The sequence below is a fragment of the Methylobacterium sp. E-041 genome, from assembly GCF_022829665.1.
GTDB lineage: Bacteria > Pseudomonadota > Alphaproteobacteria > Rhizobiales > Beijerinckiaceae > Methylobacterium.
The window spans coordinates 1-49,049 of the sequence record NZ_JAKSYQ010000167.1 but is presented as its reverse complement, the minus strand read 5'-3'; the positions used below and the strand labels follow the sequence as shown (position 1 = coordinate 49,049).

Annotated in this window: 38 protein-coding genes, 1 tRNA gene and 1 pseudogene; 18 read left to right on the top strand and 22 right to left on the bottom strand. The window is 71.5% G+C overall.

Going from position 1 to position 49,049, the window contains the following annotated elements; all coding sequences use genetic code 11:
* Nucleotides 1-129 precede the first annotated feature (129 nt).
* Complete coding sequence (locus MKK70_RS15210; RefSeq protein ID WP_243948720.1) at nucleotides 130-1,041, bottom strand: alcohol dehydrogenase catalytic domain-containing protein; 912 nt, start codon at nucleotides 1,039-1,041, stop codon at nucleotides 130-132.
* A 450-nt stretch (nucleotides 1,042-1,491) separates the two neighbouring features.
* On the opposite strand from MKK70_RS15210, the gene MKK70_RS15205 reads away from it, so the two are divergent.
* The gene (locus MKK70_RS15205; protein ID WP_243948718.1) at nucleotides 1,492-1,665 is read left to right on the top strand and encodes a hypothetical protein; all 174 of its coding nucleotides are present in this window, start codon (nucleotides 1,492-1,494) and stop codon (nucleotides 1,663-1,665) included.
* A 1,148-nt stretch (nucleotides 1,666-2,813) separates the two neighbouring features.
* Here MKK70_RS15205 and MKK70_RS15200 read toward each other — a convergent pair.
* The 7 genes from MKK70_RS15200 to MKK70_RS15170 form a co-directional block, all read right to left on the bottom strand.
* A tRNA-Ser gene (locus MKK70_RS15200) sits at nucleotides 2,814-2,905 on the bottom strand.
* Between the two features lie 13 nt (nucleotides 2,906-2,918).
* On the bottom strand, nucleotides 2,919-3,767 hold the full coding sequence (locus tag MKK70_RS15195; protein WP_243936472.1) for a glycosyltransferase family 2 protein: 849 nt from the start codon (nucleotides 3,765-3,767) through the stop codon (nucleotides 2,919-2,921).
* Nucleotides 3,764-5,299, bottom strand: coding sequence for an acyl-CoA synthetase (locus tag MKK70_RS15190; RefSeq protein WP_243948716.1), 1,536 nt, complete (start codon nucleotides 5,297-5,299; stop codon nucleotides 3,764-3,766). The genes MKK70_RS15195 and MKK70_RS15190 overlap by 4 nt, the downstream gene beginning before the upstream one ends.
* A gap of 71 nt (nucleotides 5,300-5,370) precedes the next feature.
* A complete protein-coding gene (locus tag MKK70_RS15185) occupies nucleotides 5,371-7,596 on the bottom strand; it encodes a xanthine dehydrogenase family protein molybdopterin-binding subunit (RefSeq protein ID WP_243948714.1) in 2,226 nt (741 codons plus the stop codon).
* A gap of 26 nt (nucleotides 7,597-7,622) precedes the next feature.
* Entirely contained in the window at nucleotides 7,623-8,594 is a 972-nt protein-coding gene (locus MKK70_RS15180) for a xanthine dehydrogenase family protein subunit M (RefSeq protein ID WP_147841360.1), read from the bottom strand.
* Between the two features lie 11 nt (nucleotides 8,595-8,605).
* Nucleotides 8,606-9,259: an aldehyde dehydrogenase iron-sulfur subunit PaoA gene (gene paoA, locus MKK70_RS15175; protein ID WP_147724904.1), complete on the bottom strand. Its 654-nt coding sequence runs from the start codon at nucleotides 9,257-9,259 to the stop codon at nucleotides 8,606-8,608.
* A gap of 309 nt (nucleotides 9,260-9,568) precedes the next feature.
* Nucleotides 9,569-10,321: a sigma-70 family RNA polymerase sigma factor gene (locus tag MKK70_RS15170; RefSeq protein ID WP_147724908.1), complete on the bottom strand. Its 753-nt coding sequence runs from the start codon at nucleotides 10,319-10,321 to the stop codon at nucleotides 9,569-9,571.
* Between the two features lie 396 nt (nucleotides 10,322-10,717).
* Here MKK70_RS15170 and nadA point away from each other — a divergent pair, with 396 nt between their 5' ends.
* From nadA to MKK70_RS15145, 5 genes are all read left to right on the top strand, one after another.
* Nucleotides 10,718-11,740 carry a quinolinate synthase NadA gene (nadA, locus tag MKK70_RS15165; RefSeq protein ID WP_147724910.1) on the top strand — a complete coding sequence of 341 codons (1,023 nt, stop codon included), beginning with the start codon at nucleotides 10,718-10,720 and terminating at the stop codon, nucleotides 11,738-11,740.
* A complete protein-coding gene (locus MKK70_RS15160; protein WP_243948712.1) occupies nucleotides 11,737-13,263 on the top strand; it encodes an L-aspartate oxidase in 1,527 nt (508 codons plus the stop codon). The genes nadA and MKK70_RS15160 overlap by 4 nt, the downstream gene beginning before the upstream one ends.
* On the top strand, nucleotides 13,260-14,114 hold the full coding sequence (nadC, locus tag MKK70_RS15155; protein WP_243948710.1) for a carboxylating nicotinate-nucleotide diphosphorylase: 855 nt from the start codon (nucleotides 13,260-13,262) through the stop codon (nucleotides 14,112-14,114). The genes MKK70_RS15160 and nadC overlap by 4 nt, the downstream gene beginning before the upstream one ends.
* A gap of 136 nt (nucleotides 14,115-14,250) precedes the next feature.
* Nucleotides 14,251-15,648, top strand: a complete 1,398-nt coding sequence (locus MKK70_RS15150; protein WP_243935558.1) for a cytochrome P450 — start codon at nucleotides 14,251-14,253, stop codon at nucleotides 15,646-15,648.
* A gap of 516 nt (nucleotides 15,649-16,164) precedes the next feature.
* Nucleotides 16,165-16,824 carry a L,D-transpeptidase gene (locus MKK70_RS15145; protein WP_147843841.1) on the top strand — a complete coding sequence of 220 codons (660 nt, stop codon included), beginning with the start codon at nucleotides 16,165-16,167 and terminating at the stop codon, nucleotides 16,822-16,824.
* A gap of 87 nt (nucleotides 16,825-16,911) precedes the next feature.
* On the opposite strand, the gene MKK70_RS15140 is transcribed toward MKK70_RS15145, so the two are convergent.
* Entirely contained in the window at nucleotides 16,912-17,352 is a 441-nt protein-coding gene (locus MKK70_RS15140) for a gamma-butyrobetaine hydroxylase-like domain-containing protein (protein ID WP_243948708.1), read from the bottom strand.
* 153 nt (nucleotides 17,353-17,505) lie between these two features.
* On the opposite strand from MKK70_RS15140, the gene moaA reads away from it, so the two are divergent.
* The gene (gene moaA / locus MKK70_RS15135) at nucleotides 17,506-18,525 is read left to right on the top strand and encodes a GTP 3',8-cyclase MoaA (RefSeq protein WP_147843840.1); all 1,020 of its coding nucleotides are present in this window, start codon (nucleotides 17,506-17,508) and stop codon (nucleotides 18,523-18,525) included.
* A gap of 144 nt (nucleotides 18,526-18,669) precedes the next feature.
* On the opposite strand, the gene MKK70_RS15130 is transcribed toward moaA, so the two are convergent.
* The 3 genes from MKK70_RS15130 to MKK70_RS15120 are packed head-to-tail and all read right to left on the bottom strand — an operon-like array spanning nucleotide 18,670 to nucleotide 20,717.
* Nucleotides 18,670-19,296: a TPM domain-containing protein gene (locus MKK70_RS15130; RefSeq protein WP_243948706.1), complete on the bottom strand. Its 627-nt coding sequence runs from the start codon at nucleotides 19,294-19,296 to the stop codon at nucleotides 18,670-18,672.
* Nucleotides 19,286-20,068: a TPM domain-containing protein gene (locus MKK70_RS15125; protein WP_243948704.1), complete on the bottom strand. Its 783-nt coding sequence runs from the start codon at nucleotides 20,066-20,068 to the stop codon at nucleotides 19,286-19,288. Before MKK70_RS15125 ends, MKK70_RS15130 begins: the two co-directional genes overlap by 11 nt.
* A 13-nt stretch (nucleotides 20,069-20,081) precedes the next feature.
* Nucleotides 20,082-20,717, bottom strand: coding sequence for a LemA family protein (locus MKK70_RS15120; RefSeq protein ID WP_147859166.1), 636 nt, complete (start codon nucleotides 20,715-20,717; stop codon nucleotides 20,082-20,084).
* A gap of 179 nt (nucleotides 20,718-20,896) precedes the next feature.
* Between MKK70_RS15120 and MKK70_RS15115 the strand changes: the two genes are divergently transcribed.
* Nucleotides 20,897-21,226, top strand: coding sequence for a SelT/SelW/SelH family protein (locus MKK70_RS15115; RefSeq protein ID WP_147844652.1), 330 nt, complete (start codon nucleotides 20,897-20,899; stop codon nucleotides 21,224-21,226).
* A 7-nt stretch (nucleotides 21,227-21,233) separates the two neighbouring features.
* Nucleotides 21,234-23,495: a sensor histidine kinase gene (locus tag MKK70_RS15110; protein WP_243935552.1), complete on the top strand. Its 2,262-nt coding sequence runs from the start codon at nucleotides 21,234-21,236 to the stop codon at nucleotides 23,493-23,495.
* A 338-nt stretch (nucleotides 23,496-23,833) separates the two neighbouring features.
* On the opposite strand, the gene MKK70_RS30655 is transcribed toward MKK70_RS15110, so the two are convergent.
* A complete protein-coding gene (locus MKK70_RS30655; RefSeq protein WP_279603661.1) occupies nucleotides 23,834-27,097 on the bottom strand; it encodes an autotransporter domain-containing protein in 3,264 nt (1,087 codons plus the stop codon).
* Between the two features lie 194 nt (nucleotides 27,098-27,291).
* A complete protein-coding gene (locus MKK70_RS15095; protein ID WP_147729042.1) occupies nucleotides 27,292-28,272 on the bottom strand; it encodes an NUDIX hydrolase in 981 nt (326 codons plus the stop codon).
* Between the two features lie 250 nt (nucleotides 28,273-28,522).
* Between MKK70_RS15095 and thiE the strand changes: the two genes are divergently transcribed.
* The 3 genes from thiE to MKK70_RS15080 all read left to right on the top strand — a co-directional run bounded on the left by thiE (nucleotide 28,523) and on the right by MKK70_RS15080 (nucleotide 30,807).
* The gene (thiE, locus tag MKK70_RS15090; protein WP_243935550.1) at nucleotides 28,523-29,248 is read left to right on the top strand and encodes a thiamine phosphate synthase; all 726 of its coding nucleotides are present in this window, start codon (nucleotides 28,523-28,525) and stop codon (nucleotides 29,246-29,248) included.
* A complete protein-coding gene (gene thiD / locus MKK70_RS15085; RefSeq protein WP_243948702.1) occupies nucleotides 29,245-30,057 on the top strand; it encodes a bifunctional hydroxymethylpyrimidine kinase/phosphomethylpyrimidine kinase in 813 nt (270 codons plus the stop codon). The genes thiE and thiD overlap by 4 nt, the downstream gene beginning before the upstream one ends.
* 126 nt (nucleotides 30,058-30,183) lie before the next feature.
* Nucleotides 30,184-30,807, top strand: coding sequence for a helix-turn-helix domain-containing protein (locus MKK70_RS15080; protein ID WP_243948700.1), 624 nt, complete (start codon nucleotides 30,184-30,186; stop codon nucleotides 30,805-30,807).
* Between the two features lie 13 nt (nucleotides 30,808-30,820).
* Here MKK70_RS15080 and MKK70_RS15075 read toward each other — a convergent pair whose 3' ends face one another.
* The 5 genes from MKK70_RS15075 to MKK70_RS15055 all read right to left on the bottom strand — a co-directional run bounded on the left by MKK70_RS15075 (nucleotide 30,821) and on the right by MKK70_RS15055 (nucleotide 35,972).
* Complete coding sequence (locus tag MKK70_RS15075) at nucleotides 30,821-31,408, bottom strand: ABC-type transport auxiliary lipoprotein family protein (RefSeq protein WP_243948698.1); 588 nt, start codon at nucleotides 31,406-31,408, stop codon at nucleotides 30,821-30,823.
* Between the two features lie 121 nt (nucleotides 31,409-31,529).
* Nucleotides 31,530-32,612 (bottom strand): MlaD family protein, encoded by a 1,083-nt coding sequence (locus MKK70_RS15070; protein WP_147729241.1) that lies wholly within the window; start codon nucleotides 32,610-32,612, stop codon nucleotides 31,530-31,532.
* An 89-nt stretch (nucleotides 32,613-32,701) separates the two neighbouring features.
* On the bottom strand, nucleotides 32,702-33,511 hold the full coding sequence (locus MKK70_RS15065) for an ABC transporter ATP-binding protein (RefSeq protein WP_243948696.1): 810 nt from the start codon (nucleotides 33,509-33,511) through the stop codon (nucleotides 32,702-32,704).
* A 25-nt stretch (nucleotides 33,512-33,536) separates the two neighbouring features.
* Nucleotides 33,537-34,637 (bottom strand): ABC transporter permease, encoded by a 1,101-nt coding sequence (locus MKK70_RS15060; protein ID WP_243948721.1) that lies wholly within the window; start codon nucleotides 34,635-34,637, stop codon nucleotides 33,537-33,539.
* A gap of 111 nt (nucleotides 34,638-34,748) precedes the next feature.
* Nucleotides 34,749-35,972, bottom strand: a complete 1,224-nt coding sequence (locus tag MKK70_RS15055) for an MFS transporter (RefSeq protein ID WP_243948694.1) — start codon at nucleotides 35,970-35,972, stop codon at nucleotides 34,749-34,751.
* A gap of 151 nt (nucleotides 35,973-36,123) precedes the next feature.
* Here MKK70_RS15055 and MKK70_RS15050 point away from each other — a divergent pair, with 151 nt between their 5' ends.
* From MKK70_RS15050 to MKK70_RS15040, 3 genes are all read left to right on the top strand, one after another.
* Complete coding sequence (locus MKK70_RS15050; RefSeq protein ID WP_243948692.1) at nucleotides 36,124-37,137, top strand: hypothetical protein; 1,014 nt, start codon at nucleotides 36,124-36,126, stop codon at nucleotides 37,135-37,137.
* A 198-nt stretch (nucleotides 37,138-37,335) separates the two neighbouring features.
* On the top strand, nucleotides 37,336-38,064 hold the full coding sequence (locus tag MKK70_RS15045) for an AAA family ATPase (RefSeq protein ID WP_243948691.1): 729 nt from the start codon (nucleotides 37,336-37,338) through the stop codon (nucleotides 38,062-38,064).
* A gap of 115 nt (nucleotides 38,065-38,179) precedes the next feature.
* Nucleotides 38,180-38,620, top strand: a complete 441-nt coding sequence (locus tag MKK70_RS15040; protein WP_147728889.1) for a DUF1489 family protein — start codon at nucleotides 38,180-38,182, stop codon at nucleotides 38,618-38,620.
* A gap of 55 nt (nucleotides 38,621-38,675) precedes the next feature.
* Here MKK70_RS15040 and MKK70_RS15035 read toward each other — a convergent pair whose 3' ends face one another.
* On the bottom strand, nucleotides 38,676-45,794 hold the full coding sequence (locus MKK70_RS15035; protein WP_243948689.1) for a hypothetical protein: 7,119 nt from the start codon (nucleotides 45,792-45,794) through the stop codon (nucleotides 38,676-38,678).
* A 272-nt stretch (nucleotides 45,795-46,066) separates the two neighbouring features.
* On the opposite strand from MKK70_RS15035, the gene MKK70_RS15030 reads away from it, so the two are divergent.
* Together MKK70_RS15030 and MKK70_RS15025 are read left to right on the top strand one after the other, a co-directional pair.
* Nucleotides 46,067-46,381 (top strand): Hpt domain-containing protein, encoded by a 315-nt coding sequence (locus MKK70_RS15030; RefSeq protein ID WP_243935539.1) that lies wholly within the window; start codon nucleotides 46,067-46,069, stop codon nucleotides 46,379-46,381.
* Nucleotides 46,382-46,598: 217 nt separating this feature from the next.
* Nucleotides 46,599-46,919, top strand: a complete 321-nt coding sequence (locus MKK70_RS15025) for a 2Fe-2S iron-sulfur cluster-binding protein (protein ID WP_147726980.1) — start codon at nucleotides 46,599-46,601, stop codon at nucleotides 46,917-46,919.
* A 10-nt stretch (nucleotides 46,920-46,929) separates the two neighbouring features.
* Here the strand turns inward: MKK70_RS15025 and MKK70_RS15020 are convergent, their stop codons facing one another.
* The gene (locus MKK70_RS15020; protein WP_147843333.1) at nucleotides 46,930-48,105 is read right to left on the bottom strand and encodes a vWA domain-containing protein; all 1,176 of its coding nucleotides are present in this window, start codon (nucleotides 48,103-48,105) and stop codon (nucleotides 46,930-46,932) included.
* A gap of 246 nt (nucleotides 48,106-48,351) precedes the next feature.
* On the opposite strand from MKK70_RS15020, the gene MKK70_RS15015 reads away from it, so the two are divergent.
* Nucleotides 48,352-48,768, top strand: coding sequence for a hypothetical protein (locus MKK70_RS15015; protein ID WP_243948687.1), 417 nt, complete (start codon nucleotides 48,352-48,354; stop codon nucleotides 48,766-48,768).
* A 28-nt stretch (nucleotides 48,769-48,796) separates the two neighbouring features.
* Here MKK70_RS15015 and MKK70_RS15010 read toward each other — a convergent pair.
* Nucleotides 48,797-49,049 (bottom strand): annotated as a pseudogene (locus MKK70_RS15010) (potassium transporter TrkA); the annotation flags it as partial.

The following is a 49,049-nucleotide window of genomic DNA, read 5'->3' as shown; positions in this document are numbered from 1 at the left end:
TGAGAGCCTGAGCAACCTCACGCCCGCCGACGTCTACTTCGGACGCGGCGAAGGGATCCTGGCCGAGCGGGAACGCATCAAGCGCCAGACCCTGATGGATCGCCGCTTGCGCCACCACGCGCAGGCTGCCTAACCTCTCACTCCAGATGGACCAGAGCCTCCGCTCCTGAACACCGCTGAATGTCCCAAATCATCTGACGACGGACACCTCACGAGGTAGTTCATCGTCATGTTGGGGTGCTCGTGGCCCTCCGGGTCGTGCGCTTGATAGCCGACGCACTCGCAGCCCCGGTCGGCGCCGATGCCGTTCGTCAACTGAAGGACCTGGTCGACCGCGGAGCCCTTGGAATCGTCGATGGGCAGAGCGCCGATCGAGCCTGCGAGGCGCAGGCGGTCGGGATGGCGATCGACGACCATGACCATGCAAGCGCCCTTGATCATCGCCGCGTGGGCCGCCATGAGGCCGACCGGCCCGGCCCCGTAGATGACGATCGACTCGCCCGGACGGAGTCCGGCGAGCTCGGTGGCATGCCAGCCGGTCGGGAAGATGTCGGCCAGCATCACGTAATCGTTCTGCCGCTCCTCGGCGTCCGGCGGCAGCTTCAGGCAATTGTAGTCGCCGTAGGGAACGCGCAAAAGGTCGGCTTGCCCGCCGCGATAGGGGCCCATGTCGGCGAAGCCGTACGCAGCGCCGGCCATGTTCGGTACGACGCTTCGATCCGCCGTGGTCAGGCAAAACGCGCTCAAGCCGCGTTCGCAGTTCTTGCAGAAGCCGCAGCCGATGTTGAACGGGATGGCGACCCAGTCCCCGACCTTCACCCGATCGACGGCGCCCCCCACCTCGGCCACCTGACCGAGGTTCTCGTGCCCGAACACGCCGCCGCGTGGAAAGTCAGTCCGGCCCTCATACATGTGCAGATCGGAGCCGCAGATGTTGGTGCTCGTGATCCGCACCAGCACGTCGGTCGGCCGCTCGACCTGCGCGTCAGGAACGTTCTGCACGGCAACATCGCGCGGGCCATTATAAACGACTGCTCGCATCGCGATCTCCTGACCTGAATCTTTCGGCACGGGAGGAACAGTACCTGCTGCCGGCCACCGGACTATCCGGTTGATGCCTACGGTGTTCTCCCTAGCGCGGCATGAGCCTCGTTCTGGGAGGCGCATTGTTGAACACAGTCGCCGCCGCTCCCGACGACGCGTGCGTCCCCAGCACAATCACCCGGTCGGCGCTGCCGCTGGCCACCGCTGGAGTCGGGTGGCAAAGGCGGTAGCAGTCAGCCTCGGTCTGTCTTCAGATGACTGACGATCCGAGAGGCCGCGGCATCTGATCGCCGGGCTGAACGAAAGACCTCTCCCCGGCTTACCTTTGTGTCGGTCCGAGGATCGACCGTCCACGCCCCCATGCTCAGGTTCTCCCCCGTTTCTGGGCGGGCGTGGACGACAGGATCAGTGATCGCGACATGCGATCGGCCTCCGAGGAGGTGCGCGATGACCCCGAAGACAGTCGCGATCGTCTGCGGTGCCGGCTGCGCCTTGATCGGTCCGGCGGTGGCCAGAGCCTTCACCGACGATCCGACGGATCAGCTCACGCTGTCCCTGATCATCGCAGGATCCGTGGTGGTAACGGTCCTGGTGTGCGGGCTTCGATCCTGGGACAATTGATCCGCCGCCTCGGCCTTGTGGCCAAGCAGCAATCTCGCGGAAGCAACTTACCGATCAGCCCGACGGTCCGTCTCGGGCTCGATCGTCGGCGCGCGCCTTTGTACCAAACCCCCTGCTTTTTCATCGGCGAGCGCGGACGTCATTGTCATGCGGCGCCTTGAAGTGCTGGGTCTGTAGTTCCTGCCGAGCGCACGGACCCGGGAAGAGATTTTACCCAGTGCAGGATCACTGTTGCTAGGCATGCCGAGATGAAGGAATGCTCAGTTGCTTCATCGACAGATCCTCCCGAAGCCTGAGTTGCTCCACCCGCGCCGACAGCTTCGACCTTGTGGCCGCTCTCGGTCTGATGCGCCTCCAAGCGCCGCGGTTCGCGGGGATCTGATGCTCGGCAGCACGCGGCGCGATTGCCCAACGTGGCTCGATCGCTGTCGACATTTATCGGTTTATTTGAGCATGGGTAGACCGCATCATCGTGCTGCCAAGCTTCGACGGGATGACCCGGCGTCTCGACGTGTGGAACGGCCAGAAGGCGTGACCCCGTCGTACCCTGCGCAGCGGGTCTCCTCAGCCTCATCAGCGCGCCCAGAGGGACCGCATCTCCTCAACCACCTGCTGCGGGACCGCGGCGCCCTAAATGACGAAAGGATTCTTCTGCGGCGTGAGCAAGCCGGCGAGATGGTCCACCCAATCCGCCCTCAGCCGGCGCCGTTTCTCAAGCTAGGGCTTACGATCGTAGGCGCGCTCGGTCGCGTCGTCGACCAGATGACCCAAGGCCTCCTCGGCCGACTCCACCTGTGGAACGTGGCTGAGCCGGCCCAAGTCCGAAAGGCCGCGCGAAGGCCCTGGGTGGTCACGTGCACCCCCATGTGCTCGCGGCAAGGTTCGACCGGGGCGCACCGCGAGGTACAGGTTCGCCCTTTCACCGTGCAGGCCGCGGGGCAGGGTCGAGACCTGCTTGCTGGTGGGTGTGTGGATCGCGGGCAAGGTCCAGCCCGGGCATCAGTGTGCCCAAGCGGATGCCCCAAGCACGACGCGTGTCCTTGGCGGTCCTTGCCTACCCCCAAAGACCACGTCGGCTGAACACACGAAGCGACCTCAACGGGTTCGACAACCCGGAGGACCACACACCACCGATCTGCGCAGGTAAATGGCGGAGACGGAGGGATTCGAACCCTCGATACCCATTTCTGGGTATGCTCATTTAGCAAACGAGTGCCTTCAGCCGCTCGGCCACGTCTCCAGCGTCGTCGGCTCTAAGAGGTCGGGCCGGGGCGGTCAAGCGGGTCGCGGGCTTGGCGCGTGGCGGAGGCCCTTCGGCGTTCGTAGTGCTTGGCGATGCGCAGGTGGCGCGAGATCGCGTAGTTCATCGCCGTGAGGAAGCCGTAGACGCCGCGGACGCAGTGGCGGCGGCCGAAATAGGCCTTCAGGAAATTGCCGGGCAGCTCTACGAACACGCGCCAGCTCGGGATCGCGACGCCGCGGGCTTCGAGGTCGTCGGCCTGCTGGTCGGAGTAGCGGTTGAGCTTGTCGAGCTGGTCGCCGAGCGAGCGCACCGAGAAGTGATGGATCACCCCCTTGAGCCGTCCGGGCTCGACGCCGGGCTCGAGCGCCACGCGGTCGTGGACCGGGGAGGGCGAGTAGCGCCCGCGATCCTTGCGGTAGAGCCGCACCGGCGTCAGGGCGTAGGCCCAGCGATGCGGGCGGCTCTCGCCGGGGAAGATCTCGGCGATGGCGATGCGCCAGGCGGGCGTTTCGGGCTCGCCGGCGGCGAACAAGGCGCGGATGTTGGCGGCGAGATCGGGCGGCACCACCTCGTCGGCGTCGAGGTTCAGGAGCCAGGCGTGGCGGCACTGGTCCTCGGCGAAGCGCTTCTGCGGGCCGTAGCCCGGCCAGTCGTTGTGGATCACCCGCGCGCCGAGGGAGGCCGCCAGCGCCTGCGTCCCGTCGGTCGAGCCGGAATCGACCACCACCAGGTCGTCGGTCAGGTCGCGCACCGCACGGATCGTCGCGCCGATGCGGTCCGCCTCGTTGCGGGCGATGATGAAGACGGAGATCGGCAGGGTGCTCGTGCCGTTCGGCGGGATCGCGGACACGCGGCTCAAGCCCCGGCCGCCGCGGCGAGCCGCTTGCGCTGGACCTTGCCGTTGGCGGTGCGGGGGAGGGCGTCGAGGAAGCGGATCTCCCGCGGGCGCTTGTAGGCCGCGAGGCGCTCGCCGCACCACGCGATCAGCGCGTCCGCGTCGGGCTCGGCGCCCGGCTGCAGCACGACGAAGCCGCAGATCACCGAGACGTCGGCGCGCACGGCCAGCTCGGCGACCCCGGCTTCGGCGACGGACGGATGCGCGATCAGCGCGCCCTCGACCTCGTTCGGGGAGACGCGGTAGCCCATCGCGTTCATCAGGTCGTCGTTGCGACCCGCGAACCAGAGATAGCCGTCGGCATCGAGCCGGGCGAGGTCGCCGCCGGCGAACCAGTCGCCGCGCAGCACCTGCGCCTCCTCGTCGGGCCTGTTCCAGTAGCCGAGCATCAGGCCGGGCTCGGAGCGGTGGACCGCGAGCAAGCCGGTCTCGCCGGCCGGTACCGGCTCGGGTGCGCCCTCGACCGGCAGGATCGCCACGCGCCGTCCCGGCTGGGGCTTGCCCGGCGAGCCGCGGCGCTGCGCGATCGTCGGCCCGGTCGAGACGTAGGTCGAGATCTCGCTCATGCCGAGCGCCTCGTAGAGCGGCTTTCCCGTCGCTTCGGTCCAGGCGTCGAGCACGTCCGCGGGAAGCGCCTCGCCGGCGGTGCAGCCGTGGCGCAGGCTCGACAGGTCGTGGCTGCCCGGGTCGCCGTACTTGAGGATCTGGCGATACAGGCTCGGCACGGCGGCGAAGATCGTGGCGCGATGGCGCGCGATCAGCCGGGGCCAGACGGACGGGTCGCGCGGCCCGTTGTACAGCGCGGCGGTCGCGCCGACGGACCACGGATCGGTGATGCCGACGCCGAGCGTGTAGGTCCAGTTCATCGTGCCGGCGTGCAGCATCGTGTCGGCTTCCGAAAGGCCGAGCCAGTGCTCGAGCATCGGCCGGCGGCCGTAGACCGCGCGATGAGCGTGCAGCACGCCCTTCGGTCGGCTGGTGGTGCCGGAGGTGTAGACCAGGGTCGCCGGGTCGTCGGCGGAGGTGTCCGCGTAGTCGGCGAGCGGCGCTTCGGTCTTCATCGCGGCGATGGCCGCAGCATCGAGGAGGATGCGGTCGCCGAGAGCCGCCGGATCGACCACGCAGCCGCCGCCGACGGCGACCGCCGCCGCACCCGAGTTCTCCATCAGGAAGGCTGCCTCGGCCGGCGTCAGCTGCGGCGACGAGGGGAGGGCGACGAGGCCGGCGGCGAGCGCGGCGAAGTAGACGAGGACATAGTCGGCCTCGTTGCCCATGCGGATCATCACCCGGTCGCCGCGGCGCAATCCGCGGGCCAGGAGCCCGGCCGCGATCCCGCGGACGGCGCGGTCGGCCTCGGCGAAGGTGAGGGTCTCGACCGCCTCGCCCGCGCCGACGAGGATCAGCGCGGTCTTGTCCGGCCGTGCCCGCACGTTCTCGCCGAGGCAGTAGCGCGCCGCGTTGAAGCGGCTCGGGGGATGGCGGTCGGCGGACACCATGGCGTGGCTCCCGGATGTTGGCACATCGCGGGATGTCCATGGGCGAGGCCGCCGTCAACCACTCCCTGGCGTCATGCCCGGCGCGGCGCGCGGCCTTCCTGCTCCTCGAAGCCCTTCAGCACCTTGTCCAGCGTCAGCGGATAGTCCCGGATGCGGATGCCGGTGGCGTTGTAGACGGCGTTGGCCAAAGCCGCGCCGGCGCCGCAGATGCCGAGCTCGCCCAGCCCCTTGCTCTTGAGCGGGTTGGCCTTGTCGTCGCGCTCCGGCAGGAACACCGCGTCCATCGCAGGAATGTCGGCGTGGACCGGCACGTGATACTCGGCGAGATCGTGGTTGACGTAGGTAGCGGTGCGCGGGTCGATCACCGCATCCTCCATCAGCGCCGCGCCGACGCCGAAGGTCATCCCGCCGATCGCCTGGCTGCGGGCGGTCTTGGCGTTGAGGATGCGGCCGCCGGTGAAGACGCCGAGCATGCGCCTCAGACGGATCTCGCCGGTGTCGCGGTCGACGCCGACCTCGGCGAAGTGCGCACCGAACGAGTAGTGAGAGAACTTCTCCTTCAGCGCGCCGGGCTTGATCTCGCCCTCCGCCGCGACGCCGCCCGACCCGGCGAGGTCGGCCAGGGCTTCGGAGCGGTTGCCCGAGGTGACGCGCCCGTCCGCGAAGACGACGCCGTCCGGGTTGAGGTCGGTCGCCGCCACGAGCTTGTTGCGCAGGTTGTCGCAGGCGACGTAGAGCGCCGAGCCGGCCGAGCCCGCGCCGAACGATCCGCCGGAGCCGGCCGCCGCGGGATAGGCGGTGTCGCCGATCTCGACGCGGATGCGCTCGACCGGGAGACCCATCATCTCGCCGGCGATCTGGGCGAGGATGGTGTAGGTGCCGGTGCCGATGTCGGTCATCGCCATCCGCACGGTCAGGTATCCGTCGGCGCCGAGCTTCACCGACGCCGCGGACGGCATCAGCGGGTTGAGGCGGGCCGCCGCCGACATGCCCATGCCGACCATCCAATTGCCGTCGCGCACCGTGCCGGCCGCCTTGCGGCGGTCCCATCCGAACAGCTTGGCACCCTCGCGCATGCACGGCACGAGCTGGCGCACGGTGAACGGCACCTGCTTCTCCGGGTCCTGCGTCGGCTCGTTGCGGATTCGCAGCTCGATCGGGTCGAGGCCGATCTGCTCGGCGAGCTCGTCCATGGCGCATTCGAAGGCGAGCATGCCGACGGCCTCGCCGGGCGCACGCATCGAGGACGCGATCGGCAGGTCGAGCTTAGCCAGGCGATGGCGCGTGATGCGGTTCGGCGCGGCATAGAGCGAGCGCGTGACGTTGGCCGAGGTCTCGTAGAACTCGTCACCCTGTGCCGTGTCGGACCAGGATTCGTGGGACAGGGCCGTCAGCCTTCCGTCACGGTCGGAGGCCAGCCGGATGCGCTGGATCGTGTCGGTGCGGTGGGTCGCGACGTGGAATTCCTGCTGCCGGGTCAGGGCCACCTTCACGGGGCGCTGGATCGCCTTGGAGGCCAGCGCGGCGAGCGTCGCCTCCGGCATCGGCTGCAGCTTCGAGCCGAAGCCGCCGCCGATGTAATGGCTCACCAGACGCACGTTCTTGACCGGCAGCTTCAGCACCGAAGCGAGCGACTTCTGCCCGCGGTTCAGCATCTGGTTGGCGGTGTAGAGCACGACCTTGTCGCCCTCCCACGAGGCGATCGTCGCGTGCGGCTCCATCTGCGCGTGGATCTGCGTCGGCGTCGTGTACTCGACGTCGAGCTTGACCGGGGCCGCGGCGAAGGCACCGTCGAAGTCGCCGAGCTTCGAATCCGGGTCGGTCTGCTGCTTCTTCGGCTCGACCGCCTGGGGCAGCGCCGCCCGCAGCGAGGCTTTCGGGGCCCGAAGGTCGTAGGCGACCTTCACCAGCTTGGCCGCGGCGCGCGCCTGCTCGAAGGTCTCGGCCACGACGAAGGCCACCGGCTGATCGAAGAACCCGATGTTCGTCCCGGCGAGCTGCGGCCAGACCTGCTCCTTCTTCTCCCCTTGCTCGGGCACGTTCTCGTGGGTCATCACGTGGATGACGCCGGGTGCCTTCGCGGCGGCGGCGGTATCGATCGAGCGGATCGTGCCGGCGGCGATCGTCGCGCCGACGATGAAGCCGTAGGCCGGGTTCTTCACTTCTCGGGTCTCGTAGGCATAGGGCGCGCGGCCCATCACCTTGAGGCGGCCGTCGATGCGGTCGATCGGCCGTCCGACGAGGCCGTCGGGCCTGTCGTCGAGCGGCGTCTTCCCGACCGGTTGATTCATCTCCATGGCATTCATCCTGAAAGCGTGGACGGTCAGGTCCGGGTGGCGTCAGTCACCACCGCGCGGAGCGTCCGCCGGGTCAGCGGGATCTTGAAGTCGTTGGTGCCGTAGCCGCGGGCGCCGTCCAGGACCGCATCCGCAGCGTCGTCGGCGCTACCGCCCCTGGCGAGCACGGCCTCGGCCGCCTCGACCCGCCACGGCTTGTGCGCGAGGCCGCCGAAGGCCATCCGCGCCTGCGTGATCTTGCCGTCCGCCTTGCCGATGACGGCCGCGATCGAGACCGTGGCGAAGGCGTAGGAGGCGCGGTCGCGCACCTTGCGATACACGTGCAGGCCCTCGACGGGCTTCGGCAGCGTCACGGCCGTGATGATCTCGCCCGGCTGCAGGGCGGTCTCGATCTGCGGGGTGTCGCCCGGCAGGCGGTGGAACTGTGCCATCGGGATCGCGCGGGTCGCGCCGTTCGGCGACAGCGTCTCGACGCTGGCATCGAGGACCCGCATCGCGACATTCATGTCGGAGGGGTTGGTGGCGATGCAGGCATCGCTGGTGCCGAGCACCGCCATGATGCGGTTGAACCCGCCGATCGCCGAGCAGCCCGAGCCTGGCTCGCGCTTGTTGCAGGGTTTCGACGTGTCGTAGAAATAGTAGCACCGCGTGCGCTGGAGCAGGTTTCCGGCGGTCGTGGCCTTGTTGCGCAGCTGCCCCGAAGCGCCCGCGAGCAGGGCCTTGCTCAGCACCGCGTAATCCTTCCGCACCCGCGGGTCGGCGGCGAGATCGGAGTTGCGCACGAGCGCGCCGATGCGCAGGCCGCCCTCCGGCGTGGCCTCGACCTTGTCGAGGGGCAGCCGGTTGACGTCGATCAGGGTCGCCGGCGTCTCGACCTGGAGCTTCATCAGGTCGAGCAGGTTGGTGCCGCCGGCGATGAACTTGGCATTCGGCCGGTCCGCCGCGAGCCGCGCCGCGTCGCGGACGGTGGAAGGCCGCTCGTAGGTGAAGGCTTTCATCGCGCGCGCCTCTAGAGTTCGGTGCCGGCGACGTCGCGGATCGCCGCGACGATGTTCGGGTAGGCGCTGCAGCGGCACAGGTTGCCGCTCATCCGCTCGCGGATCTCGGCATCGGTGAACGCCGCCTTGCCGACGAGGTCTTCGGTGACGTGGCTCGGCCAGCCCGCCTTGACTTCCGCCAGCATGCCGACGCTGGAGCAGATCTGGCCCGGCGTGCAGTAGCCGCACTGGAACCCGTCATGCTGAAGGAACGCCGCCTGGATCGGGTGGAGCTGCTCCTCGGTGCCCAAGCCTTCGATCGTGGTGATCGCGTCGCCATCGTGCATCGCGGCGAGCGTCAGGCAGGAATTGATCCGGCGCCCATCCACCAGCACCGTGCACGCGCCGCATTGGCCGTGGTCGCAGCCCTTCTTCGAGCCGTTGAGGTCGAGATGCTCGCGCAGCGCGTCGAGCAGGGTGGTGCGCGTGTCGAGGGTGAGGTCGTGCTCGGTGCCGTTCACCGTCAGGCGGACCGACAGCATCTGCGGCGCCGGATCGCCCGGTGCGTCCGCGAAGGCCGGCTTTGCCGGCAGGCCGAAGCCGGTGGCGGCCGCCGCGACGGCGCAGCTCTCCATCAGCGTCCGCCGCGTCAGCGCGAAGGCGCCGTCTCGTGTCTTGTCCGTCATGCTCGCTGTCCCGTGCGACCGGTGGTGCCGGCGGCTGTGGTGCGGGCGAAGTGCGTGCCCGCAGGGCGGTATTGCAACGGGAACGCCAGACGGATTGATTCGATCCGTTCCAGACTGCGCCGGATCGGCGCGGTTGGATAAAGAATGTGATCGCGATCGGCGCGCGGTGCGGCGGCATGGTTCGACGACCCGGACGCAGCGCGCTGCCGGCTTCAGGGATCGCTCTCGACCTTGGTGCTGCCGCTCGCGCTCGACGACGCAGGTCGCGCCCGCGAAGGGGCAGGTCGCGCCCGCGAAGGCACGGTCCGCTCAGGCACCGGCGGCGAGGCCGCCTTCGCCGATCGCCGAGAGCGTGAGGTGGTCGGCGCCGACCTCGGCGCCGGTATAGCCGAGCATGTGCGCGAGTTGGTCGCGGGCGCGCCACACGCGGCTCTTCACGGTGCCGATCCGGCACTTGAGGATCGTCGCCGCCTCTTCGTACGACACGTTCTCGACGGCGACGAGGATCAGCGCCTCGCGCATCGGCGGCGACAGGCGCCCGAGCGCGGCCTGCACGTCCTGAAGATCGAGGTGGCCGCCCTGCTCGGGCAGGCTCGTCAGGCGCGCGGCGTGATCGCCGTCGCTGTCGGCGACCTCGCGGGCGTGCTTGCGGTGGACGCTGTAGAAGGCGTTGCGCATGATGGTGAACAGCCAGGCGCCGAGGTTGGTCCCGACCTTGAAGCTGCCGCGGCTGCGCCACGCGCGCAGCATCGTGTCCTGCACGAGATCGTCGGCCGCCGAGGGGTTGCGGGTCAGCGAGATGGCGAAGCTGTGCAGGCTGGTGGCGGCTTCGAGCAGGCCGGCCTTGAACGCCGCGTCGTCGCGCCCCTGCGCGTCGGCAAGAACAACTTCGAGGCGCGCCAGCAGATCGCCGAGATGGGACGGCGGCGGGGCCTGCATCGAGGCGGCATACGTGGTTCGAAGATGCTCACCGAGATGGATGCGGATCGCATCGGACAGTTTCGGCGCCGCGACGGACAGGGAGTCCGAGGAGCCATTGCTGTCTTCCGTGGTGATGAGCATCGTGCCCCGCGCAGCTGGAGTTCCGATGGCGCCTCGGCACCGGCTCGCGATGTCGCGCAATCGATCGGGTGCCGCAGCAACATAGGTTATCTTTGAGCGGTTTCGGCCTGCGGCGATCTAGGCATTGCTGCCTCATCGCGGCGAGGCGTCGGTCCTCCCACGGCCCGCGTCCTGGTCAAAAATTCCGCATCCCGGACAGGACGACCAACCTGTCCTGCACGAGCCCATCACGCCGGAAGCGCGCGAGCCTCGGACCGGGGCGACGGCGTTGTGCGACGCATCGCGCAGGGTGCGTCGCAAAACCGTTATGCTCAGTCTCAGCATATCTAGACACGGCGATCCGGCGCGCCTAACTTAGGCGGCACAATGCTCAAACTGAGCATAATGGAGGGCGCCATGGCGTCGACCGCGTTTCCCGTCTCCGCCCCCCGCGCCGTTCCGGCAGGGATGCCGCTGCCCGAGATCTACGCCCGGGTCAGCCGGCACATCCCGGCGATCGAATGGCCGGCGCTCGCCCCCGACATCGAGGCGATCCTCCGCCTCAAGCGCGAGCGCAACGCCGTGATCCTGGCGCACAACTATCAGGCGCCGGAGATCTTCCACACGGTGGCCGACATCGTCGGCGACAGCCTGGCGCTCGCCCGCGAGGCGGTGACGGTGAAGGCCGACGTGATCGTGCTCGCCGGCGTGCACTTCATGGCCGAGACGGCCAAGCTGCTGAACCCGGGCAAGACCGTCCTGATCCCGGACCTCGGCGCCGGCTGCTCGCTCGCCGACTCGATCACCGCCGCCGACGTGCGCGGCCTGCGCGCCAAGTATCCCGGCGTGCCGATCGTGACCTACGTCAACACCTCCGCGGCGGTGAAGGCCGAGTCCGACCTGTGCTGCACCTCCGGCAACGCCGTCGAGGTGATCCGCTCGCTCGGCGTGAAGCGCGTGCTGATGATCCCCGACGAGTTCCTGGCGCAGAACGTCCAGGCGGTGCTGCCCGAGATCGAGATCCTCACCTGGGCCGGGCATTGCGAGGTGCACGAGCGCTTCACCCCAGCCGACATCCGCGAGGTGCGCGAGAGCTATCCCGGCGTCACCGTCATCGCCCACCCGGAATGCCCGCCGGACGTCGTCGCCGAATCCGACTTCTCGGGCTCGACCGCGATGATGATGAACTTCGTCACCGAGAAGCGCCCGGCGCAGGTCGTGCTCGTGACCGAGTGCTCGATGGCCGACAACATCGCGGCCGCGAACCCGGACATCGAGTTCATCAAGCCGTGCAACATGTGCCCGCACATGAAGCGGATGAGCCTGTCGAACATCCGGCACGCCCTGGAGACCCTGACCCACGAGGTCGTCGTCGACCCGGCTTTGGCCGACCGGGCGCGCGCCGCGGTGGAGCGCATGCTCGCGGTGGGTGCGCGATGAACGCGTTCTCGCGCAACCCCGCCGACCGCGTCGTCGTCGTCGGCGCCGGCGTCGCGGGCCTGAGCGTCGCCCTGCGGCTCGCGCCGCGGCCGGTGACGCTGGTCAGCGCCGCGCCCCTCGGGCTCGGCACCGCCACCGGCTGGGCGCAGGGCGGCATCGCCGCCGCGATCGGCGCCGACGACGCCCCGTCGCTCCATGCCGCCGACACCGAGGCTGCGGGTGCCGGCCTCACCGATCCTGCGGTCGCCCTTCGGGTGGCCGCGGAAGGTCCGCGGCTGATCGACTGGCTGGTCTCGCTCGGCGCGCCGTTCGACCGCGACGCCGACGGTGCTCTGGCGCTCGGCCTGGAGGCGGCTCACGGCCGCCGCCGAATCGTGCGGGCGGGCGGCGACTCCACCGGCGCGCGCGTCCTCGAGACCTTGGTGCGTGCGGTGTTCGCGACGCCCTCCATCGAGGTGGTGACCGCCTCGGTCCACGACCTGCTTCAGGACGAGAACGGGGCGGCGGCCGGCGTCGTGTGCGAGCGCGACGGCGCGCGCTTCCGCATCCGTGCCCGCGCCGTCGTGCTCGCCACGGGCGGGGTCGGCGCGCTCTACGCCTCGACCACGAACCCGCGCGGCGCCACCGGCCGCGGCCTCGCGCTGGCGGCCCGGGCCGGCGCGGTGATGCGCGACCTCGAATTCGTGCAGTTCCACCCGACGGCGATCGCCGTCGGCGCCGACCCGATGCCGCTCGCCACCGAGGCGCTGCGGGGGGAGGGCGCCCGGCTCGTCGACGAGACCGGCGCCGCCGTGATGGCCGGCATCGCCGGCGGCGACCTCGCGCCGCGCGACGTCGTCGCCCGCGGCATCTTCCAGGCCCTGGCGCGGGGCCGCACGGTCTACCTCGACACCCGCGGGGCGCTCGGCGCGGCGATGCCGACGCGCTTCCCCACCGTCGCGGGCCTGTGCGCGACGGCCGGCATCGATCCGGCGCGGCAGGCGATCCCGGTGCGGCCGGCCGCGCACTACCACATGGGCGGCATCCAGGTGGACGGCACCGGCGCGTCGAGCGTTCCCGGCCTCTACGCCAACGGCGAGGTCGCCTCGACCGGCCTGCACGGCGCGAACCGGCTCGCCAGCAACTCGCTGCTCGAGGCGCTGGCCTTCTCCGGCTTCATCGCCGACGCCTTCGACGCGATGCCTCCGGCCGCCGTCCTGCCCGAGATCCGCACCGCGCGCGCATCGAGCGACCTGCCGGCGATCCGGGCGATCATGGAGCGCCATGTCGGCGTGGTCCGCGACGCGGCCGGCCTGCAGATCGCCGTCGACGGCCTGTCGCGCTTGGCCGAAACGGGCTGCGACGCCGGGCTCACCGCCCTGATGATGGCGCAGGCGGCACTCGGTCGCTGCGAGAGCCGCGGCGGCCACTGGCGCAGCGACCATCCGCACGCCGCGCCGGCCCGGCACACCGAGGCGACGCTGCGCAGCCCCGGCGCGGCCCCATCCGAACCCGCGCGCACCGACGAGGCGTTGGCCCGATGAGCGATATCCTGCCCCTGCCGCGGCTCCTCGTGGAGCCGATCGTCCGCGCCGCGCTGCTCGAGGATCTCGGCCGCGCCGGAGACATCACCACCGATGCGATCGTGCCGCCGGACGCACGCCTGGACGGCGTCATCGCCGCCCGCCAGGACGGCGTGATCTCCGGCGTCGACGCCGCGGTGATCGCCTTCGCCCTGATCGATCCGGCGGTGCGGGCCGTGGTCGAGCGCGGCGACGGCGCCCGCGTCGCGCCCGGCGACGTGGTGATCCGGCTCTCGGGGCCGGCCCGCGCGATCCTTACCGCCGAGCGCGTCGCGCTGAACCTGCTCTGCCGGATGTCGGGCGTCGCGACCGCCACGGCAGGGCTCGTCGAGGCGGCGCGGCCGCACGGCAAGGCCTCAATCGTCTGTACCCGCAAGACCACGCCGGGCCTGCGCACGCTGGAGAAGCACGCGGTGCGCGCCGGCGGCGGCTCGAATCACCGCTTCGGCCTCGACGACGCGGTGTTGATCAAGGACAACCACGTGGCGGTGGCCGGCGGCATCGTCCCGGCGATCGAGCGGGCGCGCGCCCGGGCAGGGCACCTCGTCAAGATCGAGGTCGAGGTCGACACGCTCGACCAGCTGCAGGAGGCGCTTTCGGTCGGCGCCGACGCGGTGCTCCTCGACAACATGAACCCGGAGCAGCTCACCCGGGCGGTGGCGATGATCGACGGGCGTGCGCTTTCGGAAGCCTCGGGCCGGATCACCGCGGCGACCATCGGCGCGGTGGCGGCGTCGGGGGTCGACCTGATCTCCTGCGGCTGGATCACCCACAGCGCCGCGATCATCGATCTCGGCCTCGACGCCGCCTGACCGGAACACCCGGACCGGTAGGTGCCTCGCGGCATCAGGCCTTGTGCCGCGACTGTCGGATCGGCATGGGAGGTCCGTCTCGGGGCGAGGCGAGGCGGTCCGGCAGCATCCGGCCCGGAAATCGGGTCGGGGTTCCATGGCGGTCGGCGTATCGGACGACGTGGCGGAACGGGCGGCTTCGGCGGCCGGCGATCCGCCGATTCCCGGCATGCCGCCGCGTCCGGCCCGGCGGCTGCCGACCTGGACCTTCCTGAGGACCGCCGCGACCAACTCGCTCGCGGCCTGCGACGCCGAGCTGTTCGAGCGCCTGATCGTCCCGCGCAACTACTGGAGCCAGCAGGTCCTCTTCGTCAGCGATCCTGACGCGATCCGTCACGTGCTGATCGACCGGTTCGACAACTATCCCCGCGTGACCTCGATCCGCCGCCTGTTCGAGACCGATCTGCGCACCGGCACCCTGGCGAGCGAGGGCGAGGTCTGGCGGCGGCACCGCCGCGTCGCGACGCCGACGATCGATCCGCGCTCGATCCGTCCCGACATCCCGGCGATGCTGGAACTGGCCGGCCGCATCGCCGACGCGGTCGAGGCCGAGGGCTCGACCGCGCCGGTCGATATCGAGCGCTCGGTCGGAAGCCTCTCGACGCTGCTGTGGAACCAGGTGGTCACCGGCGGCGATCCTGCCGGGTTGCCGATCCTGCGCTGGCTTTCGAAGGTGCCGCACAAGCCGCGGCTGATCGACCTGATCCCGAAGCCGCCTTGGCTCGCGGACCGCCTCGTCCACCGCCGCCGCGACCCGGCTCTGCCGCTGCTCGACGCCGACCTGCACGCGATGATCGCCGCACGGCGAGGGCCGGACTACGCCGGCCCGCACGACCTGTTGTGGCGCCTCGCCCACGGGCGCGACCGGCAGACCGGCGAAGGCCTGCCGGATGCGGAGGTGCGCGACGAGGCCGCGAGCCTGATCGCCGGCGGCGCGGCCTCCGTGCGAGCGCTGACCTGGATCTGGTACCTCCTCGCCCTGCATCCCACCGTCGAGGCGCGCTTCCATGCCGAGCTCGACGCGGCGATGCCCGACGGCGTCGCGACCCCCGACGCCTTGGACAAGCTGCCCTATACCCGCCGCGTGCTCGACGAGGTGATGCGGCTGTATCCGCCGATCCCCGCCATCCTGCGGCAGGCCGCGGCTCGCGACGTCGTCGGCGGCCACCGGGTCCGGCGCGGCGCGATCATCGCCGTGATGCCGTGGATCGTGCACCGGCACCGAAAGCTCTGGCGCGATCCCGACCTGTTCGATCCCGAGCGCTTCACGGAAGGCAACGGCGTCGGCCGCCCGCGGCTCGCCTACCTGCCGTTCGCGACCGGCCCGCGGGTCTGCGTCGGGGCATCCTTCGCGCTGACGCAGATGCTGGTCGTGATCGCCGTGCTCGGGCGCCGCTTCCGCTTCCGCCTCGCCTCCGACGCGCCGGTGGTGCCGTTCGGCGCGATCAGCCTGCAGCCGAAGGGCGGCCTGCCGGTGCTGGTCGAGTCGCGCTGAGCCAGCGGTCGAGCCCTCCAAAAGGAAAAAGCGCGTCCTCGATCTTGAGGAACGCGCTTCGGAAGGTGGCCCGTGGTCTCAGGATACGGGCGACGATCTCCTATCCGGTGCGGCAGGCATCCGTATCGGGGCATGGTGCCGAATAGACTACAAAGCCCGCGCGATGTCGCGGCTAGGACAGCGCTCGACCGGATGACGATCGGTTCGCGTCACGTCGCGGCAGGTCCTCATCTCGATCCCGCCGCACCGTCGCCGTATTCGGCAGCTGCCGGCAAAAGATGTTTCAGCGTTCGTTATCCACAGCGCGCGACCCGGCCACGTTCTCGCTCCGATACGGCAAAGCTGCCACAGTGTTGCCACCGTGTCACGGCGCGACGCGAACCATGGTGCGGCGCGGTTTCAGGCTTGGCTTTGGGCCGCGCTCGTTTACCCCTTGGCGAGACTTGGCACGGCATCGTGCCGAAGCGTCGTCCACCGCGTTCTCCACAATTTTCGCCTGCCTTTTGAGAGGCCTTGATGCGTCGTAACTTCGCCCTGATCGGGCTCGTCTGTGCGGCTGCCGCCTGGGCGGCGCCTGCACTCGCCTACGAGATCGACCCGTTGACCCGTCAGCCGCTGGACAACGCGCTGTCGGTGCGCGTGCGCCCGCAGGCGGTCCAGGCCGTGGCGGTCCCGACGGCCAACGCTTCGCTCAACGCAGCCGACCCGATGGCCTCCGCCGTCCCGCAGATGTCGGCGGTTCCGCGCGAGACCGTGGCCTATAACGGCCCGTACTCGGCCGGCACCATCGTCGTCTCCACCGCCGAGCGCCGCCTGTACTACATCCTCGGCAACGGCGAGGCTCTGCGCTACGGCGTCGGCGTCGGCCGTCCCGGCTTCACCTGGGGCGGCGTGCAGAACATCACGATGAAGAAGGAATGGCCGGATTGGCGCCCGCCGGCGACCATGCTGCGCCGCCGCCCCGACCTGCCGCGCTTCATGAAGGGCGGCATCGAGAACCCGCTCGGCGCCCGCGCGATGTATCTCGGCGGCTCGATCTACCGCATCCACGGCTCGAACGAGCCGGAGACCATCGGCACCGCCGTGTCCTCGGGCTGCATCCGCATGGCCAACGAGGACGTGATCGACCTCTACACCCGCGCCAAGGTCGGCACGAAGGTCATCGTCCAGCGCTGATCGGCCGATCGCCGGTCCGGAACGGGACGGTTGCAGAACGAGAAAGGCCGGCGGAGACGCCGGCCTTTCTCGTTTCGCTGGCGGGTCTCAGTGGCACCCGCCGCCGCCGCATCCGCTCTTCGCGCCGGCGTCCTTGGGGGAGCCCCCCTTGATCGGGGCGACCTTCGCGGTCTCCCGGTCCAGGCCGCGCTCGGCCAGCTCGCTGAGGTAGGTCGACCAGCGGGCGTCGTACTCGCGGCCGAGCTCGTGCAGGTAGCCCCAGCCGAAGATGCCGGTGTCGTGCATGTCGTCAAAGCCGAGCTTGACCGCGTAGTTGCCGACCGGCTGGATCTCGAGGATCGCGACTGCGCGCTTGCCGCCGATCACCTTGCGCTCGGCCGGCGAGTGGCCCTGCACCTCGGCCGACGGGCTCGACACCCGCAGATACTCCGCCGGCAGCGCGTAGCGCCCACCATCGTCGAAGGCGATGTTGAGCACGCGCTTGTCTCCCGAAAGCCGGATCTCGGTCGGCCAGCGTTCCTCGGTCACGGTCGAACTCCCTTGCAACTTCTGAGGCCGGTGGCGCGTCTGCGTCCCTGCACGCGCTTGCCCACGGGCCTGCGTCCCATCATATGCGCATCCATGCTAGGTTCGTCATCCGATCGCCGCGCGGAAACTGCATCGCCGCCTTCAGAGTCCCGCATGGGCCATCAAAGCCACGTTCAGCCGGCGCCGCTGATCGACCCGTTCCAGCGGGCGATCACCTACCTGCGCATCTCCGTGACCGACCGCTGCGACCTGCGCTGCGTCTACTGCATGTCGGAGGAGATGAACTTCCTGCCCAAGCGCGACCTGCTCACGCTGGAAGAGCTCGACCGGCTCTGCGGGGTGTTCATCGATCGCGGCGTGCGCAAGCTGCGGATCACCGGCGGCGAGCCGCTGGTGCGTCGCGACATCATGCACCTGTTCCGCCGCCTGTCCCGCCATCTCGGCACCGGTGCGCTGGACGAGCTGACGCTCACCACCAACGGCACCCAGCTCGGGCGCTTCGCGGCCGAGCTCGCCGAGCTCGGCATCCGCCGGGTCAACGTCTCGCTCGATACCCTCGACCCGGAGAAGTTCCGCGCGATCACCCGCCGCGGCGACCTGCCCGTGGTGCTCGACGGCATCGCGGCGGCGCGGGCCGCCGGCATCAAGGTGAAGATCAACGCGGTGGCGCTGAAGGGCGTCAACGAGGACGAGATCGCCGACATGATCGCCTGGGCCCACGGCCTCGGCATGGACATGACGCTGATCGAGGTGATGCCGCTGGGCGAGGTCGACGGCGACCGCACCGACCAGTTCCTGCCGCTCTCGGTCGCCCGCGCGCGTCTCGAGCACCGCTACACGATGACGCCGCTGCCCGACCGCACCGGCGGCCCGGCCCGCTACGTCCGCGTCGAGGAGACCGGCGGGCGCCTCGGCTTCATCACGCCGCTGACCCACAATTTCTGCGAGAGCTGCAACCGCGTGCGCCTGACCTGCACCGGCAAGCTCTACATGTGCCTCGGCCAGGAGGACGCCGCGGACCTCCGCGCGGCGCTGCGTGCCTCGCCCGACGACGCGCTCGTGACGGCGGCCGTGGTCGAGGCGATCTCGCGCAAGCCGAAGGGACACGACTTCGTCATCGAGCGCCAGCGCCCGGCCGCGGTCCCGCGTCACATGAGCGTCACCGGCGGCTAGGACCGGCCCGGCCCCTCGTTTCTCATCCCCACAACTCTCACGGTGAGGGGGTGAGCGGATATCCGCTTCCGGTATCCCGGCCGGGCGGTCGCCTCCGTCGCGGTGCGGGGAGCGTCTCCCGTCATCGTCCGGACCGCTGCGGTCCTATTCCACGACGATGACGTGGTTCGGCAGCTCGTCCGGGTCGCCGTGGCCGGCCGGCACGTGACGCGCAAGCTCCGCTCCCATGCGTTCGACCGCGCGCAGAAGCCCGGCTTCCGCCTCGCCCCTGCGCAGGGCGGTGGTGAGGTCGGCGAGCGTCGCGGTCCAGTGCTCCGCGCCGACGCGATCCAGGATGCCCTGGTCGGCGACGATCTCGGCATGATGCTCGGCCAGCGACAGGTAGAGCAGGATCCCGGTCCGTCCGCGGGTGCGTCCCAGCCCGCGTGACCAGAACGCCCGGCGGGCGGCGTCGCGAGCCCGCGAGCGCCGGACACGACGCGGCGTCAGAGCGACGCGCAGCCGCTCCGACAGGCCCGCCGCGAGGAGGGCCGCCACGAGGGCGGCCTGCGCGAGCAGGATCGCTCCGGTGCTCCAGCTGGTCAGCACCAGCAGCGGCCAGGGCAGGATCAGGCCGGCGACGAGGGCCGCGACGTGCGCGACCGAGCGGTACTGCCCGGCCCGGGCCGCCACCATCACCACGATCTCGCCGGCGGTGCCGGCCTCCGCGCGGCCGACGGCTCGCTCGATCCGTGCGCAGGCATCCGGCGTGAGCAGGGGGCTACCAATCACCCGAGGCTCCTCCGCCGCCGGACGAGCCGCCGCCGCCCGAGAACCCGCCCCCATCGGAGAAGCCGCCGCCGAACCCGCCCGAGGTGCCGCCGCTCCAACCGCCGGTCCCCGGCCCGGGAAGAAAGACGATGCCGCTGCCGCGCCCGCGGCCGCCGCGGTTCATCCGCCACGCCACGAACAGGACGAGGAGGAACAGGCCGATGAAGATCGCGACCTGCGCCGGATCGACCTCGTCGGACCGGACCTTCGGCTTTCGCTGCCAGACCTCGGCGTCGCCCGAGAGGATCGAGAGCATGCCGTCGACGCCGGCGGTGATCCCGCCGGCGAAGTCGCCCTCCTTGAAGCGCGGCGTGATCGCGCTCGCGATGATGACGCGGGACAGGGCGTCGGTGAGGGCGCCTTCGAGGCCGTAGCCGACCTCGATGCGGACCTTGCGCTCGGTCGGCGCCACGATCAGCAGGGCGCCGTTGTTGGTCCTCGCCTGACCGATCTTCCACTCCCGGAACAGGCGGTTGGCGTAATCCTCGATCGTGGTGCCCTGAAGGTTCGGCACCGTCGCGACGACGACCTGATCGGAGGTCCTGTCCTCGTAGGCCTTGAGCTTGGCCTCCAGGGTCCCGCGCTGCTCGGGGGTGAGGATCGCGGCGGCGTCGACGACGCGCCCGGTCAGCTTCGGGAAGGTCAGCTCCGCGGCCGCCGCAGCCGTCCACAGCCCGGCGCAGGCCACGAGGGCGAGGACGAGGGGGAAGGTCCTGAGCGCTCCGCGCCGCATGCGCGGGAAATCCCTAGAACTTCACGTTCGGCGCCCGCTCGGAATTGGGCGTTGCCGTGAAGGTCTCCATCGGCTTCGATTCCGGGTAGAACCACGCCGCGATCCAGCGGCCGGGAATGGTGCGGATCTCGGTGTTGTAGGCCTGGACCGTGCCGATGTAGTCGCGCCGCGCCACCGCGATCCGGTTCTCGGTGCCCTCGAGCTGCGACTGCAGCGCCAGGAAGTTCTGGTTCGACTTTAGGTCGGGGTAGGCTTCGACCGTGGCCAGCAGGCGCCCGAGCGCACCGCTGAGCTGGTTCTGCGCGTCCTGGAACTGCTTGAACTTGGCCGGGTCGGTGATCGTCGAGGCGTCGACCTTGACGCTGGTGGCGTTGGCGCGGGCCTCGGTCACCTTGGTCAGGGTGTCCTGCTCCTGCTTGGCGTAGCCCTTCACCGTCTCGACGAGGTTCGGGATCAGGTCGGCCCGGCGCTGGTACTGGTTCTGCACCTCGCTCCAGGAGGATTTCGCCTGCTCCTCCAGCGTGGGAACGCGGTTGATCGCGCCGCAACCGGAGAGGCAGGACGCGAACAGCATCGCGATCAGCGCACCGGCGATGCGGGCGATGATCGGGCTGGTCCGCGGCGTTGCGAAGTCCGCACTCGACGACATGTCCACCACTCCTGCCTGCCTCGTCCGGCCCAGCTTGGCCGTAATCACGCCGACGTGAGATAGGGTGCCGCACCCGCCGGGAGAAGGGCTGCGCCGCGCGTTCGCGATGCGTCGCGCGATCGTCCGGGCGGAGCCGGTCGAGGTTGACAAGCCCATCGCCGCGGTGCGCTGTGCGCCCCATGGATGACACGCCTCAAGCTGCGGCGGACAAGCCGCGCGTTGCCATCACCTACTGTACCCAGTGCAACTGGCTCCTGCGGGCCGCCTGGATGGCGCAGGAACTGCTCTCGACCTTCCGCGACGACCTCGGCGAGGTCGCGCTGATCCCGGCGAGCGGCGGCGCCTTCTCGATCACCGTCGGCCCCGACACGGTCTGGGAGCGGACCCGCGACGGCGGCTTCCCCGACGTGAAGGCCCTGAAGCAGCGCGTGCGCGACCGGCTCGATCCGGCGCGCGATCTCGGCCATATCGACCGGCCGAGCTCCGATCGGCCGAAGTCCGACCCGTGATGGCGCGATGCTGCAGGACTACGCCCCCGATGACGCCGCCGCGCCCGCCCGCGATCCGGATGCTGCGGTGAGCCCGAGCGAGCTGCCCGCCGCCCGCGGCCGCCGCGGCCCGCGTCCGAGCTGGCTCCGCCGTCGCATCGAGCGGCTCGAGCGGAACGGCGCCTCGACGCAGGTCTACCTCGTCGCGCTGGTGATCGCGCTGATCGGGCCGGGCCTGATCTTCACCGCGATCCTGCTCGCCCGCTACGCCTCCGTCGAGCGTGCGCGCTTCGAGCAGGATGCCCGCGAGAACGTGCGCGGCATCGCCCTGTCGATCGATCGCGACACCGCCGGCCTGGTCTCGGTGCTGCAGACCCTCGCCACCTCGCCGCGCCTGAAGGATGGCGAGTTCGAGGCCTTCGACGCGCAGGCCCGTCTCGTCCGCGAGGCGATCGACCTCGACATCATGCTGCGCCGTCCCGACGGGCAGCAGATCGTCAACACCGGGATCAAGCGCGGCGGCATGCTGCCGATCACCGTGCTGCCGTTCGACAAGGAGATCGCCTCGGGCACCCAGCGGGCGATGGTGACCGGCTACCTTCCCGGGCCGATGCCGGGCGATGCCACCTACGGTGTCGCCGTGCCGGTGATGGTCGGCCCGAACGTCGCCTACATCCTCAGTTTCAGCGCGCCCGTGAGCCGCCTGCAGGCGATCCTCGCCCGCGAGGTCGTCGAGGGCTGGACCACCGGCATCTCCGACCGGCAGGCGCTGGTCCTCGCCCGCCTGCCCGACCCGGGCGCGATCGTCGGACGCCCGCGCCTCGCCAGCCTGCGGCAGATCCAGACCGAGACGCCCGGCGTCTGGCAGGGCAAGGACCGGCAGCACCGCCCGGTCGTCGTGGTGGAGGCGCGCTCGCGCCTCACCGGGTGGACGGTCGGCACCAGCATCCCCCAGACCCTCGTCGACGCGCGGCTGCGCCGCTGGGTCTGGGCCTTCGGCGGGTTCGGCCTTCTCGTCCTGGCGACGTCGTCGGCGCTCGCCGTCGTGCTGTGGTCGCGGGTGTCGCGTCCGCTGCGCCAGCTCGCGGCCTCCGGCCCGGCCCTGTCGCGCGGCGAGGCGATCCCGCGCATCGCCTCGCCGGTGCACGAGATCCGCCGCCTCGGCGACGTGCTCACCGACGCCTCGCTCCGGTTGAAGACCCGCGAGGGCGAGCGCGACCGCGCGCTGGCCGACACGCGCCGCGGACTCTCGGCGCTGCGGGAGAGCGAGGCGCGCTTCCGCCACATGGCCGATTCCGCGCCGGCACTCATCTGGATGACGGACGAGGCCGCGACGGTCAGCTTCGTCAACATGCATTTCGAGCACATCTTCGGAATGCCGGCGACGGCGCTGGCCAACGAGGGCTGGCACAAGATCGTCCATCCCGACGACCTCGCCGGCTTCTCGGCCACCTTCACCGACGCCTTCGACGCGCGGAAGCCCTTCCGCACCGAGGTCCGGGTGATCGACCGCGACGGGGCGGTTCGCTGGCTCCGCTGCGAGGGCGTGCCGCGCCTCGACGACGGCGGCACCTTCCTCGGCTACACCGGCTGCAACGTCGACATCACCGATGCGAAGTCCGCCGAGGAGCACCTGCTGCTCCTGATCCACGAGCTGAACCACCGGGTGAAGAACACGCTGGCCACCGTCCAGTCGATCGCCAACCAGTCCCTGCGCAGCCTCGACGGGGCCGAGGCCGATGCGGCCCGCGGCGCCTTCGAGGCGCGGCTTCTGGCGCTCGCCCGCGTCCACGACGTGCTCACCCGCGAGAGCTGGGAGGGGGCCGAGATCGCCACGGTCGTCGCCGACGCGATCCGCCCGCTCGATTCCCCGGAGGTCTCGCGCTTCCGTGTCTCCGGGCCGCCGTTGCGGCTGCCGCCGCGGATCGCGCTGTCGATCGCGATGGCGCTGCACGAGCTCGGCACCAACGCGGTCAAGTACGGTGCGCTCTCGCGCGAAGGCGGCCGCATCGACATCGCCTGGACGCTCCGGCGTGACGACGAGGTCAGCCTCACCCTGCGATGGGTCGAGAGCGGCGGCCCGCCGGTGGCGAAGCCGACGCGCACCGGGTTCGGCTCGCGGCTGATCGAGCGCAGCCTCGCCCGCGAGCTCGCCGGCGAGGTCAATCTCGCCTTCGATCCCGCAGGCGTCGTCTGCACGATCGTGGCGCCGGTTCCGCCGCCCGGCCTGCTCGAGCGCAAGGGCGGCACCGACGTGCCCCGGATCGCGCCGCTGCCGCGATTCGGCTGATGGGGCGGGTGTTTCGGGATGGCCCGACGCAGACTCCACTGAGGTGCCTGCCGGCGTTCCGCTGATAGCGCGCACCGGAAAGCCGGACGGGGAAAAATCTCGTCCATCCCACCCAGGCCTCCATCCTGAGGTGTTGCCTCGGCAGCCTCGAAGGAGCCCTCCTGCGATCGCGCGCCCGGCCGGCGGGCTCCTTCGAGGCTACCGGTTCTCGGAAGCGTTCAGGATCGAGATGAGGGGTTGGATCGGCGCGCAGGGACATTGCGTGCGACGCAAAATCGCCGCGACCCGAGGGTCGCGGCGGTGGGAATTTGGCCCGATCGTGATGGGTCCGAAACAGCTCAGAACCGGTAGGTGAAGTTTCCCTTGACGGCGTGGTCCTCGGCGCGGGACCCGACCTGGCCGGTGTAGGCGATGCCGAGGGTGGCGGCGGCCGAGACCCGCAGGTCGAGGCCGGCTTCCGCCACGAGGGCGTCGCGGTCGATCGGGATGCCCGCGGTGAGGAAGGCCGGGCCGGTGGCGCCGAAGGCCAGCAGCGCCGTCGGCACCACGTCGCCGAAGGCCCGGCGGTAGCCGAGCAGGCCGTGGGCCGAGACCGGCGCGCCGAGGCCGAGATCGAAGCTCGTCTGCGCCCGTACGCCGGCGGTGGCCGCCCCGAGGTCGTAGTCGCGGGCGAACCCGGTCAGCGCGGCGATCCCGCCGGTCTCGGTGAAGCGGTCGCGGCCGATCGCGACGACGGCGCCCCCGACGAAGGGCTCGATGTAGGAGAGCGCCACCGGGACCGGGGCGGCGTCCTGGCCGACGGGCGGCGCGGCGCCGCCCAGGAAGAGCTTGTAGCCGATCTCGCCGAAGCCCTGGATCGTCGAGCCGCCGGTGCGGGCGCTCGGCGTGTCGGCGAAGCCGGCGAACGCCACCGTCCGGGTCAGGCGCGCCGCGTTGTCGGCGTAGACGGCGCCCAGCCGCAGCGAGACCGGCCCGCGCTCGTAGCCGCCGTAGAGGCCGCCGAAGCCGCTCTCGATCGAGCCCGATTGCAGGCGCCCGGCCGTGTCGAGGCTGGTCGCGGTGTAGCCGCCGGCCACGCCGAGGCGGAAGCCGCCCGCGACGCGGACATCGGCGCCGAGCACGAAGCCCGAGGTCTGGCGCGACAGGCTCGCCGCGTTGCCGTCGCTGCGGGCCTGCCCGAAGCTGCCGAAGCCCTGTCCCCAGAGCCCGAACACCCGCGGGTCGAGGGTGCGGACGGCGACCGGCACCGGCGCGGCGCGGCGACCGGGCAGGTCGGCGGCGTAGGCGGCCGGCAGGCGTCCGTAATCGGCGCCCTCCGCGAAGCCGGGGGGGGCGCCCCAGCGCATCCGGTCCAGGATCGCCTCGCGGACGAAGAACGCGGTCTCGAACTCGGTCGAGATCGCGCTGGCATGGATGTCCCCGGTCAGCGCCCGGAAGGCTCCGACCGCCTCGGGCGTCGTCAGCCCGATGGTGCGGTCGTAGGCGCCGGTGCCGGGACCCCCGGCCTGGATCGCGTTGGCGACCGCGCCCTGGTTGCGGGTCTGCGCGATCGTCGCGAACGCGATATCGTTGCGGGTCAGTGTGAGGTCGACCTCGTTGGCCTGGTAGCGCAGCGTCGGGGTGAGGAAGGCGAAGTTCGCGGTCACGCCCGCGAACTGCCCGGCCACGCCGCCGCCGGCGGTGAGGATCGCGTACTGCGTGCGCGGATCGTAGGTGCCGGCCGCCGCGAGCACCTGCACGGTGCCGCCAGCGAGCGTCGCCGTGCCGGCGACCGCGAGCCGGTCGGACTGGCCGGCGGCGTTGGTCTCGACCTGAAACACCGAGCCGGCCGCGAACGCGGCGTTGCCCGCGACGGTGAGCGTGCCGATGGAGTTGCCCGGCGCCACCGTGCCGCCCGAAAGCGCGCTGATGCCGCCGACCGTGCCGGTGCCGCCGAGCAGGCCACCGTCGTTGACCGTGGCGAGGCCGGCGATCGTGCCGTTGGCGTAGAGCGCGCCGCCGTTGCCGACCGCGACGTTCGTCGCCAGCGCGTCGGCGGCATCCATCCGCAGGGTGCCGGCGACGTTCCCGAAGTAGCCGGCGGCCGAGTACAGGTCGAGACGGCTCCAGTAGCTCAGCGCCGTGCCGTAGAAGGCGGCGAGCGCGTTGGTCTCGGTGCTGACGAGGATCTGGTTGATCGTGCCGGTCTGCAGGTTGCCGTAGAGGCCGCCGTTCGGCGCGACCGTCCTGGCGGCGGTCGTGCTGCCGCCGTAGAGCGGCGCCAGCAGGATCGAGGCGTCGGGGCCGTTGACGGGCGCCGTCTCGCGCGGCGCCTGGGCGAAGGTCAGGGTCGGCAGGCCGTAGGTCAGGCGGGACTGGTACAGCGCCTGGTTGGCGGCGGAGGGCACGTACGGGTTGCTCGCGGTGTTGGCGGCACTCGCCGCGCAGGCCGCGACGGTGTTCCCGCACTGCACCGCCTCGTAGGCCTGCAGCTCCGCCGCGGCCCGGGTGAACAGGCCCGGCATGTTGATCGCCGTGCCCGTCGTCGCGGCGTTGTTGATGTAGGCCGGGTTGGTGAAGGTCTGGGCGAAGTCGTAGGCCGAGAAGGCGCGCGAGGCGATGATGTCGAGCGGATAGTGCACGCCGAGCACGATGCGGTCGTTGGCGTAGTCCGAGGCGCGCAGCAGCATGTTCTGGTACTGCTGCGGCACCAGCATCGCGAGCAGGTAGCCGTCGGTATAGGCGTACTGGGTGTGCCCGCTCGGGAAGGACGGGTTGGTGGCGATGCCGCTCAGCGCCGTCGGGTCGAACACGTTGTAGCGGCTCGCGGCGACCTGGATCGGCCGCGAGGAGCCGTAGACGTCCTGGCCCGCTTGCGTGTTGCGGACGCCGTAGGCGAGGTCGAGGACGCTGTCGAAGCGGTTGGGCAGCGTGCCGGTCGTCCCGGCCGCCCCGGCGGGCGAGCCGGCGGGGATCGTGTAGGGACCGGTGGGCAGGGTGTAGCCGGCCGGCGCCACCGCCGGGATCGGCGGCGCGTTGCCGGAGGGCGCGGTGCTCGGGTTGTTCGCTGCCCCGTTCGCGAAGTAGCTCTTCGCCACGCCGAGGTTGGCGCTGAGCACCGTGTAGGCCTGATTCAGGAGGTTGAAGGTGTTGGTGAGCGGCCCGCTCGTCGCGGTGCTCGCCCGGATGCCGGTCTGGTAGATCGCGCCGAGCTGCGGCCCGAGCCCGCCCACGGGCTGGTAGGGGTTGAGGCCGCCCGCGCTCTGCGCCGCCTGCAGCGGCAGCCCGCCCGCGAGGTTGTCGCCCGGCCCGAGATTGACCCGCGTCCCGTCGAGGAGGGTGATCGTCGTCGCAAAGGCGGCGCTTCCGGGCAGCGCCTTGTCGCTGATCGCCCGCTGCTGGTCGGCGACCGAGGCGCCCTGGTTCTGGGCGATGGCCTGCGAGAGGTTGAGCTGCAACGTCTGCTGCCCGACCGCCGTTCCGTTCAGCGAGAGGAACGGCGCGAGCAGGTTCAGCACGTTGACGTTGGCCGGCGTCGTGTTCGCGGTCTGCGCCTGGACGGCTGCCGGCCCATAGGCCGCGACGACCACCGCGGCGATCGAGACACCCTGCTTGAAGTCCATGATTCGTCCCCTCGTGCCGATCTTCGGCGTTCGGAGAGCAGAACTAGCGAAGTCTACGTCGGAGTCTTCGTCATAATCCAGTCATAATATTGAGAAGTACGCGGGGTTGCTGAAAAGCAACAAGTACTATCCTGTGGTGGCTAAATACCTCGGCCCGGAACACGGCGTCTCGAGGATGACTTTGCCGGCTCGCATCACTGCGACCGGCGCGACGGCGTCAGGCGCAGGCCGGGGGCGGGGCGCTCGAGCAGGACCTCACGGCGAAAGCGGACCAGGCGCGCCGGCCGCCCGGCGGTGCCGCTGGTGACGCCCTCGGTCTCCTCCACCAGCCCCTGCTGCGCCACCAGCCGGCGGAAGTTCTGCTTGTGGAGCTGCGTTCCCGACAGAGCCTCGACGGTGCGCTGAAGCTGGAGCAGCGTGAAGTGCGGCGGCATCAGCTCGAACACCACCGGGCGATACTTGATCTTGCCGCGCAGGCGTCCGATCGCGGTGGCGAGCACCCGGCGATGGTCGAACGCCATCGGCACTCCCGTCGGGTCGCCGGGGCGCGCGGGCCCGGCATTGCCGGCGGCTTCCGGGATCAGCCCCGCCTCGAACAGCAGCTCGTAGCGTTCCAGCACGCGCTCCTCGTTCCAGGTCGCGCCGTTGAGGCCGAAGGTGAGGCCGAGGCGGTCCGCGCGCGAGCGCCGGAGCTTGGCATCGGTCGGCGCGCCGGCCCAGGCCAGCAGCTCGGCCTCGATCGCATCGAGCTCGGGCGGCCGGCCCTTCCGGAAATCCTCGTAGGGCAGGTAGCGGTACCAGTTGCGCCAGGCCGCCTCGGCCAGGCCCGCCGGGCGCTCCTCGCGCACGAGGGCGAGGTAGGCCACCGACAGGGTGTGGACGCCTGCCCTGGCGTCGGCTTGCCGGTCGCGGTCGCCGAAGGTGTAGAGCTGCTCGACGTAGCCCAAGCGCTGGTGGGTCTGGCGCTCGACCCAGGCGCGCAGGCCGCGCTCCAGGGTGGCATGCTCCGACACGAGCGGCCCGGCCGGCAGCCCGTCGCCGCGTCCCGCGGCCTGGTCGGCCACCTGGACGGTCAGCGCGCGCGGCTCGCCCTCGGTGGCGGCGATGATCGCCGCGGCGAGCCCCACGGAGGAGGGGCTGGGCACCGTCCCGGCCGCGCGCAAGTCCGCCGACATCGTCTTTCCCGTCGCCCTGTCCATCGCATGACCCGCCGCCTGAGGCCGAGCGGTCGTCGATGGAGCGGCCGCGCATCGACCTGTCGTTGCTTAAGCCGCAAACGGCCGCAATCCGTCAACGCGGCGTCGACATTCCGGCGGGGATGGCGCCCTCTTGCCTCCGAGGCCGAAAGCGCTTGCTAAGCGGCTCTGCGGTGGCCAGACAGGGCCGAACGCGCCGGGACGACAGCCGGTCGTGAGGAGGCGGGCGATGCAGGCGGGCGGCAGCCTCGGAAACGCGACGACCGGCCGCGCGTCCGGTCCGACGGTCGACCTGCGCCTCTACGGTCTCCTCGACGTCGGCGTCTGCGGCGACGACGGGCCTCGCCTCGCCGACATGGCGGCGGCGGCGGTCGCCGGAGGCTGCACCCTGTTCCAGTATCGCGAGAAGGACATCGCCGACGCCCGAGCCGCGCTCGCCCGCATCCGCGCGATCCATGCGGCCCTCGCCGGCCGCGCGCCGCTGCTGGTCAACGACCGGGTCGACCTCGCGCTGGCCGCGGGTTGCGAGGGCGTGCATCTCGGCCAGTCGGATCTGCACCCGGCCGATGCCCGCCGGCTGCTCGGCGACCGGGCGATCGTCGGGTTGACGCTGAAGACCGGCGCGCAGGCCGACGAGCTCTATCGGCTGCCGGTGGATTACGCCTGCATCGGCGGCGTCTTCGCCACGACCAGCAAGGACAACCCGGATCCACCGGTCGGCCTCGACGGGTTCGCGCGGATCGCGTTCCGCGCCAGGCTCGCCCGCGGCACCGCGGTGCCGGTCGGCGCGATCGCCGGCATCGACGCGAGCAACGCCGCCGCGGTGATCGCCGCCGGCGCCGACGGGATCGCGGTGATCTCGGCCCTGTTCGGGGCGGAGGCGGTCGAGGGCCGGGCGCGCGACCTGCGGGCGCGGGTCGACGCGGCGCTGGCCGAACGAGGAGCTGCCCGATGACGCCGATCGCGCTGACCATCGCAGGATCGGATTCGGGCGGCGGCGCCGGGATCCAGGCCGATCTGAAGACCTTCTCCGCGCTCGGCGTCTACGGCGCCAGCGCGATCACGGCGCTGACCGCGCAGAACACGCGCGGCGTCCAGGGCATCCACGACGTGCCCGCCGACTTCGTCGCCGCGCAGATCGACAGCGTCTTCTCCGACCTCGCCGTGACGGCGGTGAAGATCGGGATGCTGTCGCAGCCGGCGGTGATCGAGGCCGTGGCTGCGGCGCTCGAGCGCCACGCCATCCCGCGGCGCATCCCGGTGGTGCTCGATCCGGTGATGGTCGCCACCAGCGGCGACCGGTTGATCTCGGACGACGCGGTGATGCTGCTGCGCAGCCGCCTGATGCCGCTCGCCGACCTGATCACCCCGAACCTGCCCGAGGCGGCGAGCCTTCTCGACGAGGCACCGGCAGCCGACGAGAACGGCGCGGCCGCGCAGGCTAGGCGCCTCGTCGCGGCGGGCGCCCACGGCGTGCTGATCAAGGGCGGCCATGCCGCGGGCGACGAGAGCGTCGACCATCTGCTGACCTCGGAGGGGCTGGTGCGGCGCTTCTCGGGCGCACGCCACCCGACGCGCAACACCCACGGCACCGGCTGCACCCTGTCGGCCGCCGTCGCCGCCGGCCTCGCGAAGGGCCTCGGCCTCGAGGCGGCGGTCCGGGCCGCCAAGGCCTACGTCGCCGCCGCGATCGCCGCCGCCGACGACCTCGCGATCGGCGAGGGGCATGGGCCGGTCCACCACTTCTTCGCGATCTGGGCCTGAACGCCGAACCGGCACGCTGCGGCATCCGCGCCGGTCGCCTTGCATCCGCGGGGGGATTGCGTTTGTAGTAGCGCACGTTCGTTCCGATAAACGGAACGCGATGGCGGAATGCGGATGGCTTCGGCGATGCAGGAACAGGCGGAACGGCCGGGTCGGGGCCGGGACATGCTGAGCGGAGCGGCCGTGCTGTCGGGACAGCTCGGCAAGACGATCCAGCGCCTGCGCAAGGCCTACAACCTCTCGCTGTCGGAGCTCGCCGAGCAATCCGGCGTCGCCAAGTCGATCATCAGCCAGATCGAACGCAACGAGACCAACCCGACGCTGGCGACGATCTGGCGCCTGTCGCAGGCGCTCGACGTCTCGATCGAGCGGGTGCTGGCGGCCAACGACGAGGAGCCCTTCATCGAGAAGTCCTCGCGCGCCGACACGCCGATCCTCGTCTCCGAGGACGGCAAGGTGCGGCTGGCGATCATCGGCTGGGTCAAGACCATCGAGTGGCTGCAATGGTACGAGGTCTCGGCCGACCCGGGCGGGGTGCTCGATTCCGATCCGCACCAGCGCGGCTCGGTCGAATCGCTCTCGATCTCGGAGGGCTGCTTCGAGGTCGACATCGGTGGCGTCGTTCAGCGCGCGCGCGCCGGCGAGACCCTTCGCTACCGCTGCGACCGCCAGCACGTCGTCCGCTGCACCGGCGACGTGCCGGGCCGCGCGACGATGGTGGTGATCATGAAGGCGGCGGTGATGGAGTGAGCGGCCCGGGCGCTCAGCGCCCGCCGTTCACCCAGCGCACCAGGTCCGCGAGCACGGTGCCGAGCGCCTGGTCGAGCGCCCGCGCGCCGTTGCCGGCATCGACCGCGGTGACGGGCACGCGCGCCGTGAAGATCCGGGCCGCGACCACCTTTCCGGTGCCGTCGGCGACCAGCTTGGTCGAGATGTCCACCACCGCCTCGCCGGTGCCGGCCGCGATGTCGAAGGCGCGGATCTCGGAGATGAGCTGGTAGTCGGCCACGACCTTGTCGCCGGGGCGCGAGACCGAGCGCAGGCGGCCGGCATTCTCCAGGCTCTGGATGATCCGGGTCTGGATCAGGCGCGGCAGGCGATCGGCCCATTGGCCGCCGCCGAGGAACGAAAGCGAGCCGCCGGCCTCGCGCACGATGATCCGATCGGCCTCGAACGGCTGGATGCCCACCGGCTCCGCGACCACGATCGCGCGCGCGCTCGCGGCCGGGCGGCCGGCGGCAGGCAGCGCCATGAGGTCGAAGGTCAGCGGCGCGGCGCCCCCGCCGCAGCCGCCGAGGATTGGGGCGACGAGCGAGGCGACCAGGGCCAGACCGGTAACGGGACGGAGCATACGCGATACCTGAACGTTCCCGGCCGGGTGGCCGGGAACGGATGAAGCTGTGCCGTTCAAACTATTCGGCCGCATGAAATGTGCCGTGCGGCGAGGCACATCGACCCGGAACGACGCGACTTCAGCGGCCACCGTTGTATTCCGGCAACGACGGCTTGCCGCCGAAGATCACCTGCGAGGGGTCCCGTTCCAACGTCCGGACCGTGCGGTTCAGGGTGTTGAGCGTGCGTTGCCCGTCGGTCGACAGGGCCTCGACCTCGCGTCGGCCGGTGCCGCTGAGCCGCCCGAAGCTCGTGGCGATGTTGGCGGTGCGCTTGTCGAGGTTCTCGGACAGGGTCCGGAACGCCTTGCCGGCGTCGCGCACCGAGATCGCGGCCTCGCGCACCTGCGTGAAAGTGCTGGCGCCGGCCTCGCCCGAGGCGGATCCGAGGAAGCCCTCGGCGCCCTTCAGCACGGCGTCGATCCGGTCGGCCGAGGCGTTAAGCTTGCCCGCCAGCGACCGGGCGTCGTGCAGGCCGGCCTCGATGTCCGGGCTCGACGTCGCGAGCGCGCTCGAGAACCGGTCGGCGTTGTCGATCACGCGGTTGAGCTTGCTGCCGTCCACCGCCTTCACCAGGCTCGAGACGGCGGGCCCGGCCTCGGCCAGCGTCTTCGAGAAGCTCTCGACGTTGGCGAGCGTGCGGGTGATCGCGCCCTCGTTGCCGGCGACCAGCTTGTCGAGGCGCTGGAGCACGTCGTCGGCCCGCTGCGCGATCTGCTTGGCGGCGGCCATCATGTCCTGGATGTCGGACGAGTCGGCGAAGATCGTCGGCATCTCGCCGTTCGTGCCCGGCGCCAGCGCCGGCGCGTCGGCGTTGCCGCCGTTGAGCGCGATCACCGAGACGCCGGTCAGCATCGCCGAATCGAGGCGCGCGCGGGTGTCGGCGCGCAGGGGCGTCGAGGGGGCCACCTTGATTTCGGCGATGACCCGGCGCGGATCCTGCGGCAGCAGGTGGACGTCCGTCACCTCGCCGACCTTGATGCCGTTGAAGGTCACGCTCGACCCGCGCGACAGCCCGCCGACGCTGCCCGAGAACACGACGCGCACCGCTTGGCTCACTTGCCGCGACGAGCCGCCCGACAGCCACAGCACGAAGCCGAAGCCGACCAGGATCACCCCGAGGGTGAAGGCGCCGATGAGGGCGAAGTTCGCACGGGTCTCCATGATCTCAGGCCTTCCGCCAAGCTGTGGCATTCGTGCGGTGCGCGGGCGCACCCGCGCGGCGCGCCGGCATCCGCCCCCGGTGCGAGCGGTCACGCATGGGCGGGGACGCCCGTCCGCATCGGCGCCGCCGGGACGATCGCGCGGGCACGCTTGCCGTGGAAGTACGAGCGCAGCCACGGGTGGTCGTGCGCCAGCATCTCGTCGATCGTGCCGGCGGCGATGATCTGTCCGTCGCCGAGCGCCGCGATGCGGTCGCATGCGGTGTAGAGGCTGTCGAGGTCGTGCGTCACCATGAAGACGGTGAGGCCCAGGGTCTGCTTGAGGGTCGCGACCAGCTCGTCGAACTCGCCGGCGCCGATCGGGTCGAGGCCCGAGGTCGGCTCGTCGAGGAACAGGATCTCGGGGTCGAGCGCGAGCGAGCGGGCCAGCGCCGCGCGCTTGATCATGCCGCCCGACAGTTCCGAGGGCAGCTTGTCGGCGGCATCCGGCTTGAGGCCGACCATCTCGATCTTGAGGCGCGCGAACTCGTCGAGCAGGCGCTCGGACAGGTTCAGGTGCTCGCGCATCGGCATCTGGATGTTCTGCTTCACGGTGAGCGCCGAGAACAGCGCGCCCTGCTGGAACAGCACGCCCCAGCGCTGCTCAACGCCGCGGCGCTCGGCGATGGTGAGGCCGTCCATGTCCTGGCCGAACACCTCGATGGTGCCCGAGCGCTTGGCCACGAGGCCGAGGATCGTGCGGGTCAGGACCGACTTGCCCTGGCCCGACGGGCCGACGAAGCCGAGGATCTCGCCGCGGCGGATGTCGAGGTTCAGGCCCTTCAGGATGGTGCGGTCGCGAAAGCCGACGACGAGGTCGCGGACGCGGATGATCGGTTCGGGTTTGGTCGTCTCGGGCATGGCGTCTGGGTTTCGCAACGGATCCTCAGAAATCGATCGCCGCGAAGAACACCGCGAACAACCCGTCGAGGACGATCACCATGAAGATGGATTTGACGACTGAGGCGGTGACGTGGCGCCCAAGCGATTCCGCCGAGCCCTCCACGGCGAACCCCTCGATCGTCGCGATGATGCCGATGATCAGCGCCATGAACGGCGCCTTGATCAGCCCGACGAGGACGTGGTGGACGCCGACCGCCGCCTGCAGCCGCGCCAGGAACTGCTCCAGCGTGAGCCCGCCATAGGCCATCGCCGTGAGGCCGCCGCCGGTCAGCGCCGCGAGCGCCGCGATCAGCGTCAGCATCGGCAGCCCGACGACGAGGGCGAGGATGCGCGGAACGATCAGGATCTCGATCGGGTCGAGCCCCATCACGCGCAGGGCGTCGACCTCCTCGCGCATCCGCATCGAGCCGATCTCGGCGGTGAAGGCCGAGCCGGAGCGTCCGGCCACCATGATCGAGGTGAGCAGCACGCCGAGCTCGCGCAGGATCAGGAGCCCGATCAGGTTGACGACGAAGGCCGCCGCCCCGAAGCGCTGGAGCTGGAAGATGCCCTGCTGCGCGACGATGCCGCCGACGAGGAACGAGATCAGGAAGATGATCGGCACGCCGCGGAAGGCGACCTGCTCGATCTGGTTGACGAAGGCCCGGCCGCGGAAGGTCGACGGACGCGACGCCACGCGCAGGCACGCGGCGATCACCTCGCCGAGGAAGGCGAGCCCCGTGATCAGGTCGTGCCCGCCGCGGACCACGCGGCGGCCGAGGCCGTCGAGCATCGCGAAGATTCGGCCCTGGCGGACGGGAGCGGCCGGCTCGGGATCGCGCAGGTGCATCTCGCCGAGCAGGATGCGGTGCTCAGGCCGCACGCCGGCATAGCTCAGGCGCCCGCCGGCCGCCTCGATCTCGCCGCGGGTCCGCTCCAGCACCCAGGCGCCGAGCGTGTCGAGGCGCGCGACGGCGCTCAGGTCGACCATCACGGGGCGGCTCCTGGCCTCGGCGGCGATCCGCGCGGCGGCGATCTCGACCGCGCCGCCCTGGTCGGCCGTCCAGCGCCCGTCGAGCGCGACGTGTCCGTCGCCCGGCGCGATGGTCGCGCCGGCGGGCTGCCGGTCGAGTCGATGCGTCGGCGTGGTGTCGTTGGCCTGCACGAAGCCTGTGTCCCTCGATCGGCGCCGGTCTGCCTGCGCGATATGTTCAGATTAGGGTTGACGGTCCGTATCGTGCCGCACCGCAACCGGAGGCTGCCCGGTGGCAGGGACCCGGGCCGCGGCCCGGCTCGCGGCGGCCGCGGTCAGGGCGAGGCCCGCGACCGCGAGCGGCGCCATCGCCAGGAAGACGAGGGGCCCGCCCGCCCGGTAGGCAAAGCCGCTGAGCAGCGTGGCGCCGGCCGCCGCCGTCGCGTTCGCGGCGCTGAGCGTGCCCTGCGCCCGGCCGCGGGCGCCGTCCGGGGCGAAGGCGGAGACGGCGGCCATTGCCCCGAGCTGCGTCGCGCCGAAGGTCAGCCCGTGCAGGGCCTGGAGGCCGACGAGCGCGGGCAAGGTGTCGCCGAGGGCGTACATCCCCACGGCGCGAACCAGCGCCGCCCCGCCGCCGAGGGCGAGATAGCGGAACGGCGTGCGCCACGCGGCCGGCAGGCGGGCGACGCAAGCGAACAGCACGATCTCGGCGACGACCCCGACGCCCCAGAGCGCGCCGACCGTCGCGGTCGAGAAGCCGTGCGCGGTCCAGTGGATGCTGCCGAAGGCGTAGATCGCCGCGTGGCTCGCCTGGATCGCGGCGGCGGCGGCGACGCAGAGCTTGAGGCGCAGCGGCAGCCGTGGACGAAGCCCCTCCGCGTGCTCCGGCGCCGGCGCGGCGACCGAGCGGCTGGTGAAGGCCACCACGCTCGCGATCAGCGCCAGCCCTGTGAGCAGCAGCGGCACCGCGAGGGTTTCGCCCATCGCCGTGAGCAGCGCCCCGCCGGCGAGGTTGGCGATGAGGAACGCCACCGAGCCCGACATCCGGATCCGCGCGTAGTCGAGCCGCGGCTGCCGGCGGATGGCGGCGAGGGTGAGGTAGTCGACGCTCGGAACCAGCGGCGCGCCGGCGACCGCGTTGAGCAGCACGAGGAGCGCCAGCGCCGGCCAGCCGATCCCGGCGCCGGCCGGCATCAGGGCGTAGGTCGCCGCCAGGGCGAGGCTGCCCGTCAGCAGCAGCGCCCGGGCGCCGACGCCGCGATCGATCAGGCTCATCAGCGGTGCGGTGGCGACGATGCGCGTGGCGATCGGCAGGGCGAGCAGTAGCCCGATCACCGAGGCGTCGAGGCCGAGCGCGGCGAGCCAGACCGGCATGAACGGCATCGCGATGCCGATCTCGACGAAGACCACCGCGTAGAGGAGCGACAGGCGGAAACGGCTGGGCTCGAGAGTCGGGGACGCGGCCAAGGTCTCGGATCGATGCGAGGTGGATCGGGACGGGAGCGGCCACCGTAAGCCGCCGTTAAACCGATCCTGTCAAATTGCGCTCTTGCCAGAGTTGCGCCGGAGCCGGGTCTCGTCCCACCGCGCGAGGCTATCGCCTTCGAGGACGCGTATCATGTCCGGTTCCCACTCGCTGACGGCCTTCGAGCCGACCGAGTACGAGGCCATCGAGGCGACCATGAGCGGGAGCGCCCGCGGGCGCTGGTTCCTCGCGGAGTATGCCCGCCGCAACCGCAGCGCCGACACGAACGTGCTGCTCGACGCGATCGCGCGGCTCGAATCCGCGGTCACGGACGGGCACGGCCCGGACGCGGTCAGCCATTTCCGCGGCGACATCATGGAGATGGCGAGCGCGATCAGCCGGACCAAGGCCGAGATCGCGGCGATCACCGATCCTGATCACGACCAGACCCGCCTCGGCATCGCCTCGGAGGCGCTGGACGCGATCGTCCAGGCGACCGAGCGGGCGACCACCGACATCCTCACCGCCGCCGAGCAGGTTCAGGAAAGCGCGTGGTCGCTGCGCGAGCACGGCATCGACGAGGCGGCCTGCGACGCCCTCGACCGCTACGCGACGCAGATCTACACCGCCTGCTCGTTCCAGGACCTCACGGCGCAGCGCACGAGCCGGATCGTGCAGACCTTGCGCTATCTCGAGGAACGCCTGATCGCGATGATGGCGATCTGGGGCGATGCCGGCGCTCCGGTCCCGCCGGCGCCGGGCTACGCGACCTCGCGCCCGGCCCGCGAATCGCGGCCCGAGGACCTCGATCAGAGCGACGTCGACCGCTATCTCGGCATGGACGCGCCGGCGGTGATCGCCGCCGCGCATGCGGCTCTCCGCGCGATCGAACCCGGTGCGGTGCCGCTCCACGACGACATCGTGTTCCTGCCCTCGGCGCCCGAGCCCGAGTCGGCCGCGGAGGCGTCGGACGTCGAGGCCGAGCTGGATTGGGCCGACGATTTCGAGGCGCAGATCGCCTCCGAGGACGACGCCCTCGAGTTCCGGGCTGCCGACGCGAGCCCCTCCGACGTCAGCGCCGAATCGCATCCGCCCGCGGAACGTGCGCTCAGCTTCGCCGAGATCGATGCGCTCAGCGTCGAGGAGAAGCTGGCGCTGTTCTGCTAGGGCTCCGCCGTGCGAGCGCGAGACCGCCCTCCGATCCGGGACCGCGCCTGCACCGGCGAACCACGGCGGGGCGACGCGTTCCCCGAACCTCGGGATCGCGCCTCGCGCCGCTTGCGCCCCCCGTGAGATCGCCGCCCCTATGGGCCAGAGGGGCGAAGCGACGGAGGACGGGCGTTGCCGAGGTATCGGAACAAGTCGTTGCCGCCGCCGTACCTGAAGCGGGTCTGGCTGCCCGACGACGCGGTCTACGATCGCGACGCCTATCCCTACTGCCTTCCGCTGTTCCGGGAGGGCGGGTTCGAGCTCGCGTTCGATCGTCCGGTGACCATCATCGCCGGCGAGAACGGGGTCGGGAAATCCACCCTGCTGGAGGGCATCGCGGTCCTCGCCGGGTTCGACGAGAGCGGTGGCGGCGCGGGCTACCGCGCCGTCGACAACGCCCGGGCGCCCGAGACCGGCGGCGGCGACCTCGCGCGCGTGCTCCGGGCGAGCTGGCTGCCGAAGGTCGGTCGCGGCTGGTTCTTCCGGGCGGAGAGCTTCTTCTCCGTCGCCCGCTACCTCGACGAGGTCGGCAGCCCCAGCGCGGATTTCCTGTCCTACTCGCATGGCGAGGGCTTCATCCGGTTCTTCGAGGAACGCTGCGCGAAGCCCGGGATCTTCCTCTTCGACGAGCCCGAATCCGCCCTGTCGCCGAACCGACAATTCGACTTCCTCAGGCTCTTGAAGCGCATGGAGGCGGGCAACCAGACCCAGGTGCTGATCGTCACGCATTCGCCGATCATCATGGCCCATCCCGGCGCACGGCTGCTGCGGATGAGCCGGCACGGCCTCGAGCCCGTCGCCCTTCAGGACACCGAGCATTTCCGGATCCTGCGGCAGTTCGTGAGCGATCCCGAGGGCATGATCGAGGCGATGACCGACGCGTAGAGACGATCGCGCGGCCGGAACCTGTAGCCAGGACGAAGGGTCGCGCGTTCGCCGCAATGATCCGGCGTTACACCCTCCGCGCATCGCCCGGCGCCTGCGAGAGACCGACGACATCGTGGCCCTTCACCTGCTCAAGCTCTGCGTCGGCCCCGCCTCGATCGACGAGTTGGAGGCGCGTCAATCCCGGTTCCGCGACGAGGCGTTGCGGCTCGGTGCCGATCCGGCGCCCGTCCACACCACGCGGATGGTCCCGAAGCGGCGGGCCGAGATCGCCGGGCACGGCTCGATCTACTGGGTGATCAAGGGCACGCTGAGCTGCCGCCAGGCGATCACCGCGATCGACCTCGTCACCGGCGACGACGGCATCGGCCGCTGCCGCCTCGTCCTCGATCCGGCGATCGTTGCGGTGACGCCGCGGCCGTGCCGACCGTTCCAGGGCTGGCGCTACCTGACCCAGCGCGATGCGCCGGGGGACCTCGGCATCGGCGCCGCCGCCGACCTCGCCGCCATGCCCGAGGCCCTGCGCCGCGAGCTGGTCGGTCTCGGGCTCCTGTGATCGGACAAACGAGGGGCGGCCCCGATGGAGCCGCCCTTCTCGCGTCTTGCAGGCGTCAGGCGCCCTCGAACCGCCCGCTCGCATGGGCGAGCATCGTGTAGACCTTGCCGGTCTCGGAGGTCAGGTAGGCGTCGGCGCGGGCCGCGTCGCGGTCGTTGCGGGCCACGTCGCCGAGCAGGCGCTCGAACTCGCTGACGTAGCGGTCGACGGTGCGGCGGAACTCGGCGTCGGCACGGTAGCGGCGCTGCATCTCCAGGAAGGTCTGCTTGCCCTGCGGCGTGTAGATCTTGATGTCGAACAGGTTCGGCTCGCCGCGACGATAACGCTCCCAAAGGTCGACCGCCGTGCGGTGGTCGATCATCCGCGCGATATCGGCCGAGATCGTCTCCAGGGCGATCCGACCGGTCTCCACCGCGGCCTTCGACGTGGCAGCGGCAGGGACGGGGGGCTCGGTGGCGCCGGCTTCGTCCTCGTCGTCGAGCGAGGCCCGCGTCAGCAGATCGGACAGCCAGCCGCGCTTGTCGCCGGAGGCCGGGCTTGCCGTCGGGCGGACCGGGGACGCGGGACGCGCGGCCGGGGTCTCGGCCCGTGCCGTCGCCACGGGCCGCGCCGGGGCGGCCGGGGCCGCCGGCCGGGCGGGAGCCGCCGCGGGAGGCGTCCGCGCCGCTGCCGGGGCGGAGGTCGCGGCGGGCGACGGCTGCGCCGGAGCCGGGCGGGAAGCCGGAGCGGCACGACCGCCGGCCTCCGCCGTCCGCCGCTGCTCGGCCGCCTGCGGCTGAACCACGTCGACCGCACGGTTCGAGCGGGCGACGAGGGCCGAGAGCTCGTTCAGCGCCTTGATCTGATCGGAGACCACGCGGCGCATCTCGCCGGTGGCGTCCTGGGTCTCCTGCGGCAGCTCCAGCACGCCGCGGGCGAGGTCGGCGCGGGTGGCGTCGAGCTCGGTCCGGATCGCCCCTGCCATCTCGCGCATGCCGGCGACCGATTCGCCGAAGCGGGTCTGTGCCTCCGCGAAAACGGTGCGCATCTCGGCCGAGGCGGCGGCGATGGCGGCGCGGACGGACTCGGCGGTCTTCTCGCCCTCCGCGTCGGCTCCGGTCCGGAGGCCGTCGAAGGCCTCCGAGACACGGGCGCCGGCGGCGCCGGCCGACTGCGTGAGGCTTGCGCCGACGGCGCGAGCGCGCTCCTCGGCGGCGCGCAGAGAACGCTCGATCGCCTCGGCGAAGGCCGCGGTCTGGCTCTCCAACGAAGCCGAGCGCTCCTGCAGGCCGGCCAGAGCCGTCTCCATCGCTTCCTCGCGGCCCGACAGGCTGGCGGCGAGCCGGCCCTCGACGCCCTCGAGCGACCCGGCGGCGCGGCCGAGCTCGGCCACATGGGTACGGGACTGCTCGGCCAGGGCGCGGCTGCGGCCGTCGAGGGCCTCGGCCAGGCTCGTGGCCTCGCGCACGGCCCCTTCGGCGACGCCGCGCAGGGCCTCGACCTGGGCCGAGACGCCCTCGCTCGCCGTCCCGGTCTGCGCCGCGACCTCCTGCAGCGCCTCCTGGATCTGCTGGACGCGGTTGGCGAGGCTGCCCTCGATCGCACCGAGATTGGCATCGGCACCGGCGACGAGATCCATGAGGGCCGCGTTCGCCGCCTCGATCCGGGCGACCACGCTGCCGAGGTCGCGCCGCAGGCGGTCGTTGACCTCGGACAGGCCTGCGATGGAGCGGGCCGCACCGTTCTCGACCGCGGCGCGCAGCGCTTCGGCCGATTCGCGCGATTGCAGGGTCAGCGCCTCGGTGCGCTCGCGCAGCGCCTCGATCAGGGGCTCGCCGGTCTCGGCGAGCGCCCGCTCGATCGCGGTGCCGCGCTCGGCCAGGGCGCCGGAGAGCTGCAGCACCGGTCCGTCGATCACCGCCCGCAGGCGGTCGATATGGCCCTTCATGGTGTCCGCGACCGTGCGGCCGGTCCCGTCGACGCGCTCGACCAGGGCGCCGCCGCCCTCCTCGATGCCGCGGACGATGGTCTCGGCGCTCTGCGCGAGGCGGCGTGCCAGGGCCTCGCCGCGGGAATCCACCAGCGTGCCGAGCGCGTCGGCGCGGCGTTCGAAGCCGGCGGACAGGGCCTCGGTCCGCTCGTCGAGCAGCGCCGCCATCGCGGCGTTGCGCTCGTCGAGGGTCGCCCCGAGCGCCGCCGTGTGGGCGTCGGCCAAAGCCGCGTGGCTGCGGGCGCGCTCGTCGAGCGCTGCCACGAGGGACGCCATCCGCTCCTCGACGAGGCCGGCGAAGGCGTCATGACGGTCGTCGAAGGCCGTGGCGAGCGCGTCGCCGCGCGAGGCCACCAGGGTGGCGAAGGTCTTCATCCGGCTGTCGATGCGCTGGGTGAAGGCCTCGCTGCGGCCGTCGACGCTGACGGTGAGGGCCGTGCCCTGCGCCTCGACGGTCTTGGCGAAGGCATCGGTCCGGGCCTGCAGCAGGTCGGCGAGGTCGGCCATCCGGGCGTCAAAGGCCTCGGTGATCGCCCGGGTGCGGGCCTCGACGTCGCCGCCCAGGGCCGAGGTGCGGCTTTCGAGCAGGTGCTCGATCGTGCCGGTCGCCTCGTCGAAGAGGGCGCGCAGGCCGTCGGTGCGGGCCGCGACCATCCGGGCGAAGTGCTCTGCACGATCCTCGACGGCGCTGCCCAGCGCGTGGCCGCTCTCGTCGAACAGGGAGCGCAGGGTCTGCGTCCGGGTGTCGACGGTCTCGGCTAGCTGACGGCCGCGGCTCTCGACCAGGCCTTCGAGGGCGTCGTGCGCTTCGGCGAAGGCGGTGCGCAGGGCGGACGTGCGCTCGTCCAGCGCCTCGGTGAGCTGGCGCTCGCGGGCGTCGACGAGCTGCGCCAGCGCGGCCGGCGCCTCGTCGAACACCGCGCGCAGCGTCGCGACGCGGGCGTCCACGTTCGTGGCCAGGTGATCGCCGCGGCCTTCGACCACCGCATCGAGGGCGGCGTGCGCCTGCTCGAACAGGGCGCGCAGCATCTGCGCCCGGGCGTCCACGGTCTTGGCGAACTGCGTCCCGCGGCCGTCGACGAGGTCCGCCAGCGCATGCAGGCGCTCGTCGAACAGGGTTCCCATCGCCTGTGTCCGGTCGTCGAGGGTGCTCGTGGCGTGGCCGAGCGTGGTCGCGATGGTCTCGACCAGCTCGCGGCCGCGGCTTTCGAGGGCGTCGTGGAGCGGGCCCATGCGGCCGTCGAGGCTCGACGACAGGGTCGTGGCGTGCTCGTCAAGCAGGAGGCGGATCTGGTTTGTGCGGGCGTCGAGCAGGTCGTGGACCGTGCGCACGCCCTCGTCGAGCAGGCCGCTGATGTCCGAGGTGCGGGACGAGAGGGTGCGCCCGAGGCGCCCCTCGCCGTCGCCCAGCATGCGCTCCGCGTCGGCGATGGTCTGCTGCAGCTTGGCCAGCACGCTCTCGCCGCGCTGGTCGATGACCTCGCCGAGCGAGGTGCCGCCGCGGTCGAACAGGCGGGCCAGCTCGGTGATGCGGCCGCCGATGGCGCCGAACACCATGCGGCCCTTCTCGTCGAGCTCGTTCGACATCGCGGCGGTGCGCTCGTCGATGAGCTGGCCGAGCAGGTCCGAGCGCTCGGCGAAGGCGCGCCGTACCGTCTCGGTCTGGGTCGCGAGCGCCGCGTCGGCGCTGGTCGCCCGCTCCTCGATCAGGGCGACGAGTTCCTGGACGCGGCCGGCGAGCGCGGCGTCGATGCCGCCGGTCCGCTCCTCGATCGCGCGGGTGAGGTCGGCGACGCGTGCGGCCATCGCCGCGTCGATGCCGCTGGTGCGGCTCTCGATCGTCTCCACGAGGTCGCGGGTCCGGCTGCCGAGTTCCTCGTCGACCGCGCGGGTGCGGCTCTCGATCAGGCGGATCGCCTCGAAGGCCTGGGCACCGAAGCGCTCGTCGACCAGGCGGCTGCGCTCTTCCAGCGCCGCGCCGATCGCCTCGAGGCGGCCGAGCACGCCGGTGTCGAACCGTCCGGCCCCCTCGTCGAGGCGGCGGGCGATCTCCTCGCTGCGGAGCGCGAGGGCGTCGCTGATGGCGACCGCGCGGGACGCGATGTCCTGGCCCAGGCCCTCGGTCCGGCTGTCCAGCGCCTGCACGAGGTCGCGGCTGCCCTCGGCCATGATCCGCGCCATCTCGCCGGTGCGGCCGACCAGGGCCTCGCTCAGCGCCGTCGCGCGGGTGCCGAGATGCCCGTCGATGTGGGTAATGAGGTTTGCGAAGGTCTCGCCGATCTCGCTGGAGCGCTTCGCCGAGCGCTCTTCCAGCGCGCCGAGATGGGTCTCGACCGCGTCCTGCGCGTCGCGGGTGCGTTCGGCGATGGATTCGGCGACCGCCTTGCCCTTCACGGAGATGATCCGGTCCATCTCGGCCAGGCTGCCACCCATGGTCTCGCCGAGCGTGCTCGTGTCGCGGGAGATCTTGTCGGCGAGGATGTCGCCGCGGGCGATGATGTCCTGCAGGGCGGCGAGCCGGCTGCCGATGGTTTCGTCGATCGCCTTGACCCGCACGTCGGCGGTCTCGCCGAAGCTGGCGCCGCTCTGGTGGAGGGCGTCGGCGACGCGCGCGCCCTGCGTCGCGACCGCGAGGACGATGTCGCGTCCGGTCCCGGCGATCCGCGCCTGGGTCTCCTCGGCATGGCTGGCGAGGAGGTCGGTGACGCCGCGGCCGTGCTCGCCGAAGGCCGCCTCGATCGTGCGCATCCGGGCGGACAGCTCCTCGGCGACCTGATCGGCGGCGCGGGCGATGGCGCCTGTGGTCTCGTTCGAGCGCGTCGCGAATTCGGCGTTGAGCGAGCCCATCGCGGTGCGCAGGGCCTCGATCGCCGCCTCGGCGCGGCTGCCGAGCTCGCCCCCGGTCTCCTCCGAGGCGGCGCGGATCCGGCCGAGCAGGCCGGTCATGTGCGTCTCGACGGCACCCGTCACCTCGCCGGAGGTCGCGCGCAGCGCGTCCATCGCGGCGTCGACGCGGGCGGCCATCTCGGCGGTCTGGGTCGCGGTGGCGCCGTGCGCGGCGGTCGCCGCAAGGCCGATCGCCTCGGCGGCCTCGGCGCTGCGGGCCGCGAGGTCGGCGGCGGTGTCGGCCAGGCGACGCTCGAAGATCTGAACGGCCTCGACGGTGCGGGCCTCGAGCTCGCCGGTGGCGCCGGCGGCCGAGCGGCGCATCGCCTGCGCCGCCTCGGCACCGGTCGCGCCGATCGAGACCGTGGTCTCCTCCGCCGAGCGTCGGAAGCTGTCCACGGCCTCGGCGGTGCGCGCCGCGATCTCGGCCGAGAGGGTCGCGATGGTCTCGCGGAGCGAACCGGTGGCGCCCGAGGCGCCGTGGGCGAAGGTGTCGCCGAGGTTGGCGAAGGCGGCCTCCAGGCTGGAGGCGGCCTCCTGCGAGCGCTGGGCCACGAGGCTGCCGGCGCGCTCGCCCGCCGCGTCGAGGCGGGTCTCCAGGTCGCCGCCGTGGAGGGTGATGGTCTCGTGCAGGCGCCCGGCGATCGCCTCGATGCGGTCGGCGACGCCGCCGCCGCCGGTGGTGACCGCCTCCGCGACCCGCTCGGCGGTGCCGACGAGGTCGTCGCGGACGGCGGCGGCGCGCGACGCGAAGGTCTCGATGACCCCCGCGGCGGCGAGCGCCAGCCCGGCCTGGGCGTCGCGGCCGCGCGCCTCGATCGACGCGGCGACGCCGTCGCCGGCGGTCTCGATCTCGGTGCGGAGGGCGGCGCCGCGGCCGGCGATGTCGTCGGACAGGGCGGTGCCGGTGGCGGCGAAGTGCGCGCGCAGGGCGTCGCCGGTCTCGGCGAAGCGGGCGGTGATCTCGCCGCCGGTCTGGGTGAAGCGCTCGGCGAGCGCATCGCCGCGGCTGAGGAACGTGGTCTCCAGGCTTCCCGCCGAGCGCTCGAAGCTCTCGCGCACCGTCGCGCCCTGGCGGTCGAGGGCGTCGATCACGCCGGCACCGGTCTCGGCGAGCGAGCGTGCGACCTGGCTGGCGTTCTCGGCCAGCCGCTCGGTCAGCGCGCCGCCGGTGCTCTCGAACACCCGGGTCACGTCGGCCGCGCGGGTCTCGAACGACCGCGTCAGCGTCTCGCCGACCTCGGCGATCGAGCCGCGCACGCCTTCGCTGGTGGCGGCGAGCCGCGCGATCAGCTCGTCGCCGCGTCCCGACATCACGCCGACGACGCGGTCGCCGGCCTCGCCCAGCGACGTCGTGATGGCGTCGCCGCGCGCGTCGAGAGCGCCGGTGACGCGCTCGCCGGCGCCGGTCATCGCCGTGACGATACGCTCGGCCGCGCCCTCCAGCTCCTGCGTCAGGCTCTGGTGCGAGCCGGTGATCGCGCCACGCACGCGCTCGGCGTTGGCGACGATGGACTCGCGCTGCGCCACGAGCTCGTCGACCAGGGAGCGGATGCGGATCTCGTTGTCGGAATAGGCGCGTTCCAGGGTCGCGATCTCGCCGCGGACCAGGGTTTCAAGCTCGCCGGCCCGGGCCAGGGCCCGCTCGACGCCGTCGCCGACCGCCGCGACCTCGCGGCGGACGGTCTGCGACATCGTCAGCACCGCGTCGGTGGAGAAGCTCTCGGGCTCGGCCAGGCGGATCGCGACCTCTCCGACGGCGCGCGCCACGAGGCGCATCTCCTGGGCCCGCACGGCCAGCATGCCGGTGATCAGGAACAGCACCACCGGCCCGACCAGCGCGGCGGCGCCGACCGTGGCCTGCAGCGCGGTGAGGCCGGTCAGAAATCCCTTCAGGTCGCCGCCGGACTGGTTCCAGGCCAGCAGCGCGAGCCCGTTGACCCAGAGGAACGCCGCCAGCGCGGCCAGAATGTAGGGAGTCCGCGCCGGGCGCACGCGCAGCGTCTGCTGCAGGATTCCGATGTTGCGCCGGTCGTCGTTGGCCACCAGCGAGCGGTCGGGCGGAAGCAGGCCGCCTTCGCGATGCGCGCGCTCCCGGCCGGGCGGCGGCACGTCGGAGGCGAGCGGCGGATCGAGGTCGAGGCGCGGCGGGCTCAGGCGCCCGCCCTGCTCCTGCAGCGGGTCGCCGTCGCCGACATCGGGCAGGCGCGGCTCGGTCCGGGTCTCGGCCTCGGGCGTCAGGACCTCGAGGTTCAGCGCCTGCTCGATCGCAGAGAGCGCCGCCTCGGCCGGGTCCTTCAGCTTCTTTTCGGTGGCCATGCAACGCCTCGTTACGCGATCTCGCGACCGCCGGCGAGAGCCGGTGGCGGAGACACAACTACCCGTTTACCAAGTCAATTTAGACCCCGCCGGTCCCCCCGGATACCCGATCGGGGACCCCGCTTCGGAATTCCTTAACGGAATGGTTACCAAGGCGGAGCGGACCTGGCGGACAGGCCGCCAACCCATGATGCAGCAAGGATGATCCGGTGGCGACCGCTTTGCGGCGCGCCCTGTGGACAGCCGGGATGCAGATCCGAGGAAGCCCGACCGTGGACGCCATCGACCGTGCGCATCTCGACGCACAGACGTTCGGAGACGCGGATCTGGCCGCCGAGCTCCTCGGCCTGTTCGCGGAGCAGTGCCTGCGGATCCTGCCGCGCCTGTCCGATGCGGCGCTGCCGGGGCAGGACCGTGCCGATCTCGCCCACACCCTGAAGGGTTCCGCCGCCTCGGTCGGCGCCGGGCGCGTGCGCGATCTCGCCGCCGCCGCCGAGTCGGCGCTGCGCGGGGGCGGCGACGGCGCAGACGCGGTGGCCGCCCTCGGACCGGCGGTCGCGGCCGTGCTCGCGGAGATCGCCGGCTGATCCTGAGCGGTCGACATCTGCGGCATAAGCGGTTCGGGTTGCAGGGGAGGGGAACACGCCGCGGCTTGCCGCGTAGCTTGCAGCGACAAAACCATCCCTCAGGTGTCCGCCGACGCGTCACAACGTTCGCGTGCTTGCAATCCGCGTCATGCCCCGCCAAGCAGGCCCGGCGCTCGCCGGACATTTGCCCGCCCGATCCACGAGCCCGGAGTTACGGATGCCCAAGATCACCTACGTCGATCATGCCGGAACGGCGAGGACCGTCGAGGGCAGCGTCGGCGCCACCGTCATGGAGACGGCGTTGCGCAACAACGTGCCGGGGATCGACGCGGAGTGCGGCGGCGCCTGCGCCTGCGCCACCTGCCACGTCTACGTGGCCGACGATTGGGCCGAGGCGGTCGGGCCGGCCGAGGACATGGAGCAGGACATGCTCGATTTTGCCTCCGACGTGAAGGCGACGTCCCGGCTCTCGTGCCAGATCCGCATCAAGCCCGAGTTCGACGGGCTCACGGTGACGACGCCGGCCCGCCAGGGCTGAGCGATCGGGTTCAACGCAGCAGCGCCCGCATCGCCCCGTCGAGGCCTTCCAGCGTCAGCGGGAACATGCGGTCGGAGAACAGCCGCCGCATCATCGCGATCGATTGCGTGTAGCCCCATTGCGGCGCCGGCACCGGGTTGAGCCACACCGCCTTCGGGAAGTGCGCGAGTACCCGTTGCACCCAGGCCGCGCCGGGCTCCTCGTTCCAGTGCTCCACCGATCCGCCGGGCGCCGCGATCTCGTAGGGGCTCATCGAGGCGTCGCCGACGAACACCACCCGGTAGTCCGACGGATAGGTGCGGATCACGTCGACGAGCGGCGTCGCCGCGTCGTGGCGGCGGCGGTTCTCGGTCCACACCGCCTCGTAGGGGCAGTTGTGGAAGTAGAAGTGCGCGAAGTGCTTGAACTCCGAGCGCGCGGCCGAGAACAGCTCCTCGACCTGCTCGACGTGCCAATCCATCGAGCCCCCGACGTCGAGAAACAGCAGCACCTTCACCGCGTTGCGCCGCTCCGGCCGCAGGCGCACGTCGATGTAGCCCTGGCGGGCGCTCTCGCGGATCGTGCCGTCGAGGTCGAGCTCGTCGGCCGCCCCGGTGCGGGCGAAGCGGCGCAGCCGCCGCAGGGCCAGCCGCATCGTGCGGGTCCCGAGCTCGACGGTGTCGTCGAGATCCTTGAACTCGCGCTTGTCCCAGACCTTCACCGCGCGGAAGTTGCGGTTGCCGTCCTGGCCGATGCGGATGCCCTCCGGGTTGTAGCCGTAGGCGCCGAAGGGCGAGGTGCCGCCGGTGCCGATCCACTTGGAGCCGCCCTGGTGTCGCTCCTTCTGCTCGGCGAGCCGCTGCTTCAGGGTCTCGAACAGCTTGTCCCAGCCGAGCGCCTTCATCTCCGCCTTCTCGGCATCGGTGAGGTACTTTTCGGCGAGCTTGCGCAGCCATTCCTCCGGAATCGCGGTGGGCGCCACAGCCTCGCCGACGGTTTCCAGGCCCTTGAAGACCGACCCGAACACCCGGTCGAACCGGTCGAGATGGCCCTCATCCTTCACCAGGGCCGTACGGGCGAGAAAGTAGAACTCCTCGACCCGCTTCTCGGCGAGGTCGCGCTCGAGCGCGCCCAGCAGGACCAGGTACTCGCGCAGGGAGACGGGGACGCGCGCCTCGCGCAGCGCTGTGAAGAACTGAAGCAGCATCGCTCGATAACGCGCCGCGGCGGGCATCGGGTCAAGCGCCGGTCGCGATCACCTGAAGGGCGGTGCGGCGGGACGATGGGCTCCGGCAGGCCAGGATTCCTGGGTACAAGTCCTCATTCCTGTTGATATCCCGTCGAGTCGGGCTCGCACGGTCACGCAAACAGTCATCGGAATCGATCATCTCGGATGCATCGAGTCCAGCCGGGCGTGGCGAGAGTCAACATGCCCGGAATCAGGAGGTCTGCGATGGCAGTCATCCTACGCAACATGTCCGATTTCAAGCGGTTTCTCGGGAAGCCGGGCGCGATGATTCAGGTCGTTCGCAACACCTTCATGGATCGCCAGCCCGAGGCGGCCCGCGCGGCCTACCGCGACAAGGGCATGTACCTGCCGCGCACGGTCCAGGCGATCTCGCGAAAGGCGGCGGTGTTCGCGCTGAAGGGGCATCCGGGAACGGTCTGGCTGTACTGGGACAAGGGCGCCCGCGGCTGGCGCTTCAACGGCGACACGGTGACGGTGCCGCTCTCGATGGGGCTCGGACCGCCCGACGAGATCGTCTACCGCTGCGGCTTCGCAGAGGGGCTCGAGCCGGCCCGCGCGGTCCGGGCGGCCAAGCCGGAGGCGCGCGACTGGCACGGCGAGGCGATGCCGAACCTGATCTGACCGCAGGCGCGCGGCGTCCGCGCCCGGCTCAGGCGCGCCGCACCACCGGAGCGGGCTCGTCCTTGGGAGGCGCCTCGCGCGGCGCCTCGTGCGCCTTGCCGACGGTGCGTCGCGCCCGGAAGACCGGGCGGGTGTCGGTCTCCTTGCGCTTGAGCATCGCGCGGTACTCGTCGCGGCGCTCGTGGATCGAGGCGATGACGAGGCCCATCGGCACGCCGACATCCACCAGCACCGCCTCCGACAGCTGAAGCGAGGCCTCGATCGTCTCCGGCACCGCGTCG

Excerpts from the sequence above, each read along its gene's own strand:
- MKK70_RS15210 (WP_243948720.1), bottom strand. The coding sequence starts at position 1,041 with ATGCGAGCAGTCGTTTATAATGGCCCGCGCGATGTTGCCGTGCAGAAC.
- MKK70_RS15205 (WP_243948718.1), top strand. The coding sequence starts at position 1,492 with ATGACCCCGAAGACAGTCGCGATCGTCTGCGGTGCCGGCTGCGCCTTG.
- MKK70_RS15190 (WP_243948716.1), bottom strand. The coding sequence starts at position 5,299 with ATGGTGTCCGCCGACCGCCATCCCCCGAGCCGCTTCAACGCGGCGCGC.
- MKK70_RS15185 (WP_243948714.1), bottom strand. The coding sequence starts at position 7,596 with ATGGAGATGAATCAACCGGTCGGGAAGACGCCGCTCGACGACAGGCCC.
- MKK70_RS15180 (WP_147841360.1), bottom strand. The coding sequence starts at position 8,594 with ATGAAAGCCTTCACCTACGAGCGGCCTTCCACCGTCCGCGACGCGGCG.
- paoA (WP_147724904.1), bottom strand. The coding sequence starts at position 9,259 with ATGACGGACAAGACACGAGACGGCGCCTTCGCGCTGACGCGGCGGACG.
- MKK70_RS15170 (WP_147724908.1), bottom strand. The coding sequence starts at position 10,321 with ATGCTCATCACCACGGAAGACAGCAATGGCTCCTCGGACTCCCTGTCC.
- nadA (WP_147724910.1), top strand. The coding sequence starts at position 10,718 with ATGGCGTCGACCGCGTTTCCCGTCTCCGCCCCCCGCGCCGTTCCGGCA.
- MKK70_RS15160 (WP_243948712.1), top strand. The coding sequence starts at position 11,737 with ATGAACGCGTTCTCGCGCAACCCCGCCGACCGCGTCGTCGTCGTCGGC.
- nadC (WP_243948710.1), top strand. The coding sequence starts at position 13,260 with ATGAGCGATATCCTGCCCCTGCCGCGGCTCCTCGTGGAGCCGATCGTC.
- MKK70_RS15150 (WP_243935558.1), top strand. The coding sequence starts at position 14,251 with ATGGCGGTCGGCGTATCGGACGACGTGGCGGAACGGGCGGCTTCGGCG.
- MKK70_RS15145 (WP_147843841.1), top strand. The coding sequence starts at position 16,165 with ATGCGTCGTAACTTCGCCCTGATCGGGCTCGTCTGTGCGGCTGCCGCC.
- moaA (WP_147843840.1), top strand. The coding sequence starts at position 17,506 with ATGGGCCATCAAAGCCACGTTCAGCCGGCGCCGCTGATCGACCCGTTC.
- MKK70_RS15125 (WP_243948704.1), bottom strand. The coding sequence starts at position 20,068 with ATGCGGCGCGGAGCGCTCAGGACCTTCCCCCTCGTCCTCGCCCTCGTG.
- MKK70_RS15120 (WP_147859166.1), bottom strand. The coding sequence starts at position 20,717 with ATGTCGTCGAGTGCGGACTTCGCAACGCCGCGGACCAGCCCGATCATC.
- MKK70_RS15115 (WP_147844652.1), top strand. The coding sequence starts at position 20,897 with ATGGATGACACGCCTCAAGCTGCGGCGGACAAGCCGCGCGTTGCCATC.
- MKK70_RS15110 (WP_243935552.1), top strand. The coding sequence starts at position 21,234 with ATGCTGCAGGACTACGCCCCCGATGACGCCGCCGCGCCCGCCCGCGAT.
- MKK70_RS30655 (WP_279603661.1), bottom strand. The coding sequence starts at position 27,097 with ATGGACTTCAAGCAGGGTGTCTCGATCGCCGCGGTGGTCGTCGCGGCC.
- MKK70_RS15095 (WP_147729042.1), bottom strand. The coding sequence starts at position 28,272 with ATGTCGGCGGACTTGCGCGCGGCCGGGACGGTGCCCAGCCCCTCCTCC.
- thiE (WP_243935550.1), top strand. The coding sequence starts at position 28,523 with ATGCAGGCGGGCGGCAGCCTCGGAAACGCGACGACCGGCCGCGCGTCC.
- thiD (WP_243948702.1), top strand. The coding sequence starts at position 29,245 with ATGACGCCGATCGCGCTGACCATCGCAGGATCGGATTCGGGCGGCGGC.
- MKK70_RS15080 (WP_243948700.1), top strand. The coding sequence starts at position 30,184 with ATGCAGGAACAGGCGGAACGGCCGGGTCGGGGCCGGGACATGCTGAGC.
- MKK70_RS15075 (WP_243948698.1), bottom strand. The coding sequence starts at position 31,408 with ATGCTCCGTCCCGTTACCGGTCTGGCCCTGGTCGCCTCGCTCGTCGCC.
- MKK70_RS15070 (WP_147729241.1), bottom strand. The coding sequence starts at position 32,612 with ATGGAGACCCGTGCGAACTTCGCCCTCATCGGCGCCTTCACCCTCGGG.
- MKK70_RS15065 (WP_243948696.1), bottom strand. The coding sequence starts at position 33,511 with ATGCCCGAGACGACCAAACCCGAACCGATCATCCGCGTCCGCGACCTC.
- MKK70_RS15050 (WP_243948692.1), top strand. The coding sequence starts at position 36,124 with ATGTCCGGTTCCCACTCGCTGACGGCCTTCGAGCCGACCGAGTACGAG.
- MKK70_RS15035 (WP_243948689.1), bottom strand. The coding sequence starts at position 45,794 with ATGGCCACCGAAAAGAAGCTGAAGGACCCGGCCGAGGCGGCGCTCTCT.
- MKK70_RS15025 (WP_147726980.1), top strand. The coding sequence starts at position 46,599 with ATGCCCAAGATCACCTACGTCGATCATGCCGGAACGGCGAGGACCGTC.
- MKK70_RS15020 (WP_147843333.1), bottom strand. The coding sequence starts at position 48,105 with ATGCTGCTTCAGTTCTTCACAGCGCTGCGCGAGGCGCGCGTCCCCGTC.
- MKK70_RS15015 (WP_243948687.1), top strand. The coding sequence starts at position 48,352 with ATGGCAGTCATCCTACGCAACATGTCCGATTTCAAGCGGTTTCTCGGG.